Here is a 55,946-nt window from a genome sequence, read left to right on the forward strand (position 1 = left end):
AGCAGCGGCTGCGCGGCAGACAGCGCGGCAGGCGTCAGTGGCGCCACCGCAAGGCCGATACGCCCCGCCTGCCCGATCCTGCCCAGCCCCGCATCTGCCCCCGGCACCCGCAGCGCGTTGGAGGAAAACAGGAAGGCCACAACGTCATGCCCGGTCGCGGCACGCACGCTGGCATAGGTCTTGTAATCCAGACCCAGTTCTTTGGCACGGCGCACCCGGCCGCGCACGATCTCGATGGGCAGATGCGGCACCAGCGCCGCGCGCGCCGAACGCCAGCAATGGCGCCGCCACGACAGGCCATTGGTCTCGGGCCCGCCATTATGGCCGATGCCGGGTAACGGACGATCCGGCGTCACGCCCATTCGCGCAGCCGCGCCACATAGCGGGCCATGGTATCGACCTCGAGGTTGATCTTCTGGCCCACCGCCACCTCGTTCCAGGTCGTCACCGCCTGGGTATGCGGAATGAAGTTGATGCCGAAATCGCAGCCCTCGACCTCGTTCACCGTCAGCGACGTGCCGTTCAGCGCGACAGACCCTTTCGGCGCGATGAACTTCGCCAGCGTCTCCGGCGCGCGGAAGGTCACGCGCAGGCTGTCGCCCTCGGGGCGGATCGCCACCACCTCGGCCACGCCATCGACATGGCCCGAGACGATATGCCCGCCCAACTCGTCCCCCACCTTCAGCGCGCGTTCAAGGTTCAGCCGCGTTCCTTCAGCCCAGTCCCCGATATTGGTCTTGCTGACGCTTTCGGCGCTGATCTGCACGTCAAACCAGTTCTGCGGCGTGCGCCCCAGTGCGATCACGGTCAGGCAGACCCCGTTGCAGGCGATCGAGGCGCCAAGGTCGATCCCGGCCACGTCATAGGACGTACCGATCCTTGCGCGCAGGTCGCCCTTCTGCTCCAGCTCCAGCACCTTGCCGATATCGGTGACGATCCCTGTGAACATCGCGTCTCTCCTTGCCGTTTCCCGATGCCTAGCCCTCTGGCGGCAAGCGCGCAAGGGTGGCCACCTGATCGTCACAAAACCGCCGCGCTTTTTGGCAGAATGGTCAAGAATTTGCGGGATTTCCCCTTCATCCTTGGCCCTGCCGTGCTAAGGCAGGAAAAACGGACGAGTGGACATGGTGACAGGCAGACGGATCACGGGAAGCGAGGGCGCAGCCCCTGCCCTGACCGGCGAGGGGCGGCGGTTCCTCTTTCTTCAGGGACCACACGGGCCCTGGTTTCACCGGCTGGGACGGATGCTGCGCGCCGCTGGTGCACAGGTCTGGCGCGTGGGCTTCAACCGGGGCGACCAGGCGTTCTGGCCCGACCGTGACAGCTTCATCCCCTATCGCGGCCCTGCTGCCGACTGGCCTGCGACCTTTGGCACCCTGCTGGACGATCATGCGATCACCGATATCGTGCTTTACGGCGATACCCGGTCCATCCATGCCGAGGCAGTGAAGCTTGCGCGTGCACGCGGCCTGACCGTGCATGTGTTCGAGGAAGGCTATCTGCGCCCGCATTGGGTGACCTATGAACGCGGCGGGTCCAACGGCAACTCGCGGCTGATGGACCTGAGCCTGCACCAGATGCAGGCCGCGCTGGCACAATCAGACACCGACCTGCCCGATGCCCCGGCACACTGGGGCGACATGCGCCAGCACATGTTCTACGGCGCGCTTTACCACTGGTTCGTGATGACGGGCGTCTGGCAATATCGCGGCTACCGCCCGCACCGGGCGCTGACCGTGCGGCAGGAGTTCTGGCTTTACTGCAAGCGTCTGGCGCTCTTGCCGCTGCATGCCGCAGAGCGCAGGCTGGCGACGCTGCGCATCCGGCATGGCGGATTTCCCTATCATCTGGTGCTTTTGCAGCTGGAACATGACTCCAGCTTCCAGATGCACTCGCCCTTCCGCACCATGACCGAATTCCTGCAAGTGGTGATCGAGGGTTTCGCCCGTGGCGCGCCGCCGCATCATCATCTGGTGTTCAAGGCACATCCGCTGGAAGATGGCCGTGTGCCCGTCGCCCGTGCCATCCGTGATCTGGCGCGGGAACATGGCGTGCAGGATCGCGTGCATTTCGTGCGCGGCGGCAAGCTGGCGCTGTTGCTGAACCACGCCCGCAGCGCGGTCACGGTGAACTCCACCGCCGCGCAGCAGGCGCTTTGGCGTGGCCTGCCACTCAAGACCTTCGGCGCTGCGGTCTATGCCAAGCCGGAATTCGTTTCGACCCAGAGCCTCAGCGATTTCTTCCGCCAGCCCATCCGCCCCGACAGCCGCGCCTATCGCGACTACCGGCGTTACCTGCTGGAAACCAGCCAGGTGCCCGGCGGCTTCTATTCCGCTCGCGGGCGGCGTGTCCTGCTGCGTCAGGTGGTCGACATGATGCTGTCGCCGGAAGACCCCTATGATGCGCTGACCTCGGGAAACGCGGCACCTCGGCAACAGTTACGGCTTGTCAACTGACGTATTTTCGCCGCACGGCACGAGAGGCTGGCGTTTTTTCAACCCCTTGGCTAGGGTTGCAGGAAAAAACTTGAGGCATAATCCATAAAGGAGCCCGAGCAGTGAAAGTGAATACCACCCGGAGGGCCACGCTTGTTGGCCTTGCTGCGGTTGTAGGGATGGTCAGTGGATGCGGGCTCCCCCGTTCCGGTCCCAACAAACGCGAGATTTTTGCGGGTTCCGTGATGAAGAAGGGTGATGCCTTCGTCGTGACCGTGAACAGCCGCGTGACCCGTGCCACTTCCGTCATGCCCGCTTACGGGTTCAGCGATGCGTTCCGCAAGGCCGGGACCGTTGGTTCCGATACGATCAATGCGGGCGATGTGCTGACGCTGACGATCTTTGAAAACGTCAAGGATGACCCGCTGCTGGGCAATACCGGCCAGCGGGTTTCGGTGCTTGATCAGGTTCAGGTCGACGGTCAGGGCTATATCTTCGTGCCCTATGCCGGCAAGATCAAGGCGGGCGGCCAGACGCCCGACGGGCTGCGTCAGGCGATCACCCGCAAGCTGGACAGCCAGACCCCCGATCCGCAGGTCACCGTTCAGCGGCTGGCAGGCGACGGCCAGACGGTCTCGGTCTCCGGCGCGGTCGGCGGTCAGGGCGTCTTCCCCATCGAACGCCCCACCCGCACGCTTTCCGCGATGATCGCCAAGGCAGGCGGCGTGGCCATCGAACCGGCGGTCGCCGTGGTCCGCGTGACGCGCGGCACCCAGACCGGCAAGGTCTGGCTTCAGGATCTGAACGAGAACCCGGCACTGGATATCGCGCTGCGCGGCGGCGACAAGATCGTGGTGGAACGCGACCAGCGTGCCTTCACCGCCCTTGGCGCAACCGGGGCGCAAAGCCTTGTGCCGTTTGAAACCCAGACGCTTTCGGCGATCGAGGCCATCGCTACCGTGGGCGGCCTTGCCACCACCCTGGCCGATCCCACCGGGGTATTCGTCTTCCGCAACGAACCGGCCGAGATTGCCAATCAGGTGCTGGGCCGCAAGGATCTGCGCGGTGATCAGCGCATGGTCTATGTGCTGGATCTGACGCAGCCCACCGGCATGTTCGAGGCGCGTGATTTCCTGATCCGCGATGGCGACACGCTTTACGTCACCGAGGCGCCGTTCACGCAATGGTCGAAAACGATCAATGCGATCACCGGCACCGCCAATGCGGCCAGCAGCCTCGCCAACAGCAGCACATCCGGAAACTGATGCCGCTGCAAACCGCAGAAACACCGGCCGCCGAGGGGCTTCCCCGGCGGCTGTTCTTTTACAACGCGGGCTTTCTGCGCCAGCCCCGGCTGCGCCGCATCCTTGCGCTGGCCGGGCACGAGTTGCGGCTGGGCCTGCCTGGCCCCGCGGATGGCGTGGTGGTCTGGGGCCGGTCGCCTTATGCCGCGCGGGGCGAGGCGGTGGCCGCGCGGCGCGGCGTGCCACTGGTGCGGCTGGAAGATCCCTTCCTGCGCTCCTTGCGGCCGGGACGCGCGGGTGATCCGCCGCTGGGGCTGATGATCGACGGGATAGGCGTGCATTTCGATGCCAGCACGCCCTCGCGGCTGGAAACGATCCTCGCCCGCAACCCGCTGGACGATGCCGCGCTGTTGCAGCGCGCGCGCGACGGGATCGGGCGGCTGCGGGCCTTGCATCTGTCCAAATACAACCTGCACGATCCCGCCGTGCCGCCCCCCGCGCCGGGTTATGTGCTGGTCGTCGATCAGACGCTGGGCGATGCCTCGGTCCGCTGGGGTGGCGCCACGGCGCAGACATTCCAGGACATGCTGGCCGCCGCGCTGGATGAAAACCCCGGCGCGCGCATCCTGATCAAGACCCATCCCGAGACCCTGGCGGGGCTGCGCCCCGGCCATTATGGCCCCGAGGCGCTGTCGGATCGTGTGCAGATTTGCGCCGATCCGGCCTCGCCCCATGACCTGCTGGATGGGGCCATCGCGGTCTATACCGTGTCGTCGCAACTGGGGATGGAGGCGATCTGGGCCGGGCACCGGCCGCGCGTCTTCGGCCAGCCCTTCTATGCGGGTTGGGGGCTGACACGGGATGAACAGCCTGTGCCAGGGCGGGGTCGCCGCCTGACGCCCGCACAGATGTTCGCGGGCGCGATGATCCTTGCCCCGCTCTGGTATGATCCCTGCCGGGACCGGCTGTGCCGGTTCGAGGAGGCGGTGGACCAGCTGGAGGCCGAGGTGCGCGCCTTCCGCGAGGATCAGGCCGGGCATATAGCAACCGGCATGCGGCTGTGGAAACGCGGGCCGCTGCGCGGCTTCTTCGGCGGGCACGGGCGGCTGAGCTTTCGTGACCCGCCCGCGAAGGCTGCCGATCTGGCACGGCGGCGCGGCGCGGGCCTGCTGATCTGGGCCGGGAAAGAACCCGAGGGGCTGGCCGCGCCTGTGATGCGACGGGTGGAGGATGGATTTCTGCGCTCGCGCGGGCTGGGTGCGGAACTGGTGCCACCGCTGAGCCTCGTGACCGATGATCTGGGCATCTATTATGACCCGACGCGGCCCAGCAGGCTGGAGCGGCTGATCGCAACGACCCCGCCGCCCGGCGGGCTGCGCCGGGCCGAGGCACTGCGAACGCGGCTGATCGGCCTTCGCGTGACGAAATACAACCTTGGCGGCGCGCTGCCCGACCTGCCCGAGGGCCATCGCATCCTCGTGCCCGGACAGGTGGAGGATGATGCCTCGATCTGCCTTGGCGCGGGCGAGGTCTGCACCAATCTGGCGCTTCTTCGGGCCGTGCGCGCGGCGCATCCCGGCGCGGTGATTGTCTACAAACCCCACCCGGATGTCGAGGCGGGCCTGCGCCCCGGTGCGGTGCCGCCCGATCTGCTGCGTGCCGAGGGTCTGGCCGATGTGATTGCCGATCGCGCCGATCCGGTGGCGCTGATCGAGGCCTGTGCCGAGGTCTGGACGATGACCTCGCTTCTGGGCTTCGAGGCGCTGCTGCGCGACAAACCTGTCACCTGCCTCGGTGCGCCGTTTTATGCAGGCTGGGGCCTGACCCGTGACCTTGGTCCGGTGCCCGAACGCCGACGCCGTGCGCCCGATGGCCACCCGCTGCCCCGCCCGTCGCTGGACCAGATCGCCCATGCCGCGCTGATCGCCTATCCACGCTATCACGACCCGCTGACCCGCCGCCCCTGCCCGCCCGAGGTCGCGGTGGACCGGCTGGCACAGGGCACAATCCCGCATCCGGGGCCGCTGAACCGCCTCATCGCCAAGGCACAGGGGATGCTGGCCAGCCATGCCTGGATCTGGCGTCAGTAGATATAGCGGATCTGATCGGTCCAGTAGCGTTCCATCCGCTTCAGCGACTGGTTCGCATCCTCGACCATCGCGGGGCTGAGCACACCGCGTTTTTCCAGACCCTCGGCATGGCGCGAGAACAGGTCATGCAATTGGCCACGCACACGCCGCCCCTTTTCGGTCAGTCGCACCCGCACCGAGCGGCGGTCGATTTCCGACCTCTGGTGGTGCATGTACCCCAGTTCCACCAGCTTCTTCAGATTGTAGCTGACGTTCGACCCCTGATAATAGCCGCGCGATTTCAACTCACCCGCCGTCACCTCGTTGTCGCCGATGTTGAACAGCAGCAAGGCCTGCACAGGGTTGATTTCCAGAATGCCCAGCCGTTCGAATTCATCCTTCACCACATCCAGCAGCAGGCGGTGCAGCCGTTCGATCAGCGCAAGGTTTTCCAGATAGCCCAGCATGAAGGCCCGATGCGAGCCGTCCAGCACCTGTTGATGAACCGTCATCCCTGTCTCCACCTGTCTGATCTGGGTGGAGATTCGGCAGAAAAAGGAAAGATCGCGTAAATTGCCGCGGATAACCGGCGCAATTTTAGGCGTTTTCCCGGCGTGGCTCAGCGGCCCGGTTGCAGCCTGCGGCGGGCGTAATCACCTATATGGCCGATCAGCGCGGCAAAACGCTCCGGCGCGGGTTGCTGCCCCAGAACCCAGGGCAGCAGATCCTGATCATTCTCGGCCAGAAGCGCGTCGTAAAGATCCAGCGTAGCGGCATCCATCGCCGCCAGATGCACCTCGGCATAGGGGCCAAGCACCAGGTCCATTTCCTTGGTGCCGCGGCGCCAGCTGCGCATCTGCATCCGCTTCAGACGGGCTTCGGCCGTTTCGCTCATCAGGCGCTCACTTCCATCAGGGCTTTCATCCTGCGCTCCATCTGGCCGAGATCGCGCGCAAGGGCAAGGGCCTGCGCACGGATGCGGGCCAGTTCGGCCAGCGCGCGGCGCGTTTCGGTTGCGGCGCTGCGCTCCGGCGCCGGACCGTCCGGCCCCTCGCCCTCACCCGTCAGCAGCCAGACCAGCGAGACATTCAGCATCCCCGCCATCATCTGAAGCCGGTTGGCGCGCGGCTCCAGCATGTCGTTTTCCCATGCCTGCACGGTTTTCAGCTTCACACCAAGCCGTTTGGCAAGCTCGTCCTGCGTCATGCCCGCGCCCTCGCGCGCGCCCGTCACGCGGTCGCCGAAGGTCGCGGTTTCCTCGCTGAACCAGCCCTGGGTATCGGTTTCCGTCATCTTGCCTCTCCTTCTTCTGATAGCGCTTGATAGACCGGGGGGCGCACCCTAAGAGAAAGCGGCAACAAATCCAACCCTTCAGCCCGGATTCCTGTCATGGCCTTCCTGTCCGACACCCTTGCCCGCGTGAAACCCTCGCCCACCATCGCGGTCACCACCAAGGCGGCGGAACTGAAGGCGGCGGGCCGCGATGTGATTGGCCTTGGCGCGGGCGAGCCGGATTTCGACACGCCGCAGAACATCAAGGACGCGGCCAAGCGCGCCATCGACGAGGGCAAGACGAAATACACCGCCGTCGATGGCATCCCTGAGCTGAAGAAGGCCATCTGCGCCAAGTTCGAACGGGAGAACGGCCTGAAATACGCGCCGAACCAGATCACCGTGGGCACCGGCGGCAAGCAGATCCTCTACAATGCGCTGATTGCCACCTGCAATCCGGGCGACGAGGTCATCATCCCCGCGCCCTACTGGGTCAGCTACCCCGACATGGTGCTGCTGGCGGGCGGCACGCCGGTTCCGGTGGTGGCGACGCTGGAGAATGATTTCAAGATCACTGCCGCCCAGCTTGAGGCGGCGATCACGCCGAAAACCAAATGGTTCATCTTCAACTCGCCCTCCAACCCCACCGGGGCGGGCTACAGCCATGACGAGCTGAAAGCGCTGACCGATGTGCTGATGCGCCATCCGCAGGTCTGGATCATGTCGGATGACATGTATGAACATCTGGTGTTCGACGATTTCACCTTCGTCACCCCGGCACAGATCGAACCCGGCCTTTATGACCGCACGCTGACCTGCAACGGCGTCTCCAAGGCCTATGCGATGACCGGCTGGCGCATCGGCTATGCCGGTGGCCCGGTGGATCTCATCAAGGCCATGGCCAAGGTGCAGTCGCAATCGACCTCGAACCCCTGTTCGGTCAGCCAGTATGCCGCGCTGGAGGGGCTGACCGGGCCGCAGGAGTTCTTGACGGATAACAAGGTGCTGTTCCAGCGCCGCCGCGATCTGGTGGTCTCGATGCTGAACACCTGCCCCGGCATCACCTGCCCGAAGCCCGAGGGTGCCTTCTATGTCTATCCCGACATCGCGGGCTGCATCGGAAAGACCAGCGCGGGCGGCGCGCATATCGTGGATGACGAGGCTTTCGCAACTGCCCTGCTGGAAGAAACCGGCGTCGCCGTGGTCTTTGGCGCGGCCTTCGGGCTTTCGCCGAACTTCCGCGTCAGCTACGCTACCTCGGACGAGGCTTTGCGCGAGGCCTGCACCCGGATCAAGACCTTCTGCGAAGGGCTGAAGTAAGGAACCGCATGGCCGACCGGATCACCGCCAACCTGCCCAGCCGCGACTTTGGTGCGACCGAAGCCTTCTATGCGCGGCTGGGGTTCACCCGTCAGTGGCGGGACGAGGGCTGGATGATCCTCAAACGCGGCGCGCTGGAACTGGAGTTCTTTCCGCATCCCGATCTGGTCCCCGGCGAAAGCTGGTTTTCCGCCTGCATCCGGGTCGATGACTTGGACGCGCTGCACACCGAATGGCAGGCGGCAGGTCTGCCCGGTGATCATCGCGCCATCCCGCGGCTGACCGGCTTCTTCCAGCCCGGCGAAGCGCCGCGCATGTTCGCGCTGGTGGATGCGGATGGCTCGCTGCTGCGCTGCATGGGAAATGGGGGCTGACATGGCGGGCGACCTGCCGGACTATTATTTCCGCATCCGCGATAACGGCGCCGTGGTGTTCAAGGTCGATACCGAGAACCGGCAGCGCCGCATCGACATGGATGAAATCGCCACCATCAACATCAAGAACGGCAATGTGAAGCCGCATGGCGACCGCAAGCTTTCGGATGCCGAGATGCAGGTGATCCGCGACTGGATGGCAGAGCGCAGCGCCCTGCTCGCACGCCGCGACATCGACGACATCCACCGCGCCGTGGACTACATGAACATCACGACGCAATGGGTGCAATCGAAAGCCAGTGACGCACAACTGGACGAAGTAACCGACGCCCTGCTGCTGGCCATGCACGACCTGCGGTCGGTTCTGGTGCGCAAGAAGGCCGAACGCCTGCTGAAAGCCGCAGGCGAGGAAGCGGCCGAGGAGTGAGCCTGAAGGCGATAGGACTGGCTATTGCGGAACTGCGCGTATGGCGGGCAAAGTGGTCGTTGACCTGATATGCTTTGCCCTGCATCATTTGAACATGTTGCAGGCTATTGTCGATTATTGGCGGAAGCTGAAGGGATCGGTGCATCCGGATGATGCCACGACCTTTGGTAGGTTCGGCGAGCACGGCTTCAATCTCGATTTTCCTCCGCCAGCATACATTGGCGATATTCTGAACGCGCCAATAATCATACTTGATAATAATGGCGGGTTCGACATGCGAACAACGCCTACTGAATTTCCCGATGCACTGGCACATGAGGAATTTCGTGAAGCTTTGGCATTCCCTCAGCGACTTGATTTGTCCGCCAGGACAGTCGCACCATACTATCGTTCCCGGAATTATACACGTTTTCTCATGTCCGGCGCGGCTGCGCTCGTCAACGGTGTGGCGTATCGCTCCGTCAATGGCGATGCAAAAAGAGTTAAAGAGCTAACTAGAATTCTCCCTTCAGCAAAGTTTCACCGAAACTGGCTCATCCAATCAGTATTACCCTTAGTCAACAGAGGAGAGCGATTTCTTGTCATTCATAGGTGGGGACGATGGGCGCCCGCCACCGATGTCTTCCGCGCGCACCCAAACGCAATTTTCTCCACAGCACAGATTAGCAAGGATCTATCGAGGCAGGAATTGGCTGCTGCCGAAGCATTTCTTCAACAACTGAAGTGACCGCACACTCTGGGTCTCAATTTTCTCCCTCGCCCGGAGCCTGCAAACCAACAGTGCAGGTGACGCTGGTGAGCCGCTCAGTTCTGAAATGCAACACAATCGCATTCACACCGGACGGGGCACGCGGATCCAGAAGCGCCACATCAGCAGGGCGGAGGCGATCAACAGGCCGATGACCAGCCCGAGCCACAGGCCGGTGCCTCCCAGCCCCGCCCGGAAGGCGAGGAACCACGAGGTCGGGATCCCCACTGCCCAATAGGCGAAGCTGGCGATCCACATCGGCACGCGGGTATCATGCACACCGCGCAGAAATCCCAGCGCCAGAACCTGTGCCGCATCGGCAAGCTGGAACGCCGCCGCGAAGGCCAGCAGCAGGCTGCCGAAGGCGATGATCTCGGCCGCCTCGGGGTTGGCGTGGTCGATGAACAAGCCGACGATGGGTTCGGGGTAGCTGAGATACAGCGCCACCTGTGCCAGCCCGACAGTGGCGGAAATGGCGATGGCCACCAGCGCACCACGCCGCAGGTTGCCCCAGTCGCCCGCCCCGGCGAAGCGGCCGGTGCGCACGGTGGCCGCATTCGACAGGCCCAGATGCAGCATGAACCCCAGCGCCGTCACCTGCATGGCGATGCCATGCGCCGCCAGTTGCACGGTGCCGATCCAGCCCATCATCAGCGCCGTTGCCTGAAACAGCCCGCTTTCGGCCAGCCCGGTCAGCCCGATGGGCCAGCCAAGGCGGAACACCAGACCCATGGCGTGCCAGTCCGGTCGCCAGAAGCGCTGGAACAGGTGAAAGCGCCGCAGTTCGGGCAGCCAGCCCGCGTAAACCGCCAGCGCGGCACTGGTCAGAAGCTGCACCAGCGCCGAGGCAAGACCGGCGCCGCGCACGCCCAGCTCGGGCGCGCCCCAATGGCCGAAGACCAGTGCGTAGCACAGCGCCCCGTTCACGAAGACCGCGCCCAGCGTCAGCCAGAGCACGACCTGAGTGCGCTCCAGTGCGGCAAGGTAGCTTTTCAGCGTCATCACCAGCAGTGCGGGGGCAAGACCAAGCCCGGCGATGCGCAGGAAATCCCGCGCCAGCGCCGCCACCTCGGGCTTTTGCCCGGCGGCCAGCAGGATCGGCTCGGCCCACCAGAACAGCGGATAGGCGATGAGGCCGCAACCGATGGACAGCCAGAGCCCCATGCGGGTAGCCCGGCGCACCTCGGTCTCGTCGCCGCGGCCCAACGCCTGCGCCACCATCGGCATGACGGCCTGTGCAAAGCCTGCACCCAGAACGAAGACGACGAAGAAGCATGACCCGCCGATGACCACCGCCGCCAGTTCGGCCACGCCATACCAGCCGACGATGACAGTATCGACCACATGGAGCAGCATCTGCGCCAGGTGGCTGCCGACCAGCGGCAGGCCAAGCGCCAGCAGGGCACGCAGATGCGTTATGGGGGAAAGGAGCCGGGTCATGCCACCGCTTTACCAACTGGTCAAGGCCGCGGCAAGATGCCGCAATTTTAGTCAGAGTGCGGATATCAGCAACCCGCCCGAGACGATGGCGACCACAAGGCCCACCGCGATCTCGATCATCGGCACCGCACGGGCCAGACTGCCGCCTGAAAGCCCCTCGAAAGCGCCCTCGCGCAGGAAATAGGCCGAGGCGGCGACAGCTACCGTCACCGTGGCCGTGCCGATGCCCATGGCATAGACCCCGGCCACCCCGGCGGCGGCAATGCCCATCTGCCAGCTCAGCACCAGCAGGAACAGCGCGCCGGAACAGGGACGCAGGGCGATCCCCGCCACCAGCGCGGCGGCATCGCGCCAGCCGGAAATCTGCGCCACCTGTTCCGGGGTCGGGCCATGGGCATGGCCGCAGCCGCAATCGGGACCGTGGGAATGATGATGATCGTGATGGGGATGCGCCTGCCCCCGCCAATGTGCCACGCCGCGCCAGACGAGCCACAGCCCGATGCCGAGGATCATCGCATGGCTGACCGGCGCCAGAACGGTCTCGGTCACGCCTTCAATCTGCGTCCGCGCCCAGCCAAGGCCCACCATCAGCGCATAGACCAGCACGACGGCGACCGTGGCCTGCGCAAGGCTCGACACCAGCGCCAGTGCCGCCAGCCGGATCAGCGAGACGCGCCGCGCCATGCCATAGCTGCCGATCAGCATTTTCCCATGCCCCGGCCCCGCCGCATGGAAGAACCCATAGGCGAAACAGACCGCCAGCAACCCCGCCAGCGCGCCGGGCGCCCCGGTGGCGATGTCGCGCACCGCGCCCGCCATCTGCTGCTGCACCTCACGCGCGCCGGCCAGCGCCCAGAGCCGAAGCGCGGTGAAGCCACCGCCCGCCCACAGCGCCAGAAGGCCCAGCGCCAGAAGGGCCGCGAACAGGATCACTCCGCGCCGCATGTCACCACCAGCTCATCGGCGAAATTGGCGCCCACCGCCGGGAAATCAGCCTCCACATCCTGATCAGCGCCATATTCAGCCAGAGCCGCCAGAAGCTGCTCATTTGCCGCCGTGGCATCTGGGGCCAGCACTTCGGCCTTGCAGCCTTGTGGCAGCGCGGGCGCAAAGGTCGGCGGCAAGGCAATCGTATAGGCGTTATAAAAGCTCGGGTCATAGGCCTGCACCCGCAGCGGTTGTTCCAGCGGCAAGGCCGGGTCGATCCGGCGCAGATGCGTGGAGGTCAGCCGCCCGCCCTCGAATTTCGCCGTCCAGTCTTCGGGCGGCCCCAGAGGCACCGGGGTTTCCCCCGACAAAAGGTAGGTGTCGCCACTGAATCCGGTATCCCAGTTCATGTCGAACCCCTGAAGGGCGGCGGTTTCGGCCTCCGTGGCATTGCCGTCATGATCGGCGTCCAGCCCGCGTTCCTCGACCAGCACCATGGAATAGAAATCGTCATAGACCCAGGTGATGCGCAGCGCCTCGGCCCGTCCCCCGGCATCAAACAGAACCTCGACCCCGGTGTCGATCCAGACATGCGGATGCGCCAGCGCCGGAAGCGGCAGGCTTATGGCAATGGCAAGTGCGACAGCCCTCATGCCGACTGCTCCGGCTTACGGGCGATGAAATCGACAAGGGCAGAGCGGCCGGAATGGCCGCGCCCCTCGGAAATCTCGGCATCGTAATCCCCGGCCCGCAGCACCTCCCAGCCCGCGAAATCGGCGCGAAGATCCTCCAGCCGGTACATGTTGGCGGGATCGGACGGTCCGCCGGTGCCATAGCCGACCTGACGGGGCGCATAGCCGTGCAGCAACACAAGGCCCCCCGGCACCACCGCCTGTGCGATGCCCTGATGGATACGGGCACGCAGGGGCGGAGAGGCGAACTGGATGAAGATGCCGACCACCACATCAAAGGGCTGCGACCAGTCCCAGTCCTCGATCCCCGACTGGCGGAAATCGACCGTCACTCCCCGCGCTTCGGCCAGCGCGCGTGCCTTTTCGAGCGCGACAGGGCTTTGCTCCATCGCCGTCACGCGATGGCCCCGCCCTGCCAGCCAGACCGAATTGCGCCCCTCGCCATCGGCAAGGCACAGAACCCTTGCGCCCTGCGGCATGACCCCGGCCTCGCGCGGCAGAAAGGCTGCCGGTTCGGTGCCGAACAGATAGCCCTCTGCCGAATATCGTTCATCCCACATGGCGCGCCCTCCGATCCTGCCCCCACCGGGGTAAGGCCGAAGCCGCGCCCCGGCAAGAGGCGCGGCACGCTGCGGTCAGGCCTGGGCGGCTTCCTGCGCCCGCGCGGTGGCGGGCGTCTTGCCGGCATCAAACGCCTTGCGGAAATCCGGCGGCAGCGCGGTATCGAGGATATGCCCCGCCCCGCCAATCACCTGACTGGCCCGCCCCACGATCAGCGGATCGGGCGTGCCGATGACCGAAGCATCCTTGCCCGGATAGTCGATGGTCGACAGGAAATGGCGCATGCAGTTCAGCCGCGCGCGTTTCTTGTCGTTCGACTTCACGATGGTCCAGGGCGCATCGGCGGTATCGGTGTAGAAGAACATCGCCTCTTTCGCCTCGGTATAATCATCCCATTTGTCGAGGCTCGCCTTGTCGATGGGCGACAGTTTCCACATCTTCAGCGGATCGGTCTCGCGCGCGGTAAAGCGGCGGTGCTGTTCCTCGCGTGTGACCGAGAACCAGTACTTGTAAAGCCGGATCCCCGAGCGCACCAGCATCCGCTCCAGTTCCGGCACCTGGCGCATGAATTCGAGATATTCCGAGGGGCTACAGAAGCCCATCACCCGTTCGACCCCGGCGCGATTATACCAGCTGCGGTCGTAGAACACGATTTCCCCGGCGGTCGGCAGATGCTGGATGTAGCGCTGGAAGAACCATTCGCCCTTTTCCTTGTCCGAAGGCTTGGTCAGGGCCACGACACGGGCATAGCGTGGGTTCAGATGTTCCATGAACCGCTTGATCGTGCCGCCCTTCCCCGCCGCATCGCGGCCCTCCATCAGCACCACGAACTTCTGCCCGGTCTCCTGCGCCCAGATCTGCACCTTCAGCAGCTCGGCCTGCAACAGCGCCTTCTCCTTTTCATAGGGCCCGCGCCCCATCAGCCGGGAATAAGGGTAGCGGCCGGATTCAAACGCCTCGCGGATCGCATCCTGATCGGCGCGGGGAAACTGGCGCGGACCATGGGCCACGGCAGGGGTGGCGGCGGGCGGCAGTTCGGGCGGGCCATCGGTGGCCGCGGGCGCGGCAACCGGCGCGACGGGCACGACGGCGGGGTCGGCGATCTTGGCTGCGTCTTCCATACGGGGCTCCCTTGTTACATGCGTTCGGGGCACCTTTTCCGACCGCACAAGCGGGCACATTGATCCGCGTCAATCCGGCGCAGCAGAGCGGGGAAAGTGACAGTTTTGCAACGATATTATAACGGCCCGAACCGCCAGGCCGAAACAGAAAGGGCGGCAAGCCCCAGACCTGCCGCCCTCTGTGGGGGAAAATGTCTACCTTATGAAAATGACCGCAGTGCCAAAGGCTTTCGTCATGCCGTCACCCTAGCCCCCGGCCTTGGGCGCCGCATACTCCATCTGCGGTAAAAAGGCGTTAACGTGGCAGGAATTCGGCGAGCCGATCCAGAACCTGACGCCATTCGCGGAAGAAAAGCAGCTGCCCGGTTGCAGGCAGAAACTCCACGCGCAACCGGGGGTAATCGTCCATCAATTCGCGAATCGTCTGCACCGGAGTCTGCGGGTCCTGATCTCCCTGAAGCAGCAGCACCGGCACCTTGCAGCGCCGGATCAGCGCCGACCAGTCGCGCTCGGAACTGATGCATTCGCGCGTGAACGCCTCATGCGCAGAGAAGCGCGCCGCCAGACAGACCTCGGAGCCCGCCAGCATCGCCTCGCGCACCTGCGGATCGGCGAAGGTTTCCATATCGGCGGGGGATCCGCCATTGACCTGGGCAAAGAACTTTTCCTTGCCCAGCTTGCGCGCGAGGCTGAACCCGGCCTGCACCAGAAACGGCAGAACCTTCGGGGCATAGCGTGCATTGGCAAGGATGAAGCGCTGCCACTTGTCCATGCGCTCATACTGCGCGGCGGTGCGCAGCGGCAGTTGCGCAGCACAGCCGATCACGCCCGAGACCATCCCCTGCCGCAGATCGGCCAGTGCCAGCGCAAAGCGCAGATCCGCCCCCAGCGCGATGACAGCCACCTGCGCGATACCCAGATGATCCAGCACCGCCGCATAATCCTCGGCCACGCCCTGAACATGGTCGGTCCCGCGCCCGTGCAGATCGCTTTCGCCATAGCCCGCCCGCACCGGCACGATGATGCGCAGACCGCGCCGTTCGGCCTGACGCTCGGCATCGGCAGGCCAGCGGATCAGGCCATAATCAAGGTGCATGAACAGCACAGGCACGCCGCCCGGCGCACCAAATTCGATGAATTCCAGCCGACGCCCGGCAGGCCCGCGCAGATGCTGGAATTCCACATCCCGCAGAAGCCCCGGCCCCGCCACCTCGCGCACCCCCGAGGTGGGGATGAAAGAGACATCCATCAGCCCCAGCACCACACGCACCAGTTCCGACTGGCTGTGGGTTTCGGTCTTGGCAAGGATCGAGCGCGCCTGCGTCCGCACCGTCTCGATGGAGCGGCCGCGCTGTTCGGCGATATCTTTCAGCGGCAGGCCCAGCGTGATACCGCGCACGATCTCCACCTCGGCCAGCGTCAGCCCGAAGGCCTCCTGCACCGTGGCGCTGAATTCGGCAGGCCAGTAAAGTTCCGTCGAGATGACCAGCGCCAGCGGATGCGGTCCGGGTGCTGCGATGCGGCTGACCCGCAGAATGACCGGGCTGCCGGTGGTGACCGACCGGATGCGCAGTGTCGCCACCTGTTCGCCCAGACCCAGCGCCACCTTGCGGATCACCGCACGCAGGGTATCCACATCCTCGGCGTCGAAAGGCAGCGCCGTCAGCGCCGCCCCGTCGGACAGGCCGAAGGCATGCTGCGCGGGCCGGTTGCAGGCGGTGATCTTCGGCCCGCCGTCACTGACAAACGCCGCAGACCGCGGGATGTCATCCAGCAGCAGGCGATAACCGCCCTCCTCGCGCGTGGCCTCGTAACGGTCCAGAAATACCCGCGCCCGGTTGATATGGGCGTCGATCTCGGGATCGTCCAGCACCACGGCATGATCCACCGGCCCGCTGCGCAACGAGGCCGCGCGGTCCTCCCACACCTCCAGCAGTTCCTCAAGCCGGATCGGGTCGAGCGCCACCTCGTAAAGGCGGTCGACAATCTCGGCCTTCTGCTCGCGCTCGGCAAACTGCGCGGTGGGCGGTTTGACAGGACGTTCGGTCATGTTCGCTAGCTTGCGCATCGCAAGGAACGAAGCAAGCGCGCTTTACATTCCGGCCATCAGCTCACCCTTCTTTCCACCGCTTTCACCACTTCGGAATGGCCGTGCCCGCCCCCGGTCAGCAGCAGCGCAACCCCTGCCAGCATCAGGGCAAGCCCGCACAACTCCACGGCAGAGAAGCCATCCCGGAACAGGAATCGCGACAGGATCAGCGCCAGCGTCACCTCGGTGCAGATGATCAGCAGCACGACCTCGGCAAAGCGCGCGCGGCGCAGGGCCTCCATCTCCAGCGCCGAGGCGATGATCAGCGTCACCACAACCCCGGCCAGCGTCACCCAGACCGGGATCTGCCCCCATCCTTTCAGGAAAAGTGCTGCGGCCAGATAGAACAATGCCGCAAGGGCCGCGATGGCGGCCGTCATCAAGCCAGTCATGAAAAACCTCGTCAGATGCAAAAGATTTGAGACGCCGTAAAATCCGGGCGCCTATCGATATCCTGCCCCCAAACCGCGATTCCGGCAAGACGGTTGCCGAATCTGCCCCGCGCATCGGATGAAGGGATATCCCTTCAGGAGGTATCGCCTTGATCACGCTTTACGGCTGCTATCGCTCCCGCGCCTCGCGCCCGCTCTGGCTTCTGGCCGAAACAGGCACGCCCTTCACCCATGTTCCGGTGATTCAGGCCTACCGCCTGCCCGATCCCGGTGCCGCCGATGCGCCGGTCAACACCGCCTCGCCCGGCTTTCTGGCGGTGAACCCCATCGGCCAGATCCCCGCGCTGGTCGACGGCGATCTGGTGCTGACGGAAAGCCTCGCGATCTGCCTGCATCTGGCCCGCCGCGCCGGTGGCCCTCTGGCGCCGAAGGACGAGGCCGAACTGTCGGCCAGCGAAAACTGGGCGCTGTTCGCCGCCACCGCGATCGAACCGCATTCCCTGGCGATCCTGCAATCGCAAGATCCGCAGGTGGTGGAGGCCGAGGCTGCAAAGCTGGCCCGCGGGCTTGCCCGGCTGGAGGCGCATCTGACCGGCCGCGACTGGCTGTCGGACCGCTTCACGGTCGCCGATCTGATGGTGGCCGAATGCCTGCGCTATGCCCAGGGCCACAAGCCGCTGATGGAGGCGCATCCCGCCACGGCCAGCTGGCTGGCCCGCTGTCAGGCCCGGCCGGCGTTTCAGGCCATGTGGCAGGCGCGGTCGGCGGAACCCGCCTGAGGCCTACAAGCTGCGGTGACGTCACGGGCGGGACGCAACAGCTTGCGCCCCGCCCGCCCGAATGGTCTAATCCCGCACCAAAGAAGCCCGCAAAGAGGAATCGAGCAGCCCATGCCTACCGACATGTTCGCCGCCCAGCCCGAAGAATATAACGCCTCCTCCATCGAGGTGCTGGAAGGGCTGGAGCCCGTGCGCAAGCGGCCCGGCATGTATATCGGCGGCACCGATGAACGCGCGCTGCATCACCTTGTCGCCGAGATCCTCGACAATTCGATGGACGAGGCGGTGGCGGGCCATGCGAACCGGATCGAGGTCGAACTGCACGAGGATCATTCCGTCACCGTCCGCGACAACGGGCGCGGCATGCCGGTCGATCCGCATCCGAAATTCCCCGGAAAATCCGCGCTGGAGGTCATCCTGACCGTACTGCACGCGGGCGGGAAATTCTCGAACAAGGCTTACTCGACCTCGGGCGGCCTGAACGGCGTGGGCTCATCCGTGGTGAATGCGCTGTCGGATTCCCTGATCGTGCAGGTGGCTCGCAACAAAGAGCTTTACGAACAACGCTTCTCGCGCGGTGTCCCGCAGGGGCCGATTGCAAAGCTGGGCGCCGCCCCCAACCGGCGCGGCACCACCGTGACCTTCCACCCGGACCCCGAGATCTTCGGCTCGCTGAAGCTGAAACCCGCGCGGCTGTTCAAGATGGTGCGGTCCAAGGCCTATCTGTTTTCGGGCGTGGAAATCCGCTGGAAATCCGCCATCGAAGACGGCGAAACCCCGCAGGAGGCCACCTTCCACTTCCCCGGCGGCTTGGCGGATTACCTGAGCGAAAGCCTGCAAAAGGTTGAAACCTATTCGGAAAAGCCCTTCGCCGGTAAGGTGAGCTTCACCGAGAAATACGGCGTTCCCGGCTCTGTCGAATGGGCGATCAACTGGACGCCCGCGCGCGACGGCTTCATCCACAGCTATTGCAACACCGTGCCTACCCCCGAGGGCGGCACGCATGAGGCGGGCTTCTGGGCCGCGATCCTGAAGGGCGTGCGCGCCTATGGCGAGCTGGTGAAGAATCGCAAGGCCGACCAGATCACCCGCGACGACCTGCTCGCGGGAGGCTGCGCGCTGGTGTCCTGCTTCATCCGCGAGCCGCAATTCGTGGGCCAGACCAAGGACCGCCTGTCCACCGAGGAGGCCGCAAAATGGGTCGAGGGCGCGGTGCGCGACCATTTCGACACCTGGCTGGCGAATGACACCAAATCGGCGGGCGCGATCCTCGATTTCCTTGTGCTGCGGGCCGAGGAACGGCTGCGCCGCAGGCAGGAAAAGGAAACGCAGCGCAAATCTGCGACCAAACGCCTGCGCCTGCCCGGCAAGCTGACCGATTGCTCCGCCAAGAACCGCGAGGGGACGGAACTGTTCATCGTCGAGGGCGACTCGGCCGGTGGTTCCGCCAAGGGCGCCCGCGACCGCGAATATCAGGCACTGCTGCCCTTGCGCGGCAAGGTGCTGAACGTGCTGGGCGCGGCCTCGAACAAACTGGCCGACAATGCCGAGATCCGCGACATCTGCGAGGCGCTGGGTGTCAGCATGGGCACGAAGTTCCGCACCGATGACCTGCGCTATGACAAGATCATCATCATGACCGACGCCGATGTGGACGGTGCCCACATTGCCAGCCTGCTCATGACCTTCTTCTTCACCCAGATGCGCCCGCTGATCGACAAGGGCCACCTCTACCTCGCCTGCCCGCCGCTTTACCGGCTGACGCAGGGCGCCAAACGGCTCTACGTCGCCAATGACGCCGAAAAAGAACACTGGCTGGAAAAGGGCCTTGGCGGCAAGGGCAAGATCGACGTGCAACGCTTCAAGGGACTTGGCGAGATGGACGCCAAGGACCTGAAGGAAACCACGATGGACCCCAAATCCCGCACCCTGATCCGCGTCAGCATCGACGAGGACGAACCGGGCGAAACCGGCGATCTGGTCGAACGGCTGATGGGCAAGAAACCGGAACTGCGCTTCCAGTACATTCAGGAAAACGCGCGGTTTGTGGAGGAACTGGATGTGTGAGGGGGGTGCCTCTTGTTAGAAAAATATGTCGATGACAGCGAGCCAAAGAAAGTTCGAAGATCACTCCTAACAGCGGCGCTTTTCACGCTTTTTATTGCCAATATTCAGGTAATCTCTGGCGAGATGTCCATTCTTGGCCTTAGAGTAATCGTTGAAAAAGAGCGCCTCATAGCCTTTGGTCAAATCTCTTCGGGAATATTCGTTTTTGTATTTATTGTTCGGTCGCTAACCGCAATGATTCAAGCTGCAGAAGAACTCGCACAAAAGCGTCTGGTGCGGTCTAGGAGTATAGATATGGCTAACCTCAGGGCATTCTGGGGAAGGGACGCGCCAGGAAAACCAGAAGACGGACCTGACGGGGAGGCAGATGAAATTGATCAGAATTATGAATTTAGAAAAAGTCGACTGGAAAACCTGTATTCCCGTTTAACATTCACCGCATCTGTTTTTACTGTGATCATACTTGACTATGGCGCTCCTGTTGCAGTTGGAGTGATCGCTGCCGTTAATCCATATGCACTCTCCAACCAGATTGACTGGATAATAGCATCATAAAGCTATTTACGTCGGACCTCACCCCACCGCCACATTCACCGCCAGCGCCAGAATGACGGTGTTGTAGAAGAACGAAACCACGCCATGCGCCAGCACAAGGCGGCGCAGGGCGGCACGTTCGACGATCACGTCGGAGACCTGCGCGGTCATGCCCACGGTGAAGCTGAAATACAGGAAATCCCAGGGGCCGGGGGTCTGATTGCCCGGAAAGCTCAGCCCCTTCGCGCCCTTGTCATACCAAAGCGCGGCATAATGGAACGCCGTCAGCACATGCAGCACCGTCCAGCCCAGTGGCACCGAGGCGACGGCCAGCGCCACTTCCACCGGGCCACCGTGATTCATCGCCAGCGCGATGGCGCCAAGGCTCAGCCCGACCGAGCCCAGCGCCAGCGCCGCGATCAGCGGCACGCCCTCGTCCGAAAGTTCGGAATGGCGGCGCAGATCCTCGGGCGACATGCCGCGCAGAAACAGGCCGACAAGCCCGAGATAGACCAGAAAGGCACTGTCAGCCGCCAGCAGCACGGCGCGCGCGCCGCTCAGTCCCCAGAGCCAGCCTGCACCGCCCAGCGCCACGCCAAGCATCAGGGCAAGGACAAAGCGGCGGTGGCGGGCGAACATCGGCTACCAACCCTCGCCAACCTGCCGCATCTCGGGCAGGAAGCTGGCCATCATCGCGGGCAACTGGTGGCGCCCCGGCCCGGCGGCAATGATCACCAGCCGCGATCCCGCCATCCCCTCGGGCCATCCGGGCAGGCTGCGCGGCGGGCTGAGGATATGCTGCACGGCATGGAAGACCGTGGGACGTCCCGGCAGTTCCTGCAATTCCACCAGCCCCTTGAGACGCAGAAGATCAGGGCCATAGGTCGATTGCAACGCGCCGATGGCCATCTGCATCACGCTCGCCTCGATCGGCTGATCGGCCATGAAGCAGAAGGCGGTGACGCTGCCGCCATGGTGGTTGGCACTGTGCTGGTGATGATGGTGGCCGGTGCTTGCGAACCGCAACCACTCCGCCACCACCGGCGGCTTGCCCGCCACATCGTAGGCGGCAATCGAAAACAGCCGTTCGGCAGTCAGATCGGCGGCAGTCACCACCCCGGCATTGGGGGCGAGCGCGGTCAGACGCTCAACCACCGGCGCCGGGTCCGCCAGATCGGTTTTCGAGATCACCAGCAGATCGGCGACGCCCACCTGCCGCCGCGCCTCGTCATATCGGTCCAGCGCCTCGGTCGCATTGGCGGCATCTACCACCGTCACCACACCGTTCAGCACGAAATTGTCCAGCATGATGTCATTGGTCATGAAAGTCTGCATGACCGGCGCAGGATCGGCGAGGCCGGTCGTTTCGATCACCACGCGGCTGAAGGCGGGGCCCTTGCCGCTGTCCGCCTCATCCTTGAGGCGCAGCAGCGTCAGCCGCACATCGCCGGAAACCGTGCAGCAAATACAGCCGGTGGAGGAGGCAAAGGCGCGGTCGCCCACGCCCTCCATCAGCCCGCCATCCACATCCACCGCGCCGAATTCATTGACGATGACTGCGGTATCGCCAAAGCCCGGCTCGGTCATCAGCCGGTTCAGCAGCGTGGTCTTGCCGGCCCCCAGAAAGCCGGTGAGGATGGTGACGGGGATGCGGTCGGTCATGCGGGTCTCCTGTTCCCGCCCATCGGTAGCCGCACCGCTCCTTGCGCGCAAGTCAGCGCGCCAGCGCGAGCAGACCCGGCACGTCCAGATACGCCTCCATGTGATCGGAGAGCGCGTCCAGCGTCGCCTCGACTGTGGCATCATAGCCCAGCACCGATGTGGCCCCGAGACCCCGCAGGAAGGCCGCGCGGAAGACATCGGCCCGGAACAACCCGTGCAGATAGCTGCCGGTGATACGACCATCAGCCGAAACCGCGCCTTCGGGGGCGCCCTCGACAAAGGCGAAAGGCCGGGCGCGGGCCGGGCCGTTGCTGCGCCCGATATGGATTTCATACCCCTCGACATCGAGGCCGGTGGCGGCATGGGTGGCGCGGGTGCGGGTCAGCCGCTTGTCCGGGGTCATCACCGTCTCAATGTCCAGCAGCCCCAACCCCGGCGTTTCGCCCGCCGGTCCCTCGATCCCCTCGGGATCACGCACCACATGGCCCAGCATCTGATACCCGCCGCAAATGCCCAGCACATGCCCGCCGCGCCGCACATGGGCGGCAAGATCAATGTCCCACCCCTGCGCGCGCAGGAAGGCCAGATCGCCGCGCGTCGATTTGCTGCCCGGAAGGATCACCAGATCGGCGTCGCCCGGAATGGGCCGCCCGGCGGGCAGCAGCGTCAGCCGCACGGCAGGCTCCTGCGCCAGCGGGTCCAGATCATCGAAATTGGCGATCCGCGACAGCGCGAGGCAGACCACATGCAGGGCGCCATCGCCGCGCGCCTGTGGCAGGTCCAGCGCATCCTCGGCGGGCAGCCGCGCGGCATCGCCAAACCACGGCAACACCCCGAACCCACGCCAGCCGGTGCGATCCGCGATCAGCCGGTAACCGCCATCGAACAGGCGCGCATCGCCCCGGAACTTGTTGATGAGGAACCCCACGATCATCGCAGCATCCTCCGGGTCAAGCACCGCCTGCGTGCCGATCATCTGCGCGATCACTCCACCCCGGTCGATGTCCCCGGCCAACACCACCGGCACATCCGCCGCCCGCGCGAAACCCATATTGGCGATATCGCCCGCGCGCAGGTTGACTTCGGCGGGGCTGCCCGCCCCCTCGACGATCACCAGATCATGCGCTGCCCGCAACCGGGCAAAGCTTTCCTGCACCGCCCCCATCAGACGTGGCTTCAGCGCCGGATAGTCCGCCGCCCGCGTCGTGGTCAGCCGCCGTCCCTGCACCACCACCTGTGCGCCGGTCTCGCTTTCCGGCTTCAGCAGCACCGGGTTCATGTCCACCACCGGCTCCAGCCCGCAGGCCAGGGCCTGCAACGCCTGCGCCCGCCCGATCTCGCCCCCGTCAGATGTAACGGCGGCGTTGTTCGACATATTCTGCGGCTTGAAGGGCGCCACCTTCAAACCGCGTCGCCGCGCTGCCCGGCAAAGCCCCGCGACCAGCAGCGACTTGCCGACATTCGACCCCGCCCCCTGGATCATCAGCGCCGTCATCGCGCCTCTCCCTGGACAGGATGGGGGCGCTGCCCCCTCGGCCCTGCGGGCCTCACCCCCGGGATATTTAAGGCCAAGATGAAATGGCCCCCAGCCCGATTTGGGCGCCGCATCCCGGGCCGTTTCCACGGCAGAGACGCGGCGCTTTCACCTTGGACGGCCATCGGGATCCCTCCCTGTTCCGCCCCTTCAACCTGCCGCGATTCGGTTAACATCTCGTTGCTTTCATCTTGGCCTTAAATATCCCGGGGGAGTCGCGCAGCGACGGGGGCAGCGCCCCCTCCCCGGCCGGTCAGAACTCGACGCCCTTCTGGCCCTTGATCCCCGAGCGGAACGGATGCTTCACCAGCGCCATCTCGGTCACCAGATCGGCCAGTTCGATCAGCTCTTCCCTGGCGTTGCGGCCCGTGAGGCAGACATGGGTCATCGGCGGCTTCTCGTCGCGCAGGAAGTCCAGAACCTCGTCCAGCGGCAGATAATCATAGCGCAGCGCGATATTGATTTCGTCCAGCAGCACGAAGCGGATCTCCGGGTCGCGGATCAGCTCTTTCGCCTTCTCCCAGCCCTTGCGCGCCATGGCGATGTCACGGGCGCGGTCCTGGGTTTCCCAGGTGAAGCCCTCGCCCATGGCGTGAAACTGGCAGAGACCCGCGAAATTCTCTTCGATCAGGCGCCGCTCGCCCGTGTCCCAGGCGCCCTTGATGAACTGCACCACGGCGCAGGGCATACCATGGGCGATGCAGCGCAGGATCATGCCGAACCCGCTAGAGCTTTTGCCCTTGCCCGCGCCGGTATGGACAATGAGCAGCCCCTTTTCGCCTTCTTTCGTCGCCATGATCTTGTCACGGGCGGCTTTCTTCTTCGCCATCTTGGCGGCATGGCGGGCCAGATCCTCTGCCGGAACTTCGGTCTGCGGGGCGGTATCTTGCATCGTATCCTCCTGTTCGCGGGGCAGCATAGCGGTGGCCCTTGTCCACCGGAAGCCGCGAAGAGACGGCCCGCGCGCGGCGCGCGCCATGTCGCGCCTGCCCGCCGAAGCGGCGCGGGCCGCGCTTGACTTCGCCGGGGGATGTGGCACAAGCGGGCCATGCTGGTTCCTGCCGCGAGGCAGGTGAAAAGGGAATGCGACAGGCTCAAGGGCCAAGCGCAGCCGCCCCCGCGACCGTGACCGGAGAGACCCCATACCACTGGCAAACAGCCGGGAAGGTCGGGGTCGGGGAGAAATCCACTCCGCAAGCCGGGAGACCTGCCAGCGATCTGTTTTGACGGGCGGACGGGGTGTTCCGCGACCGGCAGAGGTGACTGCCTGTCACCCCTTCCGCGCCTGCATCCCTTTTGCCAAGGAAGGGATGATCCGATGGCGCAGACCACGCTCCATGTCTGTCTGACCTGCCGGCGCGAGGGGGTGGACCCCGCCGCACCGCGCCCCGGTGCCGTGCTGCACGAGGCGCTGGCGCAAGCAGGCGCGCCGGAAGGCGTGCGCATCGTCGGGGTCGAATGCCTGTCGGCCTGTTCCAACGGCTGTGCGGTCGCGCTCTCTGCCCCCGGCAAATGGACCTATGTCTATGGCCGGCTGGACCCTGATACCCATGTCGCTGCCATTCTGGACGGCGCCACGCGCTATGCCGGAACCGCTGACGGCGTTGTGCCCTGGCGCGAGCGGCCCGAGGTGTTCCGCAAGCAATGCCTTGCCCGCATCCCCCCATTCCCCTCTGACGCAACACAGGAAGCCGCCGAATGACCGATCTGACCAAAGTCCCCGTCACTGTGATCACCGGCTTTCTGGGTTCGGGCAAGACGACGCTGATCCGGCATCTGATGCAGAACCCACAGGGCAAGCGGCTGGCCGTTCTGGTCAATGAATTCGGCACCGTGGGGGTGGATGGCGAGATCCTGAAATCCTGCGCCGATGCGAATTGCCCGGTGGAGAATATCGTGGAACTCGCGAATGGTTGCATCTGCTGCACCGTGGCCGAGGATTTCATTCCGACGATCGAGGCGCTGATGGCGATGCCGCAGCGCCCCGATCATATCCTGATCGAAACCTCGGGCCTCGCGCTGCCGAAACCGCTGCTGAAAGCCTTCGACTGGCCCGCGATCCGCTCGCGCATCACGGTGGATGGCGTGGTGGCGCTGGCCGATGCCGAGGCGGTGGCGGCGGGGCGTTTCGCCTCCGATGTCGCAGCGGTGGAGGCGCAGCGCGCCGCCGATGACAGTCTTGACCACGAAACCCCGCTGTCCGAGGTGTTCGAGGATCAGATCGCCTGCGCCGATCTGGTGTTGCTGACCAAGGCCGACCTCGCGGGCGAGGCCGGTCTGGCCGCCGCGCGCGGGGTGATCGAGGCCGAGGCGCCGCGCAAGCTGCCGATCCTGCCCGTTTCGGAAGGTGTGGTGGACCCGCGTGTCGTACTGGGCCTGAATGCGGCAGCCGAAGACGACCTTGCCGCCCGGCCCAGCCATCACGATGGCCATGACGACCATGAACATGATGATTTCGACACGGTGGTGATCGAACTGGGCGAGGTGGCGGACCCGGAGGCGCTGCAAGCCGCAATCATCCGGCTGGCCCGCGAACAGGACATCCTGCGCGTGAAGGGCTATGTCGCCGTAGCGGGCAAGCCGATGCGGATGCTGGTGCAGGCCGTGGGCGCGCGGGTACGGGCACAATATGACCGCCCCTGGGGCGACACACCGCGTGCGACCCGTCTGGTGGTCATCGCCGAGCATGACAAGGTGAACGAAGCCGCCATCCGCACCGTGCTGGAGGGCTGAGCCTTGCACGTCGTCTTCCGCGAAAGTCACGGGCTGGAGGAGACCGACACGCCGTTCGATCCGGGGCAAAGCCCGGCGGATCTGGTGGTTCTGTCATTTTCCGACAGCGACCTTGGCGCTTTCGCGGCAGGATGGCAGCGGGCGAAAGCGGCGGGCGATGTGCCTTCGCTGCGGCTGGTCAATCTGGTGGCGCTGCGCCATCCGGTGTCGGTCGATACCTATGTCGAGGCGACGCTGTCCGGGGCGAAGGGCATTCTGGTCCGGCTGATCGGCGGTGAAAGCTATTGGCCCTATGGCCTCGCCTCGGTGCAGGATCTGTGCCGACGCAAGGGCATCGCGCTGGCGGTGCTGCCCGCCGACGGGCGGCCGGATGCGCGGCTGGACGACCTTTCTACCCTGCCCAGCGGCACGTTGCGCCGTCTGGCGGTGCTGTGTGACGCGGGCGGCGCGGTGGCAGCGCAGGCGGCGCTGGCGCAGCTCGCGCTGGCGGCGGGGCTTTACATGGCGCCGGTGGCCGGGGCCAAGACCCTGCCCGATTGCGGCTGGTATTGCCCTGACCGGGGCGTCATCGCCTTGCCCGAAGGTGAAGCGCCGCTGATCGCCGTCACGTTTTACCGATCTTACCTGACCGCCGCTGATACCGACCCGTTGGATGTGCTGATCCGTGCGGCACGGGCGCGGGGTTTCCGGGCTTTCGGCCTGTTCGCCCCCTCGCTGAAAGGCCCGCATGCCGCGTTGGTCGCCGAGGCGCTGCACGCCGCGCAGCCGGTGGCGGTGATCAATGCCACCGCCTTTTCCGCCAGGGGCGAGGCTGGTCATTCGCCGCTGGATGCCACTGGCTGTCCGGTCTGGCAGGTGGCGCTGTCGACCGCGCGGCGCAAGGATTGGGTCGCCGCAGAACGCGGGCTGTCGCCCGCCGATCTGGCCATGCATGTCGTGTTGCCCGAGGTCGATGGCCGGATCTTCGCCGGGGTAGTCAGCTTCAAGCAACCCAGCCCCCGCGACCCTGACCTGCAATTCTCGCGCTTCGTGCATCGCGCTGACGAGGGCCGCGTGGCAGCGGTGATCGACAAGGTTGCCGCGCGCTATCGGCTGGGCGCCACGCCTGTGGCGGAACGGCGGTTGGCGCTGGTGCTGTCCACCTATCCCGGCAAGGGCTGGAACCTTGCCCATGCCGTTGGCCTGGATGCGCTGGCCTCGACAGAGGCCATTGTGGAAACGCTCCGCAGCGCGGGCTACGCGGTGACGCCCGGCACGGATCTGGGCCGCGCGCTTCAGGCCGAAACGCTCGACTGGCCGCTGGCGGATTATCGCGCCGCGCTGGCTGCCCTGCCCGCGCCGCTGCAAACGGCCCTGCACGCCACATGGGGCGCCCCCGAGGATGACCCGGCTTGCGAGGGCCAGTTCTTCCGCTTCCGGGCGCTGCGTCGGGGCGCGGCGCTGGTGGCGCTGCAACCGGAACGCGGCACGGCGGCATTGCGTGATGGCGAATATCACGACACTGGCCGCGTGCCCTGCCATGGTTATGTGGCCTTCTACCTGTGGCTGCGGGCGCAGGGGCTTCATGCGCTGATCCATGTCGGCGCGCACGGCACGCTGGAATGGCTGCCCGGCAAGGCGGTGGCGCAATCCGATGCCTGCTGGCCCGAGGCGCTGGTGGGCGATCTGCCAGTGATCTACCCGTTCATCGTCAATGATCCCGGCGAGGCGGCGCAGGCCAAGCGCCGCATCGGTGCGGTCACCTTGGGCCATATGCCGCCGCCGCTGACGCAGGCGGGCACGCCCCCCGCGCTGTTGCGGCTGGAGCGGCTGCTGGACGAATATTCCACCGCCGACGGGCTGGACCCCGCGCGCCGCGACCGGCTGGTGGCCGATCTGCGGGCCGAGGCGCAGGCGGCGGGCGTCGAGGCCGATCTGGGCCTTGCCCCCGATGCCTCTGCCGCCGAGGCGATGGTGCGGATCGACCGTTTCGTCTGCGACGTGAAGGAAAGCCAGTATGGCGAGGGGCTGCATGTCTATGGCGCGGCAGAGGGCGAGGCCGCGGGGCTGCTGACGGCGCTGGACGCGCGGCATGTGGCGCCGGGGCCATCGGGGTCCCCGGTGCGGGGACGGCTGGATGTGCTTCCGACCGGGCGCAACCTGTATGCCGTCGATCCGCGCGCCGTACCCAGCCGCGCCGCCCATGCGCAGGGGGTGAAACTGGCGGAAGAGCTGATCCGGCGGCATTTGCAGGATCAGGGCGATTACCCGCGCGCGCTTGTGGTGGACCTCTGGGGGTCGGCCACCATGCGCACGGCGGGCGAGGAATTTGCCATGGCGCTGCATCTGGCCGGGCTGGCGCCGCGCTGGGACGAAGGCTCGGCCCGTGTTTCGGGGTTTGAAATCGTGCCGCCCGCCCTTCTGGGCCGCCCGCGCGTCGATGTGACGTTGAGGGTGTCAGGCCTGTTCCGCGATGTCTTTCCGGGGCTTGCGCAATTGTTCCAGCAGGCGGTGGGCGCGCTGGCCGACCGGGACGAGGGTGAGAACCCCTATGCCGCCGCCCCCGGCCCCCGCGTCTTTGGCCCGAAGCCGGGCCTTTACGGCACCGGTATGGGCGCCGCGCTGGAGGATTATTCCGATGCCGCCCTCGCGGCGGCGGGCGAGGCCTGGCTGAACGCCTCGGAATGGGCCATCGACGCGCAGGGCGCGGTGACCCCCGACCGGGCGGCGCTGGAGGCGCGGCTGCGCGGGGCCGAGGGCTTCGCCCATGTGCAGGATCTGCCCGAAACCGACCTGTTGCTGGCCGCCGATCATGCCGCGCATGAGGGCGGCTTTGCCGCCGCGCTGGCGCGGCTGGGCGCCGGGACCGTGCCGCTTTACCATCTGGACGCCACCCGCCCCGACCGGCCGCAGGCTCGCCTGCTGGGCGAGGAGATCGCCCGCGTGGTGCGCGCCCGCGCCACCCACGCAGGCTGGGCCGAGGGGATGATGCGTCACGGCTTTCGCGGCGCGGCGGAAATCGTGGCGACCGTGGATCACCTTGCTGCCTTCGCCCATCTGACCCGCGCCGTGCCGGGCCATCTGTTCGACCTCTGCCACGAGGCAACCCTGGGCCGGGCCGAGGTGGTGGCGTTTCTGGAACGCGAGAACCCCGAGGCTTTGGCCGCGCTGCGCGACCGCTTTCACGCCCTGCATGCGACAGGGCTGTGGGTGACGCGGCGCAATTCCATCGCAGCCTGGCTGGAGGGTGCGGCATGAGCGGCGTCGGCAAAGGCGTTCCGGTCGCCGGGGGGCTGTCTGCCCCCCGCGGGGGCTACGCCCCCTCCCCCCGAGGATATTTGGGCCAAGATGAAAGCAGGCCGCCGGGGCCAGACCCGGTCATTCAGGGCTGGTGCCCCGGCGCGTTGCGGCCGATGGTCTCGGGCGACGGGCTGGTGGTGCGGGTGCGGCCCCGGCTGGGGCGGCTGAGCATGGAACAGGCGGCGGGGATTGCCGCTCTGGCCGCCGCGCATGGCAACGGGCGGATCGACCTTTCGGCGCGGGCCAATGTGCAGCTGCGCGGGGTGCGGGCGGAAAGCCATGGCGCGCTGGTGGATGGGCTGCGCTGTCTGGGGCTGATCGACGCCGATGTGGCCACCGAAACGCGCCGCAACATCGTGGTGCAGCCGTTTCACGACGCGCTGACGCTGCGCATCGCGGCGGATCTGACGGCGGCTCTGGCGGCGCCGGATGCGCCGGACCTGCCGGGAAAATTTGGCTTCGCGGTCGATACCGGCGCGGCACGCGTGCTGGAGGCCACCGCCGCCGACATTCGGATCGAGCGGCATGGCGACGCGCTGCTGTTGCGCCCCGATGGCACAGCGTTGGCGAAGCCGGTTCCGCCGGACACGGCGGCAACCGAGGCGCTGGAGCTGGCACGCTGGTTTCTGGCCGCAGGCGGCGTACAGGGCGGGCGAGGCCGGATGGCGGCACTGATCCGCAGCGGTGCCCTGCCGCCGGGCTTCGGGATCGAAACCACAGCGCAGGGATTTGAGCCCCGCCCCGGCCCGGTGCCGGGTGGCGTGCTGGTAGGCTTCGCCTTCGGGCAGATGGAGGCCGGAACGCTTGCCGCGCTGGCGCGGTTCGGCGCGCTGCGGGTGACGCCCTGGCGCATGCTGCTGGTGGAGTGCGCCGATCAGGCGCCGGACCTGCCCGGCCTGATCACCGATCCGGCCGACCCGCTTCTGCGCGTCATCGCCTGCACCGGCGCCCCCGGTTGCGGGCAGGCGCATCAGCCGGTCCGTGATCTGGCCCGGCAGCTTGCACCGCATCTGGACCGGCTCACGCATGTCTCGGGCTGCGCCAAGGGGTGTGCCCATCCCGGCCCCGCCCCCCTGACCCTGACCGCCACGCCCGAGGGCTTTGCCCTCATCCGCAATGGCCGCGCCGATGCGCCGGCGCTTTCCCATACCACCGCCGCCGCGCTCCTGGCCCGGCCCGAACAACTGAGCGACCCCGATGCCACACCTCTATGAAACCGATGGCGCCACGATCTATCTGCATTCCTTCGCCACGATCCGGGCCGAGGCCGATCTGGCGCGCTTCACGCCGGAGGAGGAGATTGTCGCGGTCCGTATGATCCATGCCGCCGGGATGGTGGGGCTGGAGCAGCACATCCGTTTCACCCCCGGCATGGCGGTGGCGGCACGGGCGGCACTGGAGGCGGGTGCCCCGATCCTTTGTGATGCGCGCATGGTCAGCGAGGGTATCACCCGGCCGCGCCTGCCTGCGGGCAATGCGGTCATCTGCACTCTGCATGACCCGGAGGTGCCGGAGCTTGCGCGCGCCATGGGCAATACCCGAAGTGCTGCGGCAGTCGAATTGTGGCGGCCGCATCTGGAAGGCGCGATCATCGCAATCGGCAATGCGCCAACCGCGCTTTTCCACCTGCTGAACCTGCTGGAAGACCCCGCCACCCCACGCCCTGCCGCGATCATCGGCTGCCCCGTCGGCTTCATCGGCGCGGCGGAATCGAAGGCCGCACTGATGGCAGCCCCGCCCTGCCCGGCCATGGCGGTCGAGGGGCGGCTTGGCGGCTCGGCCATCGCGGTCGCCGCCGTCAACGCGCTTGCCAGCCGGAAGGAATAGGCCATGGCCCGCATCATATGTGCCGGGCTTGGCCCGGGCGACCCCGACCTGATCTCGGTCCGTGCCGACCGCGCCCTGCGTGGTGCCAGCCAGATCGCCTATTTCCGCAAGGCCGGGCGGCGCGGTCAGGCCCGCAGCATCGTCGAGGGGATGCTCGCCCCCGGTGTCACCGAATATGCGATGGAATATCCGGTCACCACCGAACTGCCCTTCGACAGCCCCGAATATATCGGGGCGCTGGCGCGGTTCTATGACGCCTGGGCTGACCGGCTGGCCAGCCTGCCCGGCGAGGTCGTGGTGCTCTGTGAGGGCGACCCCTTCTTCTACGGCTCGTTCATGCATCTCTACGCCCGGCTGAAGGACCGGGTGGAGGTCAGCGTGATCCCCGGTATCACCGGCATGGCGGGCTGCTGGCACGCCACCGGCCAGCCCATCACCTGGGGCGACGACGTGCTGAGCGTGCTGATGGGTACCCTGCCCGAACCCGATCTGGTGGCGCATATGCAGCGCGCCGATGCGCTGGCGGTGATGAAGACCGGGCGCAACCTGCCGAAGATCCGCCGCGCGCTGGAAAGCGCGGGCCGCCTGTCCGAGGCCTGGCTGGTCGAACGCGGCACCATGCCGGGCCAGCGCATCGCGCCGCTGGCCGAGGTGGATACCGCCGATTGCCCCTATTTCGCCGTGGTTCTGGTGCATGGCCATGGCCGTCGGCCGGAGATCGCGGAATGACCGGCACGGTCATCATCGCGGGGCTTGGCCCTGGCGCGGCGGAGAAGGTCACGCCCGAGGTTGCGGCGGCGCTGGATCAGGCCACCGATGTGGTGGGCTACATCCCCTATGTCGCCCGCGTGACGCCGCGCCCGGGCCTGACGCTGCACCCTTCGGACAACCGGGTGGAGTTGGACCGTGCCACCCATGCGCTTGAAATGGCGGCGCAAGGCGCGCGGGTTGTCGTGGTCTCCTCGGGCGATCCCGGCGTTTTCGCCATGGCCAGCGCGGTATTCGAGGCGCTGGAGGCGCGGCCCGACCTCGCCCATGTGCCCGTCACCGTGCTGCCCGGCATCACGGCGATGCTGGCCGCCGCCGCCGCCGCCGGGGCACCGCTGGGCCATGATTTCTGCGCCATCAACCTCAGCGACAATCTCAAGCCCTTCGCGCTGGTCGAACGCCGCCTGCGGCTTGCCGCCGAGGCGGATTTCGCCATGGCCTTCTACAACCCCCGGTCAAAATCCCGCCCGCACCAGTTTGCCCGCGTGCTGGAGATCCTGCGCGAATGTTGTGACCCCGCGCGGCTGATCACCTTTGCCCGTGCGGTCTCCACCCCGGAACAGCACCTGCGCACCGTCGCACTGGCCGAGGCGACCGAGGATATGGCCGACATGCGCACGGTCGTTCTGGTGGGCAATTCCGCGACCCGCCGCATCGGCCCCTACATCTACACCCCAAGGTCCGCCTGATGCACCGCGCCGCAGTTTCATCTTGGCCCAAATATCCCCGCCGGAGGCATCCTGTCCCCGCCACTTGCGCGGCGGCCAGGTCAGCGCGCCAGCCAGCCCATGACGCTCGCGACATCGCCGAACCGCGCGCGCGGCGGGATCGCGGGCCGGTCGATCATCACAACCGGCAAACCCAGGTCACGCGCGGCATCGAGCTTCGCGCGCGCGCCGCTGCCCCCGGCATTCTTGGCGACGACATGGGTGATGCGATGGTCCCGCATCAAAACCAGATCGCCCGCCAGATCGAAGGGACCGCGCGCCACCACCGCCTTCGCATCTGGCAGCGGCAGCACGCCCGGCGGATCGACCAGCCGCAGCAGATAGTGGTTACCGGGTTTCCGGGCGAAATCCGCGACATGCTGCTTGCCGATCGCCAGAAACACCCGCGCGCCCGCCTTGGGCACCGCCGCCACCGCTTCCGCCAAATCAGGCACGCAGGTCCAGCGGTCGCCCGGCCCGGCCTGCCATGCCGGACGCTCCAGCGCGGCCAGCGCAACGCCGGTGGTGGCACAGGCCGCAACGGCGTTGTGGCTCATCTGCGCCGCGAAGGGATGGGTCGCGTCGACCACATGCGTGATCCCCTCGGCCCGCAGCCAGGCCGTCAGCCCTTCGGCCCCACCAAAGCCCCCAACACGGGTCGGCAGGGGCTGGGCCAGGGGCGCATCGGTGCGCCCGGCATAGGAAAACACCGCATCCGCCCCGACCCCGGACAAAGCGCGGGCAAGGGCGCTCGCCTCGGTCGTGCCGCCCAGAAGAAGAATGCGCGTCATGGCTGATCCCTGGCTCCATATCCTCGGTCTGGGCGAAGATGGCCTTGACGGGCTGCCCGCCGCAAGTCGTGACCTGCTGGATGCGGCGGAAATCATCATCGGCGGGCCGCGCCATCTGGCGCTGGCACAGGCGGGGTCGCGGGGTGTCGCCTGGCCGGTGCCGTTTTCCACCGCCCCGGTGCTGGCGGCGCGCGGGCGGCGCACCGTGGTTCTGGCCTCCGGCGATCCGTTCTGGCATGGCGCGGGCGGCAGCCTGATCCGCGACCTTGCGCCCGGAGAATGGGTCAGCCACCCCACGCCCTCGTCCTTTCAACTGGCCTGCAACCGGCTGGGCTGGCGCATGGAGGAGGTGCTTTGCCTCGGCCTTCACGCCGCGCCCTGCGCCCGGCTGCGACCGCTGCTGACACGCGGCACCCGCGCGCTGGTCACCCTGCGCGACGGCGCGGCGGCGACCGGGCTCTGCGACTGGCTGACCGCCAACGGCCATCCCAACGCCCGTGTCACCCTGCTGGAAAGGCTTGGCGGCCCGCAAGAGCGTATCGGCCCTGCGCCGTCTGACGCCCCCGAAGCCCCCCTGCTGGCGGCCATCGAGGCGCACGACCCCGGCCTGCCCCGCACTCCCGGCCTGCCTGATACGCTGTTCCAAAGCGATGGCCAGATCACCAAAGCCCCGGTGCGGGCGCTGACGCTGGCCGCACTGGCGCCACGCGCGGGGGAACATCTGTGGGATCTAGGCGCAGGGTCCGGCTCCGTCTCGGTTGAATGGTGCCTTGCCGGTGGCAGCGCCTCGGCGGTAGAGGCCCGCGCCGACCGGCTGCCGAATATCCGCGCCAATGCGGAAAGTTTCGGCCTTGCCCATCGCCTGCACCCTCATCACGGCGACAGCGCCGAACGGATCGCGGACCTGCCGCGCCCCGATGCGGTGTTCATCGGCGGCGGGCTGACGCCCGATCTGCTGACACGGCTCTGGGCGCTGCTGCCCGAGGGCACAAGGCTGGTGGCCAATGCGGTGACGCTGGAAACCGAGGCCACGCTTTATGCGGCCCATGCCACCCACGGCGGCAGCCTGCTGCGCATCGACCTTGCCCAAAGCGGCCGCCTTGGCGCCTTCCGCGACTGGCAGGCCGCCCGCCCCGTGGTACAATGGAGCGTCACCCGATGATCGTCGCCGGGATCGGATTGCGCAGTACGGCCACCGAGGCCGACCTCGCCGCCGCACTGGCACTGGCGCCTTGCACGCCCCAAGTGCTCGCCCTTCCCGAGGACAAGGCCGCACATCCCGCGCTGGCCGGGCGCCCGGTCATCGCCGTACCGCTGGCGGCCCTGCGCGCGCAGGCGACCGAAACCCCCTCGCCCCGCCAGCCCGCACGCTATGGGGCTGGCTCGGTCGCCGAGGCCGCCGCGCTTGCCGCCGCAGGCCCCGGCGCCACCCTGATCTGCCCGCGTCTTGTTGCCCCCGGCGGGCGTGTGACGCTGGCCCTTGCCCAAGGAACCCCCGCATGACCGTCCATTTCATCGGCGCAGGCCCCGGCGCGGCCGACCTGATCACCCTGCGCGGCCGCGACCTGATCGCGGCCTGCCCGGTCTGCCTTTATGCGGGCAGTCTGGTACCCGAGGCGCTGCTGAGCCACTGCCCTCCCGGCGCGCGGATCGTGAACACCGCACCGCTGAGCCTTGACGAGATCATGGCCGAGATCGCCACCGCCCATGCCGAAGGTCACGATGTCGCGCGGCTGCATTCGGGCGACCTGTCGGTCTGGTCGGCGATGGGGGAGCAGCTTCGCCGGTTGCGCGCCCTTGGCATCCCCTATGACGTGACGCCCGGCGTGCCCAGCTTCGCCGCTGCGGCTGCGGCTTTGGGGACGGAGCTTACGCTGCCGGGCGTCGCGCAATCGGTGGTGCTGACCCGCACCTCGGGCCGCGCGACCGCCATGCCCGAGGGTGAGGCGCTGGAAAACTTTGCCCGCACCGGTGCGACGCTGGCCATTCACCTTTCGGTACATGTGCTTGAAACCGTAGTGAAAACCCTTTCGCCGCATTACGGCAGCGATTGCCCGGTCGCCGTGGTCTGGCGCGCAAGCTGGCCCGACCAGCTCATCGTCCGCGCCACGCTTTCTACGCTGGAAACCGCTGTGGGGGCGGAGATGGAACGCACGGCGCTGATCCTTGTCGGCCCCGCGCTGGCCGCCGAGGATTTCGGCGAAAGCCGCCTGTATGCCGGTGACTACGACCGCCGCTATCGCCCGGTCGGCACCCATCCGCGCTTTCCCGAAGGCCTGTAATGCTGCCGCCCGTTTCCCTGCCACCGGGTCTGATCATCTCGGCCCCCGCCTCGGGCACCGGCAAGACAACGGTGACGCTTGGGCTGCTGGCCGCGTTCCGTGCCGCCGGGCTGGAGGTGCAGCCGTTCAAAAGCGGGCCCGATTACATCGACCCCGCCTTTCACACCGCCGCCTCAGGCCGGGTTTCTGTCAATCTTGATACCTGGGCCATGCCCGCGCCGCGCATCGGCGCGCTGCTGGCAGCGGCGACAGGGGCCGATCTGGTACTGGCCGAAGGCTCCATGGGCCTGTGTGACGGGGTGGCGGCAGCGGGCGAGACCGGCATCGGCGCCAGTGCCGATCTGGCAGAGCTGACAGGCTGGCCGGTCGTGCTGGTGATCGACACTTCCGGTCAGGCGCAAAGCGCTACCGCCACCGCGCTCGGGTTCCAGGCCATGCGTCCGGGGCTGACCATTGCCGGGGTGGTCCTGAACCGTGTGGCCTCCCCCCGGCACGAGGCACTGATCCGCGACGGGATGGCGGCACATGGCGTTGCGGTGCTCGGCGCCCTGCCGCGCCGCGCCACGATCGAACTGCCGGAACGTCATCTGGGGCTGGTGCAGGCGGGCGAGACCGCAGATCTGCACCGCATCCTTGACGAGGCCGGGGCGTTCATCACCGCGCATTGTGATCTTGACGCGCTCAGCCATGCCGCCAGGACGACTCGCGTACAGCCCGGCACCGCCCGCCGCATGCCCCCCCCAGGCCAGCGCATCGCGCTGGCGCAGGATGCGGCGTTTTCCTTCACCTATCCGCATCTTCTGGCCGACTGGCGCGCACAGGGGGCCGAGATCCTGCCCTTCTCGCCGCTTGGCGACGAAGGCCCCGACGACAGCGCCACCACCTGCTGGCTGCCCGGCGGCTACCCCGAACTGCATGCCGGCGCGCTGGCGGCGGCAGAGCGTTTCCGCGCCCGCCTGACCGCCTTCGCCGCCACGCGCCCGGTGCATGGCGAATGCGGGGGCTATATGGCGATGGGCGCCGGTCTGGTCGATGCGAAGGGGCAGCGGCATCGCATGGCGGGGTTGCTGGGCCTTGAAACCTCGTATGAAAAGCGCAGGATGCACTTGGGCTATCGCCTTGCACGGCTGGAGGCCGCGATGCCCGGCATGGCCAAAGGCACAAGGCTGCGCGGGCATGAATTTCACTACTCGACCATCCTCGCGCAACCCGATATGCCGCTCGCCCAAGTCGAGGATGCCAACGGCACCGCCGTCCCGGAAACCGGATCGCGCCGGGGGCTGGCCAGCGGCACCTATTTCCACCTGATCGGAGAAGCGACATGACCGGCTTCGTCACCTTCGTATCCTCCGGCCCCGGCGACCCGGACCTGATGACCGTGAAGGCGGTGAAACGGCTCGGGGCCGCCGATGTGGTGCTGTATGACGATCTGTCCTCGGGGCCGATCCTCGATCTGGCGCGGGCCGACGCGGATCTGGTTTCGGTCGGCAAGCGCGCCGGGCGGCCCTCGGCCCGGCAGGAGCATGTGAACCGCCTGCTGGTCGATTATGCGCAGGCGGGTGCGCAGGTGGTGCGGCTGAAATCCGGCGATGCGGGCATCTTCGGGCGGCTGGAGGAAGAAATGACCGCGCTGCGCGACGCGGGCATCGGGTTTGAAATCGTGCCCGGCGTCACCTCGGCCTCGGCAGCGGCGGCGGCGGCGGCGATCCCGCTGACCCGGCGGCTGACCGCGCGGCGGGTGCAGTTCCTGACCGGCGCCGATGTGACAGGCGGCCTGCCCGAAACGCTGAACTGGCCCGCGCTGGCCGACCCCGGCGCGACAACGGTGATCTACATGGGCAAGCGCACCTTCCCCGAACTGGCCGCCGCGCTGATCGCCCATGGCCTGCCGCCCGAGACCCCCGCGCTGCTGGCCCATGGCGTCAGCACTGCCGAGGAACGGCTGGAACGCTTCACCGTCGCCAGCCTCGCCACCCATCTGGATGGCACAGAATCCACCAGCCCGGCGCTGATCCTCTATGGACCGCTGGCGGAGGCGTGAGACCCTCGCTTCATCCACTACACAAGAAAACAGGCGCAACAAATTGAAAAGGCGCGAACCTCTCCGGTTCGCGCCTTTCGTTTTCTGCGCCCGACAGCGGCTCAGCTACAGCCGCTGGTGCCGCCGCAGGTGTTGCACTTCATGCAGGTGCCGTTGCGGACCAGCGTGTAGTTGCCGCATTCGCCGCAGGGGTCGCCTTCGTAGCCCTGCATCTTCGCCTTGGTGCGCGCATCCAGCGAGACCGAGCCGGAGGCCAGCGCGGTCGTCGCGCCCATGGTGCTGCCGGTGGCGCGGGCCGCGTCGGGCATCAGCATGTTGACCGTCGCCGGATCGCCGCCCAGCGCGGTGGCGCCCATGCCGCCTTGCAGCACCACAAGCTCTTTCGGCAGCCGCTTGCGCAGGTAGCCGGTCGAGGAGATCTGCCGCAGCACCTCCAGCGATTTGGAGGCGGCGCTTTCGCTCACCGGCTCCAGATTGGTGTCGCGCTTGCCTTCGGCCACGCCGCCACCAAGCTCATCGAACGACGCTCCCTTGGGCGCGACATGGGCGAGATCGGTGCGGTCGAGATAGCTGACCGCCAGTTCGCGGAACACATAGTCCAGAATGGACGTCGCGTTCTTGATCGAGTCATTGCCCTGCACCATGCCCGCCGGTTCGAACTTGGTGAAGGTGAAGGCGTCGACAAACTCCTCCAGCGGAACGCCGTATTGCAGGCCAACCGAGACCGCGATGGCGAAGTTGTTCATCATCGCCCGGAAGCCCGCGCCTTCCTTGTGCATGTCGATGAAAATTTCGCCAAGGCTGCCGTCCTGATATTCGCCGGTGCGCAGATAGACCTTGTGGCCGCCCACAACCGCCTTCTGGGTATAGCCCTTGCGGCGTTCCGGCAGCTTTTCGCGATGGCTGCGCACGATTTCCTTCACGACCACCTTTTCGATGATCTTTTCGGCCAGCACGATGGCCTTTTCCTGCGGGGTGCCGGTGGCGAGGATTTCCTCGGCTTCCTCGTCATCCTCGACCAGCGCGGCAGCCAGCGGCTGCGACAGTTTCGATCCGTCGCGATAGAGCGCGTTGGCCTTGATGCCAAGCGAATGCGACAGTTCATATGCCGCCAGCGTTTCCTCGATCGAGGCCGAATTCGGCATGTTGATCGTCTTGGAAATCGCGCCCGAGATGAAGCTCTGCGCTGCCGCCATCATGGTGATGTGGCTTTCGACCGACAGGAAGCGCTTGCCCTTCTTGCCGCAGGGGTTGGCGCAATCGAAGACCGGCAGATGTTCGGCCTTGAGGAAGGGCGCACCTTCCAGCGTCATGGTGCCGCAAACATGGTCATTGGCAGCGTCGATCTGCGCCTTGGTGAAGCCAAGGTGGCGCAGCAGGTCAAAGCCCGGATCGTTCAGCTTGTCGGCCGGGATGCCAAGGGTCTTCTGGCAGAACTCCTCGCCCAGCGTCCACTGGTTGAAGACAAAGCGGATGTCGAAGGCGGACGGCAGCGCCGCCTCGATCTTCTCGATCTCGCGCGGGCCGAAGCCGTGGCCGATCAGCGCGGTATGGTTGATGCCCGCGCAATTGCCGAGGCTGGCATGGCCCACGGCGTAAGCCACGATTTCCGCGATCTGACCCGAGGAATAGCCCAGCGTTTCCAGCGCCGCCGGAACCGACTGGTTGATGATCTTGAAATAACCGCCGCCAGCCAGTTTCTTGAACTTCACCAGCGCGAAATCCGGCTCGATCCCGGTGGTATCGCAATCCATCACCAGACCGATGGTGCCGGTGGGGGCGATGACGGTGGTCTGGGCGTTGCGGTAGCCGTGCTTTTCGCCAAGGCTCAGCGCCTCGTCCCAGGCCGATTTCGCCAGCGTCACCAGCTCAGCATCCGGGCAGTTGGCGGCATCCAGCGCCACGGGCGAGACGTTCACCGCCTCATAGCCCGAGACATGGCCATAGGCCGCGCGGCGGTGGTTGCGGATGACGCGCAGCATATGCGCGGCATTGCGGCTGTAGCCCGCGAAAGCCCCCAGCTCGCCCGCCATTTCGGCGCTGGTGGCGTAAGTCACGCCGGTCATCAGCGCGGTCAGAGCCCCACAGAGCGCGCGGCCCTCGACCGAGTCGTAGCCCAGACCCATGTTCATCAAGAGACCGCCGATATTGGCATAGCCAAGGCCCAGCGTGCGGAAATCATAGGACAGTTGCGCGATTTCCTTCGACGGGAACTGCGCCATCATCACGCTGATTTCCAGCGTCACGGTCCAGAGGCGCGTCGCATGCATATAGGCGGTCGCGTCGAACCGGCCCTCGCTGAAGAAGGTCAGCAGGTTCATCGAGGCAAGGTTGCAGGCCGTGTCATCGAGGAACATGTATTCTGAACAGGGGTTCGAGCCGCGGATCGGGCCATCTTCCGGGCAGGTGTGCCAGGCGTTGACGGTATCGTGGAACTGGATGCCCGGATCGGCGCAGGCCCAGGCGGCATGGCCAACCTGATCCCACAGCTCGCGCGCTTTCACGGTCTTGGCGGTCTTGCCATCGGTGCGGCGCACCAGCGCCCAGTCAGCATCGTCCTTCACCGCTTGCAGGAAGGCATCGGTGACGCGGACCGAGTTGTTGGAATTCTGGCCGGAGACCGAGATATAGGCCTCGCTGTCCCAATCGGTGTCATAGGTCGGGAATTCGATGCTGTCGAAGCCCTGCCGCGCATATTGCAGCACGCGGTTGATATAGGTTTCCGGGATCATCGCCTTCTTGGCGGCACGGATCGCGGTTTTCAGTGCCTCGTTTTTCGTGGCATCGCAGGCGTCGGTCACGCTGCCGTCCCAGCCACGGATTGCGGCGAAGATCGCGTTCAGGTGCTGTTCGTGCATCTTGGAGCCGGCCACCAGCGAGGCGACCTTTTGCTCCTCGATGACTTTCCAGTTGATGAATTCCTCGATATCCGGGTGATCCATGTCGCAGATCACCATCTTGGCGGCGCGGCGCGTGGTGCCGCCCGATTTGATCGCGCCCGCCGCGCGGTCCCCGATCTTGAGGAAGCCCATCAGGCCCGACGACTTGCCGCCGCCCGACAGTTTCTCGCCCTCGCCGCGCAGCGACGAGAAGTTGGTGCCGGTGCCGGAGCCGTATTTGAACAGACGCGCCTCGCGGACCCAGAGATCCATGATGCCGCCCTCGTTCACCAGATCATCGCTGACCGACTGGATGAAGCAGGCATGCGGCTGCGGATGTTCATAGGCGCTGTCCGAGCGGGTCAGTTTGCCGGATTTGTAATCGACATAGAAATGGCCCTGACCGGGGCCGTCGATGCCATAGGCCCAGTGCAGGCCGGTGTTGAACCACTGCGGCGAGTTCGGCGCTGCCATCTGGCGGGCCAGCATGAAGCGCATCTCGTCATAATAGGCGCGGGCGTCGGATTCAGAGGTGAAATAGCCACCCTTCCAGCCCCAGTAGGCCCAGGCGCCTGCCAGACGATCGAAGACCTGCTTGGCCGAGGTCTCGCCACCGAAACGGGCGTCTTCGGGCAGTGCGGCCAGCGCCTCGGAATCGGGAACCGAGCGCCACAGGAATTCGGGCACGCCCTTTTCCTTCACGCGCTTCAGGATCGCCGGAACCCCGGCCTTACGGAAGTATTTCTGCGCCAGAACGTCCGAGGCAACCTGGCTCCAGCCCTCCGGAACCTCGACCGCCTCATTGCGGAACACCACCTTGCCATCCGGGTTGCGGATTTCAGAGGTGGTGGTCGAGAAGGACATGGCGCCGTATGCGCCGGTGGTTTCCGTCGTGAACTTCCGCTCGATCTTCATTGGCCCCGCCGTCCTTTGTCACATCTGCATCTGGCGGGTTTCCCGCCGGTTATCATTGTGCGGCATCGCATCGGGCCGGACGCAAAGAGGGCCAGCCTTCCGGTTTGGCGGAAGGGCGCGCGGGCATGGCCTCGCGCATCTTGTGGCATTTTCCTCAGAGCGGCCCCGCTGACACCAGATTTGGTGTCTCATGACGCTGCGACGACAAATTGTCGGAAATCCCGGGGTCGATCAACGGAAAAATCAGCCGCCGGGGCCGCTAATTTGTGTTGACGGGAAATTTACCCACAACGGATAGATGCGCGCGGCGACTCAGCCTGCTGTGGATGAAACAGGGGATGGCTTGCGGATGATCCGGGGCGGGACGGTGAAAAGCCCGGAAATCCGGCAGGTTCCCGGCGGGTTCTGCCGGGGCACCTGAACTGTGGAAAACTTTCCCTTACCCTGCGTCACCCGCTATAAGGCTCCCAAAGACGCCTGCCGCCGCGTCATGCGGGTGTGACCTGCCTGCGACACCCTGCCCGACCCGCCCGCGGCTCAGGTGCGGCGGTTGACGAGGATGATTCCCGCCGCGACCAGTGCGGCCGATCCCAGAATCGACGGCCCCAGATGCTCTCCCATCAGGGCCCAGCCGAACAGCAGGCTCAGCACCGGGGTGAGGAAGGAGAAGCTCGCCACCGTGGCGGCGGAATAGCGCGACAGCAGCCAGAGCCAGGTGATGAAGCCGCCCGCCACCACGACCGCCGCCTGCAACACCAGCAACAGCCAGTGTTCGGGCCGGATCTCGCGGATCAGCGGCCCGAAGGCCGGGGAGATGATGAGCAAAAGCGGCGCCGAGACCGCGACCATCCACAGAAGCTGCGTCTCCGGTCCGACAGCGGCAAGGCGCGGCCTGCGGGCCAGAAAGGCCGTGGCAGCCCAGCCGATCGCCCCGCCCAGTGCGAAGAGATCCCCCGCAAGACTGCCCTGCCCGCCGCTGCCCGTCCGGTCCAGAATGGCCCAGGCCGTGCCCGCGAAGGCCAGCACGAGGCCGACCCCGCGCAGCGGGCTGAGCCGCTCTCCCGGCAGGCCGAAATGGGCGGCAAGGCCCAGCCAGACCGGCATCGAGTAGAAGATGATGACCGCGCGGCTGATGGTCGTGAGGTCCAGCGCCACAAAGAGGCACAGGAACTCCAGCGCGAAGACCGCGCCGATCAGCAGGCCCGGCAGCAACGTGCCGGGCGTGTAGCGCGGAGGCTTGCCGCGCCAGATCATCCAGCCCGCGACGAAAGGCACCGCCAACGCGGACCGCAGCCCGGCAAAGAATACCGGCTGCAAGCCCTGGTTGGTCAGCTTCACGACGACCTGGTTCACCGCAAGCAGCAGCGAGATGCCCAGCAGGATCGCCAGCCCCTGCCCGTCCAGCCTTCTCTTTTCCATCGGCCCGTCTCCTGTGCCCGCCGCGCCAGTGGTGGCGGGCGGCGCGGGCGGATGCAAGGCCCTTCCTTTGCCACTTTGGCACTGGAGACTGCCGTGGCCTTCCCCTACAGATCGACGGGACGGCTTCTGGCCGGGAGAAACCGGAAAGGGCCTGCGATGACCGATACCCGCGACAACCTGCGCGGCATCCTTCTGATGGTCGCGGCCATGGCGGGTTTCGCCATCGAGGACATGTTTATCAAATGGGCGGCGGCGGGGCTGCCGACCGGGCAGATCATGCTGATGCTCGGCACCTCCGGCGGGCTGGTCTTTGGCCTTTTCGCACGGTTCCGGGGGGAGCCCATCTTTACCCGCCGCCTCTGGCATCCCGCCGTGGTGCTGCGCAATCTGGGCGAGATGACCGGCACGCTGGGCTTTGTCACCGCGCTTGCACTGACGCCCCTCACCACCGCCACCGCGATCTTTCAGGCCACCCCGCTGGCGGTGACGCTGGGGGCGGCGCTGTTTCTGGGGGAAAAGGTCGGCTGGCGGCGGTGGAGCGCCATTCTGGTGGGTTTTGTCGGCGTGATGATCATCATCCGGCCGGGGTTCGAGGGCTTTCGCCTCGCCTCGCTCTGGTCGGTGCTGGCCGTGGTCGGTCTGTCCGTGCGCGATCTGGCGACACGCCGCATTCCCGCCGATATCAGCACGGCGCAGATTTCGGCCTGGGGCTTCATGACGCTGATCCTGCTGGGCCCGATGATGCTGGCGGTCACGGGCGGCGCGCGGATGCCCGCACCTGCGGAAGCCGGTTACATGCTGGGGGCACTGGTCTTCGGCATCGCCGCCTACTGGGCCATCGTGCAGGCGATGCGGCTGGGCGAAGTGTCGGTCATCACCCCCTTCCGCTATTCCCGGCTGGTCTTCGCGCTGATCGTCGGTATCGTGGTCTTCGCCGAAAGCCCCGACCTGCCGACCCTTGCCGGGGCCGCGCTGATTATCGGATCGGGGCTTTATGCCTTTGCACGCGAGCGTTTGCGCAAACGATCCCTTCCCACACCGGGCGACGCGCGCTAAAGACGCGGCCGAGAGCACCGCTTCCCCACAAAGGAACTCGCCATGAGCACGATTATCGACATTCACGCCCGCGAAATCCTCGACAGCCGCGGCAATCCCACGATTGAAGTGGACGTGACGCTGGAAAGCGGCGCAATGGGCCGCGCGGCGGTGCCCTCGGGCGCCTCGACCGGCGCGCATGAAGCCGTCGAAAAGCGCGACGGCGACAAGTCGCGCTATATGGGCAAGGGCGTGCTGGAGGCGGTGGCCGCCGTCAACGGCGAGATCGCCGAAGAGCTGATCGGGTTCGACGCGACCGAACAGGTCGGCATCGACCGCACCATGATCGAACTGGACGGCACCCCGAACAAGGGCCGCCTTGGCGCCAATGCCATTCTGGGTGTCTCGCTGGCCGTCGCGAAAGCCGCCGCCGAATATACCGCGCAGCCGCTGTTCCGCTATGTCGGCGGCACCTCTGCCCGCGTGCTGCCGGTTCCGATGATGAACATCATCAACGGCGGCGAACATGCCGACAACCCGATCGACATTCAGGAATTCATGATCATGCCGGTCGCCGCCGCGAATATCCGCGAAGCGGTGCGCATGGGCTCGGAAGTCTTCCACACGCTGAAGAAAGAGCTGTCGGCGGCGGGCCTCTCGACCGGCATCGGTGACGAGGGTGGCTTTGCGCCGAACCTGTCCTCCACCCGCGTCGCGCTGGATTTCATACTGAAATCCATTGAAAAGGCCGGCTATCGTCCGGGCGAGGACATCTATCTCGCCCTCGACTGTGCCTCGACCGAATATTTCCGGGGTGGCAAGTATGAAATGAAAGGCGAAGGCCTGTCGCTGACCTCGGCTGAGAATGTCGACTATCTGGCGAAGCTTTGCGCCGATTATCCGATCATCTCGATCGAGGATGGCTGCGCCGAGGATGACTGGGACGGCTGGAAACTGCTTACCGAGACGCTGGGCAACAAGGTACAGCTGGTCGGCGACGACCTGTTCGTCACCAACCCGCGCCGTCTGGCCGAAGGCATCGCCAAGGGCGTTGCGAACTCGATGCTGGTGAAGGTGAACCAGATCGGCTCGCTGACCGAGACGCTGCAGGCCGTCGATATGGCGCATCGCGCGCGCTACACGAACGTCATGTCGCACCGTTCGGGCGAGACCGAGGACAGCACCATCGCCGACCTCGCCGTGGCCACCAACTGCGGGCAGATCAAGACCGGCAGCCTCGCGCGGTCGGACCGGCTGGCGAAATACAACCAGCTGATCCGCATCGAGGAAATGCTGGGCGAAGTCGCCGAATACGCAGGCCGCAGCATCCTGAAGGCCTGAGCCGCTTCTGCCGGAAATAGCAAACGGGCGCCCTGCGGGGCGCCCGTTTCGTTTTGCTGCTTGCCCCGCTCAATGCGCCAGCATTTCGGCCACGATCTGCGATTCCGTCAGATCGGCGGGGTAATAGGTGGGCCAGTTGGTCAGCTCCTCCAGCAGCGCCGCGCGATCATTGCCCCAGTAAAGGTGATAATGCCCCGCCTTCACCGGCGCGATGGCATGGTCGCTGAACTGGATGAAGGCCGGCGCCCCGGCATCGCCCGCCACTTTGCGGAAGACATAGCGCACACCGCGATTGCCCTTCTCATAGGTCAGGATTTCATAGCCGTCATCGGCATAGCTGCCCGACACCGTGCCCGCTGCGCTGTGAAAGCTCACCTTGTCGCCATGAATCTCGATCCGGTCCACGTCGGTCCTGTATCCGGTCTCGTAATAGGCGCGGTAGTCAGCGGCGGTCTTTTCACCGTGTTCGGCCTTGTGCTGCATCACCGGGTCCAGCGCCCCGCCCATCAGCAACGGATAGACCGATTGCCAGTCACCTTCCCAGTCGGACAGTGCCCTTGCGGCAATCTGGCTGTCTTCGAAATAGCCCTTGTAGACGGCATCATCCGTCGCATGCGCATGCGCGTGGCCGTGGTCATGGGGGGCCTTCTGCTGCGCAACCGCGGGCGCGGCCAGCGCCAGTATCGCCAGGCTGGCGAATGCCCCGATCCGGGTCATTGAGTGTTTCCGCATGTCCTGTTCCTTCATTCCGGGCTGTCCTCTGGTCTTCAGTCGAGTCGCGTATTGATATGTTATCTTATAACAAATCTTGCTTGAGATACCCGCCTCCAACAGACAGCGCAACCCCATGCAACGGTTTCCTTCCGCCCCTTGCCGTGGCACAACGGGCCATGGCGCGCCTCATCCTTCTGAACAAACCCTACGACGTGATGTGTCAGTTCTCCGGCGATGGCAGTCGGGCGACGCTGGCGGATCTGGTGCCGGTGGCGGGGGTTTACCCGGCCGGGCGGCTGGATCGCGACAGCGAGGGGCTGGTTTTGCTGACCGATGATGGGCGGTTGCAGGCGCGGATCGCCGATCCGGCGCATCGCATGGCCAAGACCTATCTCGCGCAGGTCGAGGGCGTGCCGGACGAACCCGCGCTGGCTGCCCTGCGCGCGGGCGTCACGCTGAATGACGGGCCGACCCGCCCGGCTGCGGCGCGGGCAATTGCGGCGCCGGACTGGCTCTGGCCCCGCGTGCCGCCGATCCGCGAGCGGAAATCGGTGCCCGATGCCTGGATCGAGCTGACGCTGCGCGAGGGCCGGAACCGCCAGGTGCGCCGGATGACCGCCGCCGTGGGTCTGCCGACGCTGCGCCTGATCCGCTGGGCGGTCGGAGACTGGAGCATCGACGGCCTCGCCCCCGGCGAATGGCGTGAGGTCGAGGTGCCGATGCCCGCCGCCCCCTACCGCAAGCCGCATCCGAAAGGCCCCCGCCATGACCGAAGCGCAACGCCTCATCGCCGCCCTCGGGCTTGAGCCTCACCCCGAAGGCGGGTGGTATCGGCAGACCTGGGTTGACGACACCAGCCCCGGCCGGCCCAGCGGCACCGCCATTCATTTCCTGCTGAAAGCGGGGGAGCGCAGCCACTGGCACCGGGTGGACGCAACGGAGATCTGGCACTGGCATGCCGGGGCACCGCTGATCCTGTCGCTGGCAGAAACCACCGAAGGACCGGCGCGCGACATCCGGCTGGGGCCGGATGTGCTGGCAGGCGACGCGCCGCAGGTCATCGTGCCCGCCCATCACTGGCAGGCGGCAGCCCCGACCGGCGACTGGACGCTGGTGTCCTGCACCGTCTCACCCGGTTTCCGGTTCGAAGGCTTCACGCTGGCCCCGCCCGGCTTCGATATTCCGCGAGCCTGAGCGCAATTGTGCCGGTGACAAGTTCGTCATGGTGACGGACCTGCCGAAGTTCTAGGCAGGAAGCATGAACACCGATACCGACTCGCCGCGCGGCCTTGCCTTCGCTCTGGGCGCCTACATGCTGTGGGGCGTCCTGCCCATCTACATGAAGGCGCTGTCTCATGTGCCCGCCGCAGAGGTGCTGGCGCATCGGGTGATCTGGTCGGTGCCGGTGGCGGGTGCAGTACTGATCTGGCTGGGCCGCACGGCGGATCTGACTGCCGCACTGCGCAGCCCGCGTATGCTGGCAATGGGCGGGCTGACCGCCACGATCATCTCGATCAACTGGGGCATTTATATCTGGGCGATCCAGAACGGGCATACGCTGGATGCGGCGCTTGGCTATTACATCAACCCGCTGGTGACCGTCTTTCTTGGCGCCGCGACGCTGGGCGAGCGGCTGAACCGCTGGCAGACGGCGGCGCTTGCGCTGGCAGCCTGCGCGGTGGCGGTGCTGACGTGGGAGGCCGGACGCCTGCCCCTGCTTGCGCTGAGCCTGACCGCGAGCTGGGCCGCATATGCCTGGTTCAAGAAACAACTGCCCATCGGTCCCAATCAGGGTTTCATGCTGGAGGTGGTGCTGCTGTCGCCCTTCGCCCTGGCCTGGATCGTCTGGCTGGCGATCACCGGACAGGGCCACTTCGCCAGCGGCGATCTGACGAACTCACTGATGCTGGCCTCGGCGGGGCTGGTAACGGCAGTGCCGCTGATCCTTTACGCCAACGGGGCCAAGCTTCTGCGGCTGACGACCATCGGCATCCTGCAATATGTCAGCCCGACGATGATCTTCCTTGTTGCGGTCTTCCTGTTTCACGAACCGTTCAGCACCGCCAAGGCCGTGGCTTTCCCGATGATCTGGGCGGCGCTGGCAGTCTATACTTTCGGAATGATGCGCGCGCGGCGCGCGCTGGCCTGAGAAACAGGCCTAGGCACCGGGCCGCGAGATGCGGCCTCCGCCCACCAGCGCCGGAACGCCCGTAGTGGCAGGCCCCGAGGTCGGCAGCCCGCGCGCCACCCGCACGGCAAGGTAGGCGAAAGCCTGCGCCTCCAGCATGTCACCGTCCAGACCCGCGGCCTCGACCGGCTCGACCACGCAGCCGGGCATCAGCTCGGCCAGATAGGCCATCAGCGTGGCATTGTGCCGCCCGCCTCCACCAACCAGAAGGCGCGTCACCGGCCGGGGGAAATGTTCGGCCCCGCGCGCAACCGCCGCTGCCGCCGCGCGGGTCAGCGTGGCCACCGCATCGGCGTCGGGCAGCTCCGCCACAGCCGAGATCAGATCGTGGAAATCGTTTCGGTCCAGAGACTTGGGCGGCATTCGCAGGAAGTAGCGATGCGCAAGGAAGCCATCGACAATCTGCCGCTGCCAGCGACCGGAGGCAGCGAGCACACCGCCCTCGTCGCGCGGCTGGCCGGTGCGGGCCTGCACCAGATCGTCAATCGGTGCATTGGCCGGGCCGGTATCGAAGGCGAGACAGGCACCCTCCGCCTCGGGCCCCGGCTGCGCGGGGTCAACCCATGTGACATTGCCGACCCCCCCGAGGTTCAGGAAGGCCAGCGGCTCGGTCGCGCCGATATGACGGGCCAGCGCGAAATGGAAGAAAGGCACCAGCGGCGCCCCCTGCCCGCCCAAAGCCACATCGGCGCTGCGGAAATCCCAGACCACCGGCACACCCAATACCTCGGCCAGTACGGCGCCATCACCGGCCTGATGCGTGCCCAGACCACCCGGATCATGCGCCAGCGTCTGCCCGTGAAACCCCACCAGCGCCGCCGATCCGAACTGGCTGAGCAATTCGGCATGGGCGGTTTCCACCACCTCGGCCGCAGGCTCCACTTCGGCCGCACCGGGCCAGAGGCCAAGGGCCGCACGGATCACCGCGCGTTCGTCCTCGTCATAGGGGCGATAGCCGCTTTCGCCAAAGTCGAGAATGCGTTCGCCATCCGTCAGCACCAGCGCCGCATCGACGCCATCCAGCGACGTGCCCGACATCGCCCCCAATGCCCAGACCGGCCCCGCCTTCAACATGGCTTCCCCTTGTTCGCCTGCACCGCTATACCGCGTCACGGCGTCATAAAACACGAGAGTCCGATGACCTACCACCCGAAATCCGACTTCATGCGCGTGATGATCGAGCGCGGCTACCTCGCCGACTGCACCGATTATCAGGGCCTGGACGAAGCCTTGGTCAAGGGGGTGGTGCCTGCCTATATCGGCTATGACGCCACGGCCGCCTCGCTGCATGTCGGCCACCTGCTGAACATCATGATGCTGCGCTGGCTGCAAAAGACCGGGCACAAGCCGATCACGCTGATGGGCGGCGGCACCACCAAGGTGGGCGACCCCTCGTTCCGCGCCGATGAACGCCCGCTGCTGACCCCCGAAAAGATCGACGAGAACATCGCCGGGATGAAGCAGGTCTTTGCCCGCTATCTGGATTATTCCGATGCGCCGGGCGGCGCCATCATGCTCAACAATGCCGAGTGGCTGGACCACCTGAACTACCTCGATTTCCTGCGCGACATCGGGCGGCATTTCAGCGTGAACCGGATGCTGAGCTTTGAATCAGTGAAATCGCGGCTGGACCGGGAACAATCGCTGTCCTTCCTCGAATTCAACTACATGATCCTGCAAGCCTATGATTTTCTGGAACTGAACCGCCGCTACGGCTGTCTGTTGCAGATGGGCGGGTCGGATCAGTGGGGCAATATCGTCAATGGCATCGACCTGACGCGCCGCGTGCTGGATCAGGAGATCTATGGCCTGACCTCGCCGCTGCTGACCACCTCGGACGGCAAGAAGATGGGCAAGTCGGCCTCCGGCGCGGTCTGGCTGCGCGGCGACATGCTGAGCCCTTACGAATTCTGGCAGTTCTGGCGCAACACCACCGATGCCGATGTGGGCCGCTTCCTGAAGCTTTACACCGATCTTCCGGTGGAAGAATGCACCCGTCTGGGCGCGCTGGCCGGATCGGAAATCAATTCGGCAAAGATCATCCTCGCCAATGAGGTGACAACGCTGCTGCACGGGGCAGAGGCTGCACAAGCCGCCGAAGCCACCGCGCGCGAAGTGTTTGAAAAGGGTGGTATCGGGGCCGATCTGCCGACGGTGGCACTGAATGTCACGGATCTGGCGGATGGCATCACCGCAGCGCAGCTTTTCGTGCGTGCGGGGCTTGCGCCTTCGGGGAAAGAGGCCAAGCGCCTGATCGCCGAGGGCGGCGCCCGTGTGAATGACGATCCGGTGCTGGATGCGGGCCACAAGTTCCATGCGGCCGATTTCGCCGAGCCGCTGAAGCTGACCGCCGGCAAGAAGCGTCACGCGCTGGTGACGTTCAGCTGAGCTGCCAAAGGCCCTGCCCCGAAGATTTCGGGACAGGGCAAATCTTTCTCAGACCAGAAGCTGATCGACGACCGCTTCCACCTGCGCGACAGTCAGGTTGATATTGTCGAGAATGATGGTGCCGCCATCCAGTTTCAGAATCGTATCGCCCCTGGCGTGCGAAACCGTGTAATCGCCCTCGATCACCAGCCTGTCCTGCACCCGCTGGAAGCTGGAAACCACGTCGCGCCCGAAATTGCCGGTGAACACGAAATGATCCGCTCCGGCATCGCCGGTCAGACGGTCATTCCCCGCGCCGCCGTTGAGCGTGTCATTGCCGGTGCCGCCAAACAGGATGTCCTTCCCGGAACCACCGGAAATGGAATCGTTGTCGTTGTTGCCATAGAGCCGGTCGGCGCCGCGCCCGCCGTCAATGGTATCCGCGCCGGTTCCGCCCGTAATGCTGTCGTTGCCACCAAGATCGCCGCCCAGCAGGTCGTTGCCGGTCCCGCCGTCAATCGTGTCGTTGCCCTTGCTGTCATAGATCACATCGTTGCCGCCACCGGCGAGGATGCGATCATTGCCCAGCCCGCCCTGCGCGGAGTCCGCACCGGCAAGAAGTTTGAGCGTCAGCGGCGCGACCATATGGAAGGTGCTGGTGTCGGAAAGATAGAACTCGTCCGCCTTGGCCGTGCCCTTGATCGTCCATTCCATATTGGCAATGGCGGTGCGCAGGCTGGACGCGTTGGCGAAGGCGCCCCCTTCCTCGGTGTCGATCACCAGCCCGAGGTTGCTGATGCTGCCCAGCGCCTTGAGCGTGGAGGGCACGAGAAAGCGAATGGACTGGAGCGTGCCACCCGTCAGGTCGCTGAGGATATCCGCTTCCGACGTCCAGGAAAGATCCGTCCCCGCGAACACCACCCGGATGTTCTGGTTCTCGACCACGATACGGTCGGCGGAGGCGGCTGTGATTGTAAGACCTTGATAAACCGATGACAAATACGCACCAAACTGGGCAAGCCCTGAAATTCCCTGCATCACAGGCATGTCTAATCCTTTCCAGAAAGACTTGGCCCGCAGCCTATGGCTGCGGGCCTGATTTCGTCAACGATTCCTGTGGTGTCACTCCTGGACGGTGACTTTCACCATGCGGTCCGGGGTGCTGACCGAACCGTTCGGCCCGTCACCCTTGCGGATCGCATCCACCACATCCATGCCCGAGATCACCCGGCCGACGACTGTATATTGCCCGTCCAGATGCGGCGCCGGGGCGAACATGATGAAGAACTGGCTGTTGGCCGAATTCGGGTCCATCGACCGCGCCATGCCGACAACGCCGCGATCAAACGGCACCGACGAGAACTCGGCCGGAAGGTCCGGCAGGTTCGAGCCGCCCATACCCGCCTGTGCGCTGCCACCGTTCTTGCCGAACTGCACGTCGCCGGTCTGCGCCATGAAGCCGTCAATGACGCGGTGGAAGACCACATCGTCATATTCGCCCGCTTTGGCCAGCGCCACGATCTGCGCCACATGCCTGGGCGCCACATCGGACAGCAGGTCCACCACGATCTCGCCCCTGGCCTGGCCATCGACGTCGATCACGAGGTTCGGGCCCGGCCCGTCGGTTTCGGCCAGAACGGGGGTGGCGGCCAGCAGCAGGGCCGCAATCAGGGCCTTAGGCGACATCGGCAGCCACCACGACCTTGATCATGCGGTCCGGGTTGGCCGGCGGCTCGCCACGCATGATCTTGTCGACATGTTCCATCCCCGAGATGACCCGGCCGTAAACGGTATACTGGCCGTTCAGGAAATGGTTGTCCTTGAAGTTGATGAAGAACTGGCTGTTGGCCGAATTCGGGTTCTGCGACCGTGCCGCGCCCAGCGTGCCCCGGTCATGCGGGAGCTTCGAAAACTCGGCCGGAAGGTCCGGCAGGTCCGAACCACCCGTCCCCGCGCGGCGCAAGTTGAAGTTGTTTTCCATATTGCCGTTTTCCACATCGCCCGACTGGGCCATGAAGCCCTCGATCACACGGTGGAAGCAGACGTTGTCATAGGCACCGGCACGGGCCAGTTCCTTCATGCGCTCGCTGTGCTTCGGCGCGACATCGGGCAGCAGTGCGATCACCACGTCGCCGTCCTTCAGCGTCATGATGATGGTGTTTTCCGGGTCTTTGATCTCGGCCATCTCGGTCGGTCTCCTTCTATCCGGGGCGCAAGGTAATGGCGCGGGCGCGCAAGGGAAAGGGCAAACCCGCGTGATCGGTTGACGCGGCGCACGCTTCGGCGGAAAGAAGGGCAACCGCTTGCGAGGAGGCTCTGATGGCTTGGAAGACACTCGACGACATGGATCTGGCCGGCAAGACCGTGCTGACCCGCGTGGACATCAACGTGCCGATGGAGAACGGCGTGGTGACCGACGCGACCCGGATCGAGAAGATCGTGCCCACGGTGAAGGATATTCAGGCCCGGGGTGGCAAGGTCGTGCTGCTGGCGCATTTCGACCGGCCCAAGGGCAAGGTCGTGCCGGAGATGAGCCTTGGTCATGTGCAGGAGGCACTGGCGCAGGCGCTGGGTTGCAAGGTGGTCTTTGCCGCCGATTGCGTGGGCGATGTGGCCAAGGCCGCGATTGATGCCGCCAGCCCCGGTGACGTGGTGCTGCTGGAGAACACCCGCTTCCATGCCGGCGAGGAAAAGAATGACGCCGATCTGGCCAAGGCCATGGCGGCGCTTGGCGATGTCTTTGTGAACGACGCCTTTTCCGCCGCGCACCGGGCCCATGCCTCGACCGCGGGGATCGCGCATCTGCTGCCCGCAGCCGCCGGCCGGTTGATGGAGGCGGAGCTGCGCGCGCTGGAATCCGCGCTTGGCAAGCCGGTACGGCCAGTGGTGGCCGTGGTGGGCGGCGCCAAGGTTTCGACCAAGCTTGACCTGCTGGGCAACCTTGTCTCGAAGGTCGATCATCTGGTGATCGGCGGCGGCATGGCCAATACCTTCCTCGTGGCCAAGGGCACCGAGGTCGGCAAGAGCCTCGCCGAACGCGACATGGCCGAGACCGCCCGCGCCATCATGGCCAAGGCCGGGGCGGCGGGCTGCACCATCCACCTGCCGCTGGATGTGGTGGTTGCGCGCGAATTCAGGGCGGGTGCCGCGAATGAAACCGTGGCCGTAGATGCCTGCCCGGCCGATGCGATGATCCTGGACGCAGGCCCTGCGACGGTGGCCGCGCTGGAGGGCGTGTTCACTGGTGCAAAAACGCTGATCTGGAACGGCCCGCTGGGTGCCTTTGAAATCGAGCCCTTCGACGCCGCGACCAATGCCGCCGCACGGTCGGTGGCCGCGCTGACGAAGGCGGGCAAGCTGGTGTCGGTGGCCGGGGGTGGCGATACGGTGGCGGCACTGAACAAGGCGGGCGCGGCGGGTGATTTCAGCTTCATCTCCACCGCCGGGGGCGCCTTCCTCGAATGGATGGAAGGCAAGGAACTACCCGGCGTCGCCGCCCTGATGTGACGCCTCCGCCACCTCCCCTGCTCAGGTGATTGACAGGATCGGGGTGACTGCGCCAGCACTTCATACAGGCCCTGCCGGAGACCGGCGGGGCCTTTTTCGAATCCATATTCAAGGCATCGCCATGGCGCTTACGGGCTTCCCCAATTTCCCCACCTTTCCAAATGTCTGGCAGGGCACTGACCGCAACGAAAAGAAGAACGGCACCAAGGGTGTCGATCAGTATTTCGGCATGGATGGCAACGACACGCTGTATGGCGCGGGCGGCAATGACATCCTTGACGGCAACCGTGGCAACGACAAGCTTTATGGCGGTGCGGGGCACGACACGCTGACCATTCTGGGGTCGGATACGCTCAGCGGCGGCACGGGTTTCGACTTCTTCGAAGTGGTGGGCATCAAATATGACATGCGGCTGCCCTCGAACAGCTCGGTCATCACCGACTTCACCGCGAAAGGCGCCAGTCACGACATCCTGCAACTGGCGAATTTCAACTTCAAATGGAAGGATCGCGATGCCGACCTGTCGGACGGTTTCTCGTTCCAGCGCAAGGGCAAGGATACACTGATCACCGCCGAGGATGCGGGCGGCAATGTCTACAAAATCCTTGTGAAGAACGTGCTGCCCGGCGCGCTGACCACCAAGAATGTGCAGCTGATCGACAAACCGGACTTCGGCCTGGCCGCCGCGACCGAGGCTGGCGAGGACTGGACGGGAACCCGCAAGGCTGACAACCACCGGGGGGGCGCGGGGAATGATTTCATCATGGGGCGCGGCGGCAATGACACGCTGCTCGGGATGGGCGGTGACGATTCGCTGAATGGCGAAAAGGGCGCCGATCTGCTGCGCGGCGGGCGCGGCGACGACCGGCTGTATGTTTCGGGCGGGGACAATGCCTATGGCGGCGCCGGGTCCGACATGTTTGTCTTTGCCTCGCATGACCAGCTTCCCACCATGACCGATGTGGGCACCGGCCATGTCCGTGACTTCGACGCGGCCAAAGACCGTGTGGAACTGACCATGTTCGGACTGGACTGGGAGGGCCGCGACGCCGGGCTGGAAGACGGCTGGCAGCTGCGCAAGGTGTCGAATGGCTGGAGGGTGGATATTGCCGACGGGGATGCGGGCCGCATCTCTTTCGTGCTCCACACCACCGCCGAAGCGCTGGACGAAACCCATTTCGTCTTCGGTTTCGCCTGAAAGCAAACGGCCCGCCGGATCGGCGGGCCATTCAATCCGGTGCCGGTGGGTTCAGCCCAGCGGCATCTCGTCGCCAAGCATACGCAGCCGGTCAGCCAGCGTATCCAGATCGGTCCAGTTCAGCACGCGGATGGAATCGCGCCCAAAGTCGATGACGACATCGCCGCCCCGCACCTCGGCATAGGTATCCAGCAGGTCGCGTGCATTCTCCATCCCTTCCCAGCGCACCGCTGCGATGTAGATGGAATCATCGACCGTCATATCGCCG

At 65.9% G+C, this 55,946-nt stretch carries 54 protein-coding genes, 1 pseudogene and 1 riboswitch (1 of these 56 running past the window's edge); of the genes and pseudogenes, 30 read left to right on the forward strand and 25 right to left on the reverse strand.

Going from position 1 to position 55,946, the window contains the following annotated elements:
• A pseudogene (locus tag AO684_RS01295) lies at positions 1–362 on the reverse strand (hypothetical protein); the annotation flags it as partial.
• Positions 353–949: a riboflavin synthase gene (locus AO684_RS01300; RefSeq protein WP_054300943.1), complete on the reverse strand. Its 597-nt coding sequence runs from the start codon at positions 947–949 to the stop codon at positions 353–355. The pseudogene AO684_RS01295 and the gene AO684_RS01300, both read right to left, overlap by 10 nt.
• A 175-nt stretch (positions 950–1,124) precedes the next feature.
• Between AO684_RS01300 and AO684_RS01305 the strand changes: the two genes are divergently transcribed.
• The 3 genes from AO684_RS01305 to AO684_RS01315 all read left to right on the forward strand — a co-directional run bounded on the left by AO684_RS01305 (position 1,125) and on the right by AO684_RS01315 (position 5,769).
• Positions 1,125–2,456 (forward strand): capsule biosynthesis protein, encoded by a 1,332-nt coding sequence (locus tag AO684_RS01305; protein ID WP_054300944.1) that lies wholly within the window; start codon positions 1,125–1,127, stop codon positions 2,454–2,456.
• Positions 2,457–2,557: 101 nt separating this feature from the next.
• Positions 2,558–3,700: a polysaccharide biosynthesis/export family protein gene (locus AO684_RS01310; protein WP_369814573.1), complete on the forward strand. Its 1,143-nt coding sequence runs from the start codon at positions 2,558–2,560 to the stop codon at positions 3,698–3,700.
• Positions 3,700–5,769, forward strand: coding sequence for a capsular polysaccharide biosynthesis protein (locus AO684_RS01315; protein ID WP_054300946.1), 2,070 nt, complete (start codon positions 3,700–3,702; stop codon positions 5,767–5,769). The genes AO684_RS01310 and AO684_RS01315 overlap by 1 nt, the downstream gene beginning before the upstream one ends.
• Here the strand turns inward: AO684_RS01315 and AO684_RS01320 are convergent.
• From AO684_RS01320 to AO684_RS01330, 3 genes are all read right to left on the reverse strand, one after another.
• Complete coding sequence (locus tag AO684_RS01320) at positions 5,763–6,260, reverse strand: MarR family winged helix-turn-helix transcriptional regulator (RefSeq protein ID WP_054300947.1); 498 nt, start codon at positions 6,258–6,260, stop codon at positions 5,763–5,765. The genes AO684_RS01315 and AO684_RS01320 overlap by 7 nt on opposite strands.
• A gap of 107 nt (positions 6,261–6,367) precedes the next feature.
• Positions 6,368–6,643 carry a succinate dehydrogenase assembly factor 2 gene (locus AO684_RS01325; RefSeq protein ID WP_054300948.1) on the reverse strand — a complete coding sequence of 92 codons (276 nt, stop codon included), beginning with the start codon at positions 6,641–6,643 and terminating at the stop codon, positions 6,368–6,370.
• On the reverse strand, positions 6,643–7,041 hold the full coding sequence (locus AO684_RS01330; RefSeq protein ID WP_054300949.1) for a helix-turn-helix transcriptional regulator: 399 nt from the start codon (positions 7,039–7,041) through the stop codon (positions 6,643–6,645). The genes AO684_RS01325 and AO684_RS01330 overlap by 1 nt, the downstream gene beginning before the upstream one ends.
• Positions 7,042–7,137: 96 nt before the next feature.
• Between AO684_RS01330 and AO684_RS01335 the strand changes: the two genes are divergently transcribed.
• The 4 genes from AO684_RS01335 to AO684_RS21470 are packed head-to-tail and all read left to right on the forward strand — an operon-like array spanning position 7,138 to position 9,868.
• Positions 7,138–8,340 (forward strand): pyridoxal phosphate-dependent aminotransferase, encoded by a 1,203-nt coding sequence (locus tag AO684_RS01335; RefSeq protein WP_054300950.1) that lies wholly within the window; start codon positions 7,138–7,140, stop codon positions 8,338–8,340.
• Between the two features lie 8 nt (positions 8,341–8,348).
• Positions 8,349–8,714 (forward strand): bleomycin resistance protein, encoded by a 366-nt coding sequence (locus AO684_RS01340; protein ID WP_054300951.1) that lies wholly within the window; start codon positions 8,349–8,351, stop codon positions 8,712–8,714.
• Between the two features lies 1 nt (position 8,715).
• Complete coding sequence (locus AO684_RS01345; protein WP_054300952.1) at positions 8,716–9,141, forward strand: hypothetical protein; 426 nt, start codon at positions 8,716–8,718, stop codon at positions 9,139–9,141.
• A gap of 40 nt (positions 9,142–9,181) precedes the next feature.
• Positions 9,182–9,868, forward strand: coding sequence for a hypothetical protein (locus AO684_RS21470; RefSeq protein WP_145693674.1), 687 nt, complete (start codon positions 9,182–9,184; stop codon positions 9,866–9,868).
• A gap of 105 nt (positions 9,869–9,973) precedes the next feature.
• Here AO684_RS21470 and AO684_RS01350 read toward each other — a convergent pair whose 3' ends face one another.
• From AO684_RS01350 to AO684_RS01380, 7 genes are all read right to left on the reverse strand, one after another.
• A complete protein-coding gene (locus AO684_RS01350; RefSeq protein WP_054300953.1) occupies positions 9,974–11,329 on the reverse strand; it encodes an MATE family efflux transporter in 1,356 nt (451 codons plus the stop codon).
• Between the two features lie 51 nt (positions 11,330–11,380).
• Positions 11,381–12,274: a nickel/cobalt transporter gene (locus tag AO684_RS01355; protein ID WP_054300954.1), complete on the reverse strand. Its 894-nt coding sequence runs from the start codon at positions 12,272–12,274 to the stop codon at positions 11,381–11,383.
• Complete coding sequence (locus AO684_RS01360) at positions 12,259–12,909, reverse strand: DUF1007 family protein (RefSeq protein WP_054300955.1); 651 nt, start codon at positions 12,907–12,909, stop codon at positions 12,259–12,261. The genes AO684_RS01355 and AO684_RS01360 overlap by 16 nt, the downstream gene beginning before the upstream one ends.
• Positions 12,906–13,508 carry a cyclopropane-fatty-acyl-phospholipid synthase family protein gene (locus tag AO684_RS01365; RefSeq protein ID WP_054300956.1) on the reverse strand — a complete coding sequence of 201 codons (603 nt, stop codon included), beginning with the start codon at positions 13,506–13,508 and terminating at the stop codon, positions 12,906–12,908. The genes AO684_RS01360 and AO684_RS01365 overlap by 4 nt, the downstream gene beginning before the upstream one ends.
• 75 nt (positions 13,509–13,583) lie before the next feature.
• Positions 13,584–14,630, reverse strand: a complete 1,047-nt coding sequence (gene ppk2 / locus AO684_RS01370) for a polyphosphate kinase 2 (protein WP_369814574.1) — start codon at positions 14,628–14,630, stop codon at positions 13,584–13,586.
• A 295-nt stretch (positions 14,631–14,925) separates the two neighbouring features.
• Positions 14,926–16,680 (reverse strand): LuxR C-terminal-related transcriptional regulator, encoded by a 1,755-nt coding sequence (locus AO684_RS01375; RefSeq protein ID WP_054300957.1) that lies wholly within the window; start codon positions 16,678–16,680, stop codon positions 14,926–14,928.
• 56 nt (positions 16,681–16,736) lie between these two features.
• Positions 16,737–17,111 carry a hypothetical protein gene (locus AO684_RS01380; protein WP_152968314.1) on the reverse strand — a complete coding sequence of 125 codons (375 nt, stop codon included), beginning with the start codon at positions 17,109–17,111 and terminating at the stop codon, positions 16,737–16,739.
• A gap of 149 nt (positions 17,112–17,260) precedes the next feature.
• Here AO684_RS01380 and AO684_RS01385 point away from each other — a divergent pair, with 149 nt between their 5' ends.
• The 3 genes from AO684_RS01385 to AO684_RS21475 all read left to right on the forward strand — a co-directional run bounded on the left by AO684_RS01385 (position 17,261) and on the right by AO684_RS21475 (position 20,512).
• Complete coding sequence (locus AO684_RS01385) at positions 17,261–17,890, forward strand: glutathione S-transferase family protein (RefSeq protein ID WP_054300959.1); 630 nt, start codon at positions 17,261–17,263, stop codon at positions 17,888–17,890.
• A 111-nt stretch (positions 17,891–18,001) separates the two neighbouring features.
• Positions 18,002–19,957, forward strand: coding sequence for a DNA topoisomerase IV subunit B (gene parE, locus AO684_RS01390; protein WP_054300960.1), 1,956 nt, complete (start codon positions 18,002–18,004; stop codon positions 19,955–19,957).
• A gap of 12 nt (positions 19,958–19,969) precedes the next feature.
• Positions 19,970–20,512: a hypothetical protein gene (locus tag AO684_RS21475; protein ID WP_152968315.1), complete on the forward strand. Its 543-nt coding sequence runs from the start codon at positions 19,970–19,972 to the stop codon at positions 20,510–20,512.
• Positions 20,513–20,530: 18 nt separating this feature from the next.
• Here AO684_RS21475 and AO684_RS01395 read toward each other — a convergent pair whose 3' ends face one another.
• The 4 genes from AO684_RS01395 to cobO all read right to left on the reverse strand — a co-directional run bounded on the left by AO684_RS01395 (position 20,531) and on the right by cobO (position 24,579).
• Complete coding sequence (locus AO684_RS01395; protein ID WP_054300961.1) at positions 20,531–21,130, reverse strand: DUF1345 domain-containing protein; 600 nt, start codon at positions 21,128–21,130, stop codon at positions 20,531–20,533.
• A gap of 3 nt (positions 21,131–21,133) precedes the next feature.
• A complete protein-coding gene (locus tag AO684_RS01400) occupies positions 21,134–22,153 on the reverse strand; it encodes a GTP-binding protein (RefSeq protein WP_054300962.1) in 1,020 nt (339 codons plus the stop codon).
• 52 nt (positions 22,154–22,205) lie between these two features.
• On the reverse strand, positions 22,206–23,648 hold the full coding sequence (locus tag AO684_RS01405) for a cobyric acid synthase (protein ID WP_054300963.1): 1,443 nt from the start codon (positions 23,646–23,648) through the stop codon (positions 22,206–22,208).
• Positions 23,649–23,940: 292 nt separating this feature from the next.
• A complete protein-coding gene (cobO, locus tag AO684_RS01410; RefSeq protein ID WP_054300995.1) occupies positions 23,941–24,579 on the reverse strand; it encodes a cob(I)yrinic acid a,c-diamide adenosyltransferase in 639 nt (212 codons plus the stop codon).
• Positions 24,580–24,722: 143 nt separating this feature from the next.
• Positions 24,723–24,917: riboswitch (cobalamin riboswitch) on the forward strand.
• An 88-nt stretch (positions 24,918–25,005) separates the two neighbouring features.
• Here cobO and AO684_RS01415 point away from each other — a divergent pair.
• The 7 genes from AO684_RS01415 (at position 25,006) to cobJ (ending at position 32,983) form a co-directional block, all read left to right on the forward strand.
• The gene (locus AO684_RS01415; RefSeq protein WP_054300964.1) at positions 25,006–25,389 is read left to right on the forward strand and encodes a DUF1636 domain-containing protein; all 384 of its coding nucleotides are present in this window, start codon (positions 25,006–25,008) and stop codon (positions 25,387–25,389) included.
• Positions 25,386–26,420, forward strand: a complete 1,035-nt coding sequence (gene cobW / locus AO684_RS01420) for a cobalamin biosynthesis protein CobW (protein ID WP_054300965.1) — start codon at positions 25,386–25,388, stop codon at positions 26,418–26,420. Before AO684_RS01415 ends, cobW begins: the two co-directional genes overlap by 4 nt.
• Before the next feature lie 3 nt (positions 26,421–26,423).
• Positions 26,424–29,657 carry a cobaltochelatase subunit CobN gene (gene cobN, locus AO684_RS01425; RefSeq protein ID WP_054300966.1) on the forward strand — a complete coding sequence of 1,078 codons (3,234 nt, stop codon included), beginning with the start codon at positions 26,424–26,426 and terminating at the stop codon, positions 29,655–29,657.
• Between the two features lie 155 nt (positions 29,658–29,812).
• On the forward strand, positions 29,813–30,913 hold the full coding sequence (locus AO684_RS01430; RefSeq protein WP_054300967.1) for a precorrin-3B synthase: 1,101 nt from the start codon (positions 29,813–29,815) through the stop codon (positions 30,911–30,913).
• Positions 30,897–31,526: a precorrin-8X methylmutase gene (locus AO684_RS01435; RefSeq protein ID WP_054300968.1), complete on the forward strand. Its 630-nt coding sequence runs from the start codon at positions 30,897–30,899 to the stop codon at positions 31,524–31,526. The genes AO684_RS01430 and AO684_RS01435 overlap by 17 nt, the downstream gene beginning before the upstream one ends.
• Before the next feature lie 3 nt (positions 31,527–31,529).
• Positions 31,530–32,255, forward strand: a complete 726-nt coding sequence (gene cobI, locus AO684_RS01440) for a precorrin-2 C(20)-methyltransferase (protein WP_054300969.1) — start codon at positions 31,530–31,532, stop codon at positions 32,253–32,255.
• Positions 32,252–32,983 carry a precorrin-3B C(17)-methyltransferase gene (cobJ, locus tag AO684_RS01445; protein WP_054300970.1) on the forward strand — a complete coding sequence of 244 codons (732 nt, stop codon included), beginning with the start codon at positions 32,252–32,254 and terminating at the stop codon, positions 32,981–32,983. The genes cobI and cobJ overlap by 4 nt, the downstream gene beginning before the upstream one ends.
• Before the next feature lie 80 nt (positions 32,984–33,063).
• Here the strand turns inward: cobJ and AO684_RS01450 are convergent, their stop codons facing one another.
• On the reverse strand, positions 33,064–33,792 hold the full coding sequence (locus AO684_RS01450; protein WP_054300971.1) for a cobalt-precorrin-6A reductase: 729 nt from the start codon (positions 33,790–33,792) through the stop codon (positions 33,064–33,066).
• Here AO684_RS01450 and AO684_RS01455 point away from each other — a divergent pair.
• The 5 genes from AO684_RS01455 to cobA are packed head-to-tail and all read left to right on the forward strand — an operon-like array spanning position 33,791 to position 38,115.
• Positions 33,791–34,954, forward strand: a complete 1,164-nt coding sequence (locus AO684_RS01455; RefSeq protein ID WP_054300972.1) for a bifunctional cobalt-precorrin-7 (C(5))-methyltransferase/cobalt-precorrin-6B (C(15))-methyltransferase — start codon at positions 33,791–33,793, stop codon at positions 34,952–34,954. The two genes, AO684_RS01450 and AO684_RS01455, sit on opposite strands and share 2 nt — an antisense overlap.
• Positions 34,951–35,295 (forward strand): cobalamin biosynthesis protein, encoded by a 345-nt coding sequence (locus AO684_RS01460; protein WP_054300973.1) that lies wholly within the window; start codon positions 34,951–34,953, stop codon positions 35,293–35,295. Before AO684_RS01455 ends, AO684_RS01460 begins: the two co-directional genes overlap by 4 nt.
• Positions 35,292–36,074 (forward strand): precorrin-4 C(11)-methyltransferase, encoded by a 783-nt coding sequence (cobM, locus tag AO684_RS01465; protein WP_054300974.1) that lies wholly within the window; start codon positions 35,292–35,294, stop codon positions 36,072–36,074. Before AO684_RS01460 ends, cobM begins: the two co-directional genes overlap by 4 nt.
• Positions 36,074–37,399, forward strand: coding sequence for a cobyrinate a,c-diamide synthase (locus AO684_RS01470; protein WP_054300975.1), 1,326 nt, complete (start codon positions 36,074–36,076; stop codon positions 37,397–37,399). The genes cobM and AO684_RS01470 overlap by 1 nt, the downstream gene beginning before the upstream one ends.
• Entirely contained in the window at positions 37,396–38,115 is a 720-nt protein-coding gene (cobA, locus tag AO684_RS01475; RefSeq protein ID WP_054300976.1) for a uroporphyrinogen-III C-methyltransferase, read from the forward strand. Before AO684_RS01470 ends, cobA begins: the two co-directional genes overlap by 4 nt.
• A 101-nt stretch (positions 38,116–38,216) precedes the next feature.
• Here the strand turns inward: cobA and AO684_RS01480 are convergent, their stop codons facing one another.
• Complete coding sequence (locus AO684_RS01480) at positions 38,217–41,909, reverse strand: vitamin B12-dependent ribonucleotide reductase (protein ID WP_054300977.1); 3,693 nt, start codon at positions 41,907–41,909, stop codon at positions 38,217–38,219.
• A gap of 537 nt (positions 41,910–42,446) precedes the next feature.
• Positions 42,447–43,328, reverse strand: coding sequence for a DMT family transporter (locus AO684_RS01485; protein ID WP_054300978.1), 882 nt, complete (start codon positions 43,326–43,328; stop codon positions 42,447–42,449).
• Positions 43,329–43,484: 156 nt separating this feature from the next.
• Here AO684_RS01485 and AO684_RS01490 point away from each other — a divergent pair, with 156 nt between their 5' ends.
• A complete protein-coding gene (locus AO684_RS01490) occupies positions 43,485–44,384 on the forward strand; it encodes a DMT family transporter (RefSeq protein ID WP_054300979.1) in 900 nt (299 codons plus the stop codon).
• Between the two features lie 42 nt (positions 44,385–44,426).
• The gene (gene eno, locus AO684_RS01495; protein WP_054300980.1) at positions 44,427–45,704 is read left to right on the forward strand and encodes a phosphopyruvate hydratase; all 1,278 of its coding nucleotides are present in this window, start codon (positions 44,427–44,429) and stop codon (positions 45,702–45,704) included.
• A gap of 69 nt (positions 45,705–45,773) precedes the next feature.
• Here eno and AO684_RS01500 read toward each other — a convergent pair whose 3' ends face one another.
• Positions 45,774–46,436, reverse strand: a complete 663-nt coding sequence (locus AO684_RS01500) for a metal-binding protein ZinT (protein WP_235451186.1) — start codon at positions 46,434–46,436, stop codon at positions 45,774–45,776.
• A gap of 158 nt (positions 46,437–46,594) precedes the next feature.
• Between AO684_RS01500 and AO684_RS01505 the strand changes: the two genes are divergently transcribed.
• The 3 genes from AO684_RS01505 (at position 46,595) to rarD (ending at position 48,567) form a co-directional block, all read left to right on the forward strand.
• A complete protein-coding gene (locus AO684_RS01505) occupies positions 46,595–47,224 on the forward strand; it encodes a pseudouridine synthase (RefSeq protein WP_054300981.1) in 630 nt (209 codons plus the stop codon).
• Positions 47,184–47,612 carry a cupin domain-containing protein gene (locus AO684_RS01510; RefSeq protein ID WP_054300982.1) on the forward strand — a complete coding sequence of 143 codons (429 nt, stop codon included), beginning with the start codon at positions 47,184–47,186 and terminating at the stop codon, positions 47,610–47,612. Before AO684_RS01505 ends, AO684_RS01510 begins: the two co-directional genes overlap by 41 nt.
• Positions 47,613–47,676: 64 nt before the next feature.
• Positions 47,677–48,567 (forward strand): EamA family transporter RarD, encoded by an 891-nt coding sequence (gene rarD / locus AO684_RS01515; protein ID WP_054300983.1) that lies wholly within the window; start codon positions 47,677–47,679, stop codon positions 48,565–48,567.
• A 9-nt stretch (positions 48,568–48,576) separates the two neighbouring features.
• Here the strand turns inward: rarD and AO684_RS01520 are convergent, their stop codons facing one another.
• A complete protein-coding gene (locus AO684_RS01520) occupies positions 48,577–49,680 on the reverse strand; it encodes an anhydro-N-acetylmuramic acid kinase (RefSeq protein WP_054300984.1) in 1,104 nt (367 codons plus the stop codon).
• 63 nt (positions 49,681–49,743) lie between these two features.
• Between AO684_RS01520 and tyrS the strand changes: the two genes are divergently transcribed.
• Entirely contained in the window at positions 49,744–50,994 is a 1,251-nt protein-coding gene (gene tyrS / locus AO684_RS01525) for a tyrosine--tRNA ligase (protein ID WP_054300985.1), read from the forward strand.
• A 48-nt stretch (positions 50,995–51,042) separates the two neighbouring features.
• Here the strand turns inward: tyrS and AO684_RS01530 are convergent, their stop codons facing one another.
• From AO684_RS01530 to AO684_RS01540, 3 genes are all read right to left on the reverse strand, one after another.
• Entirely contained in the window at positions 51,043–51,918 is an 876-nt protein-coding gene (locus AO684_RS01530; RefSeq protein WP_161805972.1) for a calcium-binding protein, read from the reverse strand.
• A gap of 177 nt (positions 51,919–52,095) precedes the next feature.
• The gene (locus tag AO684_RS01535; protein ID WP_054300987.1) at positions 52,096–52,659 is read right to left on the reverse strand and encodes a peptidylprolyl isomerase; all 564 of its coding nucleotides are present in this window, start codon (positions 52,657–52,659) and stop codon (positions 52,096–52,098) included.
• On the reverse strand, positions 52,649–53,158 hold the full coding sequence (locus AO684_RS01540; RefSeq protein WP_054300988.1) for a peptidylprolyl isomerase: 510 nt from the start codon (positions 53,156–53,158) through the stop codon (positions 52,649–52,651). Before AO684_RS01540 ends, AO684_RS01535 begins: the two co-directional genes overlap by 11 nt.
• A 134-nt stretch (positions 53,159–53,292) precedes the next feature.
• Here AO684_RS01540 and pgk point away from each other — a divergent pair, with 134 nt between their 5' ends.
• Complete coding sequence (gene pgk, locus AO684_RS01545; protein ID WP_054300989.1) at positions 53,293–54,480, forward strand: phosphoglycerate kinase; 1,188 nt, start codon at positions 53,293–53,295, stop codon at positions 54,478–54,480.
• A 121-nt stretch (positions 54,481–54,601) separates the two neighbouring features.
• Positions 54,602–55,678, forward strand: a complete 1,077-nt coding sequence (locus AO684_RS22470; protein WP_054300990.1) for a calcium-binding protein — start codon at positions 54,602–54,604, stop codon at positions 55,676–55,678.
• Between the two features lie 51 nt (positions 55,679–55,729).
• Here the strand turns inward: AO684_RS22470 and AO684_RS01555 are convergent, their stop codons facing one another.
• On the reverse strand, positions 55,730–55,946 hold the final stretch of the coding sequence (locus tag AO684_RS01555) for a calcium-binding protein (RefSeq protein WP_054300991.1). Its footprint extends 659 nt past the window's final position; 217 of the gene's 876 nt are visible here — the last part of the coding sequence; the start codon falls outside the window, past its right edge; it ends in the stop codon at positions 55,730–55,732.

It is taken from the genome of Gemmobacter sp. LW-1, from assembly GCF_001303875.1.
Taxonomy (GTDB): domain Bacteria; phylum Pseudomonadota; class Alphaproteobacteria; order Rhodobacterales; family Rhodobacteraceae; genus Gemmobacter; species Gemmobacter caeni.

Bases quoted from the DNA above. Each gene is read 5' to 3' on its own strand.
- pgk (WP_054300989.1), top strand. From the start codon at position 53,293: ATGGCTTGGAAGACACTCGACGACATGGATCTGGCCGGCAAGACCGTG.
- AO684_RS01490 (WP_054300979.1), top strand. From the start codon at position 43,485: ATGACCGATACCCGCGACAACCTGCGCGGCATCCTTCTGATGGTCGCG.
- AO684_RS01325 (WP_054300948.1), bottom strand. From the start codon at position 6,643: ATGAGCGAAACGGCCGAAGCCCGTCTGAAGCGGATGCAGATGCGCAGC.
- AO684_RS01345 (WP_054300952.1), top strand. From the start codon at position 8,716: ATGGCGGGCGACCTGCCGGACTATTATTTCCGCATCCGCGATAACGGC.
- AO684_RS01305 (WP_054300944.1), top strand. From the start codon at position 1,125: ATGGTGACAGGCAGACGGATCACGGGAAGCGAGGGCGCAGCCCCTGCC.
- parE (WP_054300960.1), top strand. From the start codon at position 18,002: ATGCCTACCGACATGTTCGCCGCCCAGCCCGAAGAATATAACGCCTCC.
- ppk2 (WP_369814574.1), bottom strand. From the start codon at position 14,630: ATGGAAGACGCAGCCAAGATCGCCGACCCCGCCGTCGTGCCCGTCGCG.
- AO684_RS01405 (WP_054300963.1), bottom strand. From the start codon at position 23,648: ATGACGGCGCTGATGATCCAGGGGGCGGGGTCGAATGTCGGCAAGTCG.
- tyrS (WP_054300985.1), top strand. From the start codon at position 49,744: ATGACCTACCACCCGAAATCCGACTTCATGCGCGTGATGATCGAGCGC.
- rarD (WP_054300983.1), top strand. From the start codon at position 47,677: ATGAACACCGATACCGACTCGCCGCGCGGCCTTGCCTTCGCTCTGGGC.
- AO684_RS01320 (WP_054300947.1), bottom strand. From the start codon at position 6,260: ATGACGGTTCATCAACAGGTGCTGGACGGCTCGCATCGGGCCTTCATG.
- cobW (WP_054300965.1), top strand. From the start codon at position 25,386: ATGACCGATCTGACCAAAGTCCCCGTCACTGTGATCACCGGCTTTCTG.
- AO684_RS01470 (WP_054300975.1), top strand. From the start codon at position 36,074: ATGCTGCCGCCCGTTTCCCTGCCACCGGGTCTGATCATCTCGGCCCCC.
- AO684_RS01340 (WP_054300951.1), top strand. From the start codon at position 8,349: ATGGCCGACCGGATCACCGCCAACCTGCCCAGCCGCGACTTTGGTGCG.
- AO684_RS01520 (WP_054300984.1), bottom strand. From the start codon at position 49,680: ATGTTGAAGGCGGGGCCGGTCTGGGCATTGGGGGCGATGTCGGGCACG.
- AO684_RS01380 (WP_152968314.1), bottom strand. From the start codon at position 17,111: ATGACTGGCTTGATGACGGCCGCCATCGCGGCCCTTGCGGCATTGTTC.
- AO684_RS22470 (WP_054300990.1), top strand. From the start codon at position 54,602: ATGGCGCTTACGGGCTTCCCCAATTTCCCCACCTTTCCAAATGTCTGG.
- AO684_RS01455 (WP_054300972.1), top strand. From the start codon at position 33,791: ATGGCTGATCCCTGGCTCCATATCCTCGGTCTGGGCGAAGATGGCCTT.
- cobA (WP_054300976.1), top strand. From the start codon at position 37,396: ATGACCGGCTTCGTCACCTTCGTATCCTCCGGCCCCGGCGACCCGGAC.
- AO684_RS01430 (WP_054300967.1), top strand. From the start codon at position 29,813: ATGGTCTCGGGCGACGGGCTGGTGGTGCGGGTGCGGCCCCGGCTGGGG.
- AO684_RS01450 (WP_054300971.1), bottom strand. From the start codon at position 33,792: ATGACGCGCATTCTTCTTCTGGGCGGCACGACCGAGGCGAGCGCCCTT.
- cobM (WP_054300974.1), top strand. From the start codon at position 35,292: ATGACCGTCCATTTCATCGGCGCAGGCCCCGGCGCGGCCGACCTGATC.
- eno (WP_054300980.1), top strand. From the start codon at position 44,427: ATGAGCACGATTATCGACATTCACGCCCGCGAAATCCTCGACAGCCGC.
- AO684_RS01460 (WP_054300973.1), top strand. From the start codon at position 34,951: ATGATCGTCGCCGGGATCGGATTGCGCAGTACGGCCACCGAGGCCGAC.
- AO684_RS01400 (WP_054300962.1), bottom strand. From the start codon at position 22,153: ATGACCGACCGCATCCCCGTCACCATCCTCACCGGCTTTCTGGGGGCC.
- AO684_RS01315 (WP_054300946.1), top strand. From the start codon at position 3,700: ATGCCGCTGCAAACCGCAGAAACACCGGCCGCCGAGGGGCTTCCCCGG.
- cobJ (WP_054300970.1), top strand. From the start codon at position 32,252: ATGACCGGCACGGTCATCATCGCGGGGCTTGGCCCTGGCGCGGCGGAG.
- cobO (WP_054300995.1), bottom strand. From the start codon at position 24,579: ATGCAAGATACCGCCCCGCAGACCGAAGTTCCGGCAGAGGATCTGGCC.
- AO684_RS01365 (WP_054300956.1), bottom strand. From the start codon at position 13,508: ATGTGGGATGAACGATATTCGGCAGAGGGCTATCTGTTCGGCACCGAA.
- AO684_RS01395 (WP_054300961.1), bottom strand. From the start codon at position 21,130: ATGTTCGCCCGCCACCGCCGCTTTGTCCTTGCCCTGATGCTTGGCGTG.
- AO684_RS01415 (WP_054300964.1), top strand. From the start codon at position 25,006: ATGGCGCAGACCACGCTCCATGTCTGTCTGACCTGCCGGCGCGAGGGG.
- AO684_RS01355 (WP_054300954.1), bottom strand. From the start codon at position 12,274: ATGCGGCGCGGAGTGATCCTGTTCGCGGCCCTTCTGGCGCTGGGCCTT.
- AO684_RS01335 (WP_054300950.1), top strand. From the start codon at position 7,138: ATGGCCTTCCTGTCCGACACCCTTGCCCGCGTGAAACCCTCGCCCACC.
- AO684_RS01375 (WP_054300957.1), bottom strand. From the start codon at position 16,680: ATGACCGAACGTCCTGTCAAACCGCCCACCGCGCAGTTTGCCGAGCGC.
- AO684_RS01330 (WP_054300949.1), bottom strand. From the start codon at position 7,041: ATGACGGAAACCGATACCCAGGGCTGGTTCAGCGAGGAAACCGCGACC.
- AO684_RS01350 (WP_054300953.1), bottom strand. From the start codon at position 11,329: ATGACCCGGCTCCTTTCCCCCATAACGCATCTGCGTGCCCTGCTGGCG.
- AO684_RS01480 (WP_054300977.1), bottom strand. From the start codon at position 41,909: ATGAAGATCGAGCGGAAGTTCACGACGGAAACCACCGGCGCATACGGC.
- AO684_RS01500 (WP_235451186.1), bottom strand. From the start codon at position 46,436: ATGCGGAAACACTCAATGACCCGGATCGGGGCATTCGCCAGCCTGGCG.
- AO684_RS01535 (WP_054300987.1), bottom strand. From the start codon at position 52,659: ATGTCGCCTAAGGCCCTGATTGCGGCCCTGCTGCTGGCCGCCACCCCC.
- AO684_RS21470 (WP_145693674.1), top strand. From the start codon at position 9,182: ATGGCGGGCAAAGTGGTCGTTGACCTGATATGCTTTGCCCTGCATCAT.
- AO684_RS01300 (WP_054300943.1), bottom strand. From the start codon at position 949: ATGTTCACAGGGATCGTCACCGATATCGGCAAGGTGCTGGAGCTGGAG.
- AO684_RS01435 (WP_054300968.1), top strand. From the start codon at position 30,897: ATGCCACACCTCTATGAAACCGATGGCGCCACGATCTATCTGCATTCC.
- AO684_RS01485 (WP_054300978.1), bottom strand. From the start codon at position 43,328: ATGGAAAAGAGAAGGCTGGACGGGCAGGGGCTGGCGATCCTGCTGGGC.
- AO684_RS01505 (WP_054300981.1), top strand. From the start codon at position 46,595: ATGGCGCGCCTCATCCTTCTGAACAAACCCTACGACGTGATGTGTCAG.
- AO684_RS01540 (WP_054300988.1), bottom strand. From the start codon at position 53,158: ATGGCCGAGATCAAAGACCCGGAAAACACCATCATCATGACGCTGAAG.
- AO684_RS01510 (WP_054300982.1), top strand. From the start codon at position 47,184: ATGACCGAAGCGCAACGCCTCATCGCCGCCCTCGGGCTTGAGCCTCAC.
- AO684_RS01360 (WP_054300955.1), bottom strand. From the start codon at position 12,909: ATGAGGGCTGTCGCACTTGCCATTGCCATAAGCCTGCCGCTTCCGGCG.
- cobI (WP_054300969.1), top strand. From the start codon at position 31,530: ATGGCCCGCATCATATGTGCCGGGCTTGGCCCGGGCGACCCCGACCTG.